Below are 54101 nucleotides of genomic sequence, written 5' to 3' on the forward strand. Positions count from 1 at the left end.
GAAGGGACGTCCCCTCGGCGAGGCGGATGGGCGGGGTGCGGACGTTGCCCGGCCCAGCCAGGCTCGCCCGGTCGTAGGCGGAAAACCACACGGCGTCGCGTGCCGCCCAGGCGACCCCGATCCGGCCGTCGGCGAGCTCGGCAAGCCCAAGGCCGCCGATGCCATACACCACGAGCTGCCCGTCTGCGGGCGTGGTGTCGAACCGGATCGACGCCAGGCGATCGCCTGATGGAGAAAAGTGCGCTCCCCCCTGGAACGGCGGCGTGTAAGGCCCGTCGCTGATGCCGGTGTTCACGAACCGCCAGGACTCGATCAGCGAGCCGTCGCTCAGCTCCAGGACCGTCAGCTCAGGGTCATATGCTCCGCCGCCGCGTCCGCTCGCGATCGAACCGCCACGCTGCCACTCCACGGCTCCATTGGCGTCGACCACGACGAGACGGACCGACAAGGAGCCGCGGCCGCTCGTATCGCCACTCGACGTGTCCCAGGACACGGCGTAGCCGCCGTCCGCCAGCGGAATGATGTCGATGTGCCGGGGAGACAATCCGAAGGTGGGCGTGCCGCGGACATCGAGGGAGTAGAGGGTCTGGCTCGCACCCTCCGGCTGGCCCATGGCGTCGTAGCGCTGGGCGACGACCTCGTACTGCTGCGCTCCGTCCTTGACGATCCGCACCGCAACGAAGCCGGCGCCGACCGCCGCGACCGACACGTCACTGGCGGCCCCCAGGATGAGTTCCCCGCCCTCTGGCGAGCCATCCGCTCCGAATACCCGCAGTTTCGCGATGTCGCCGGCGCCGTCGTCGATCCATGCCGCCACGCTGCGGCCGCCGGCAAGGACGGCGACATCGCCCGGCCGCTGCCCGCCCTCGGTCGCGACGTTGACGAGACGTTCGGCGACGCGGACTTCGGGCACGGCACTCAACCTCAGGGCAATTCAGCGCAACCTGCGCGAATAGCCTCTAGAGCGGTGGTTGAACGCCCCCGACAACCGAATTGCGATGAAGGGCGAGTGGTCGTCGACGACGGTCTGACGCCACTCATATTGTCGGTCAGGCCGGCACGAACACCGGCACGGGCGGGCCGCCCTCGGTCGGCTGCAGCTTAACCTTCACCCGCTGGCCGATCTTCAGGTCGTCGGGCGCCACGTCGACGATGTTGGTCATCACGTTCGGGCCCTCGTCGAGGGTGACGTAGGCCAGGGCGTAGGGGCCGGTCGGGGATTTGCGCAGGATCGAGAAGCTGTAGACCACGCCCTCGCCCTTGCTCTCCTCCCAGACGGTCTTGTCCGAGTGGCAGAACGGGCACATTGCGCGCGGATACCAATGGGCCTCGCCGCAGGCCGTGCAGCGCTTGATCAGGAATTTGCCCTCGGCCGCCGCGTCGAAGAACGGCTTGGACTCAAGGGTGACGGCGGGGGCCGGGACCGGCCGGGTCATCAGTTCGGACATTCTCAGGCCTCCCGTTCGAAGATCGCCGTCGCCGCCCCGTGCCGCACGCCGAGCGAACCACCCGTGCCGTGGGCGATGGCGAGGTCGCAGTTGGGCACCTGCACCTTCGGATGCGCCTCGCCGCGAAGCTGGCGCACCGCCTCGATCACCTTGGTGATGCCGCCCCGGTTGGTGGGGTGGTTGTTGCAGAGGCCGCCGCCGTCCGTGTTGAAGGGCAGCTTGCCGATGCCGGAGATCAGGTTGCCGTCGGCGACGAACTTGCCGCCCTCGCCCTTCTTGCAGAAGCCCAGGTCTTCGAGCTGCATCAGAACGGTGATGGTGAAGCTGTCGTAGATCGAGGCGTACTTGATGTCGGCCGGCGTGACGCCCGCCTCCTCGAACGCGCGCGGACCCGACCAGACCGCGCCGGAATAGGTCAGGTCCAGCTTGCCGCCCTGCTGCACCTTCGGCGCCTCGCCGACCCCCATCAGCTTGACCTTCGGCCGGTTCAGGCTCCTCGCCACCTCGGGCGAGGTGACGACCAGGGCGCCGCCGCCGTCGGTGACCACACAGCAGTCCAGAAGGTGCAGCGGGTCGGAGATCATCCGCGAGTTCACCACCTCCTCGACGGTGACCACGTTCTTGAGGAAGGCGTGCTCGTTCCACTGGGCGTGGTGGCTGGCCGCCACCTTGATCCAGGCGAGTTGCTCCGAGGTGGTGCCGTACTCGTACATGTGACGCATGGCGCACATGCCGTAGGTGTTGTGCGTCGAGCCGCCGTAGATGTTCTCGAAGCCGGCGCCGGGGTCGCCGTCGGTAAGGCCCGTCGGGCCCGGACGGGCGCTCGGACCCGGGCGGTTGCCGCCGTTGCGCGGCCGGCCGGCCAGGGTGATCAGCGCCACCTGGCACTTGCCCGCCGCGATCGCCTGGGCCGCGTGGCCCACGTGCAGGATGTAGGAGGAGCCGCCGGTCTCGGTAGAGTCCATGTGGCGGACGTTCTTCAGCCCCATGTAGTCGATCATCGACATGCCGCCGAAGCCCGGCGCATCGCCGGCGCAGAAGTAGGCGTCCACGTCGTCGAACGAGAGTCCCGCGTCCTCCAGGGCGCCCTTGGCGGACTCCGCATGAAGCTGGGCCGTCGTCTTGTCGGGCGCATCCCGCGTCGGATGCTCATACGCGCCCATCACATAGGCCTTGCCCTTGACGCTCATGCGACCTCCCCGAACAACCGGTATGGGCTTAGCCGCTGGCGCGCCCCGCGGCAATTGCACGTAGGGTCACCCGAGAGTTGCGCCGTCGAGCCGGCGGCGGATGAAGTCCGCGGCCAGTCCGATCGACTGCCGCGCCTTCGGGGTCTGCATCCGCTCCCACACATGGGTTTCCTCGGACCACAGCCGGACGGTCAGGTCACAGCCGCGCTCGCGCATGGCCTCGGCCAGCCGCACCGCGTCGTCATAGAGGATGTCGCCACGGCTGGCGTGGATGAGGGTGGGAGGGAACCCATCGAAGGCTCCGAAGATGGGTGAGGCGACCGGATCGGTCGCGGACCGGCCGCCCAGGTAGAAGCGCGCCATGAGCGCCAAGCTCTCCATGGTGTAGGGCGTGGTCCCCAGGAGGGACGCGGCCGTCACCGACCAGCTCTGCAGGGAAAGGTCGACCCAGGGCGACAGCAGCACGAGGCCCGAGGGCGGCGGCAGGCCCCGGGCGATCGCCGCCTGGAGCGCCGCCAGAAGGATCGCAGCCCCCGCCGACTCCGCCAGCGCCACCACCGGTTCGTCAGGGGCCGTCTGCGCCTGCCAGGCCCAGGCCGCGATGATGTCCTCCACCGCCGCCGGACAGGGGTGTTCAGGGGCCAGGCGGTAGCTGGGCGCGAACACGCGCGCCTCTGCGGCGGCTGCGAAGCGCGCCACCAGGTGGGTGATGCGTGGCGATCGGTCGGCCGCGAACGAGCCGCCATGGACGTAGAAGACGACGCCGCGAGGCTCCGCAGCCCGCGGCGCAAACCATTCCGCAGGGGCCGGCGGGGGCGGCAGATCGCGGCCAGGGCCCGGGAGGCGTATGGCCTCCGCATCCAGGCGCGCCAGCACCGGCGCATCAAAGCGAGCGTGGATCCGCCGCTGGCGCTCGGCGTGCTGCCTCAGCGCCTCGGGGCCCCGGGCCTCGGCCGCAAGGGTCGCGCGCATGGTCGAGGTCACGATCCGCTGCATCGTCCGGTTGGCCGTCCGACGCGCCAGGGTCTTCAGGGGGTTGGTTTCGGGCCGGTCCATCTGCCGCACATCGAGCCGACCGACCGCCGCCACTCCAGTGGGACGCATTACGCTCATGACCGCGGCCGACTCTCTCCTAGACTGGAGACATGAGTGACGACCCGCACATCCACCGGCGCCTGCTCGAACAGGCCCAGGCCTACGCTCGCCTCTATCCGAGCATAGCCGCCCGGCTGAAGGCTGCGCTCGCGGCGGGAGACCCCAATCTCAAGAACCTCGTCGACGCCCTGACCGAGGCCATGGCCCGCGCCGACGCCGGACGCGAACGCCAGCTCCGCGACGGATGGAGCCTGAGCCGGCAGGAGGCCCGGGTCGCCCTGCACCTCATCGACGGCGGCACCGTGGCGACCTGCGCGGCAGAATTCTCTGTCGCGGAAAGCACTATAAGAACGCATCTGAAGGCCATTTTTGCCAAGACCGGACGCAACCGCCAAGCTCAACTGGGATCGTTGCTGAAAAATAACAGCGAAATGTCGAGTTTCGACTGATCGCCCGGATTAACTAAGCTTCGAAAATACACGCCCCTCCTCCCCCAAATTGGGGATGCGAGAGGGCATCAGCTCTCCCACCCTCACGCACCTAAACTTGTGGGGGTATGAACTCATGGCGCTTCTCGTCGCCGGCGCCGCCGGCATCAGCGTGGACACGCTCAGCATCACCGACCTGCTCGAGGGTACGGTCGTCACCGCCACCTCGAGCCGCCTGGTCCTGAACGACCTGCCCTGGGTCGAGGAATTCACGGGTCAGTTCATCTATGGCGCCTCGGGCGATATCGAGGGCGGCACGCTCAATGCGTGGCGCGAGACGCTGGATGGGAACCTGGTTTTCGAGGTCTCCGACTTCTCGACCCCGGTCGCCACCTTCCTGCAGTGGGTGAACACCAACGACAACGAAGCGGCCCGCAGCACGATCCTCGGCGGCTCGGACAGCATCGTCGGTTCGGCCAGCGCCGACACCCTGCGCGGCTACGCGGGCAACGACGTCATCCACGGGGGCAACGGGACCAACTACCTGCGCGGGGATGAAGGCAACGATTCCATCCTCGGTGGCGCGGGCTTCGACGACATCAACGGCAACATGGGCGCCGACACGGCCTCTGGCGGACTCGGTGAAGACTGGGTCGTCGGTGGCAAGGACAACGACGTCCTGTCGGGGGGCGACGCCTATGACCTCGTCTACGGCAACCTCGGCGCAGACACGTGCGATGGCGACGAGGGCGACGATATCGTGCGGGGCGGCCAGGACAACGACATCGTTCGCGGCGGCGGCGGCGACGACTACGTCTCGGGCGACAAGGGCGACGATACGGTCTGGGGCGGCGCAGGAGCCGACGAGTTCCACAGCTTCGGCGACGCCGGCCTCGATCGCGTCATGGACTTCAGCTTGGCCGAGGGCGACCGCGTGCGCCTCGATCCCGGCACGACCTACACCGTGGCCCAGTCGGGCGCGGACACGATCATCAGCATGGGCGGGGGCGGCCAGGTGGTGCTCGTCGGCGTTTCCATGAGCAGCCTCACGGGGAACTGGATCTTCACCGGCTGACACCTCCTCCCGCGGCCTTGGCTATCGCGGCGTCAGCTTCCCACTTGAAGCGGAACGGTAGTCCAAGGACCTAGGGGGATGAGGCATGATGGACGGCAACCAGGCCGCGGCGTTCCAGGAGCGTCAGCGGGGCACCTTGCCCGGCGAACTCGATATCGAATGGGAAGAGGTGGCCAACGGCCGCGCCCGCGGACGGTTCGTGGCGGCCCGCAAGCACATGGCCGCCAACGGTTTCCTCCACGCCGCCTCGGTGGTGGCGCTGGTCGACAGCGCCTGCGGCTATGGCTGCGTCGCCTCTCTGCCTGAGGGCGCCAGCGGCTTCACGACCATCGAGATCAAGGCCAACTACCTGGGCACCGCCAAGGAGGGCGAGACGGTCGCGTGCGAGGCCCGCCTGCTGCACGGCGGCCGCATGACCCAGGTCTGGGACGCCGAGGCGGTGAACGAAACGACGGGCAAGACCATGGCCGTCTTCCGGTGCACACAGATGGTGCTCTACCCGCGCTGAGCTGAGCTGCGCGCCGCGGCGCGAGATCGCAGTTGCGTGATCGCGGCCGGATGAGTAGTAGTCGCCGCTCGCTCAGCCGGCGGTCCTTCGCGACCCGCCGTGCAGCCCGTCGGAGAGGTGGCTGAGTGGTTGAAAGCACCGCACTCGAAATGCGGCATACTCGCAAGGGTATCGAGGGTTCGAATCCCTCCCTCTCCGCCATCGAAACTTTATTCCATTAAATCAATAACTTATAACCTATTGGCGGAGAGGGGAACGGTCGGTCACCCGGCGAGCCAAATCGGCGGCGCTCTGGGACACTTGTCTATTTCCGGATCGATAGAGAGCTCCCATCCCGGCGGCCTTCCCTCGTCGAGGGCCTGATCGTGCTCTGCGAGTAAGAGCAGAAATCTAGCGAGCGACGATCCCGCCGCCCAACGCGGCTGCTCGAACAGGTCCTCGGAATCGAAAAAGTAGACCGCGGGCGTGTGACGTCCGGAAGCTAAATCCAGGCCATAGAAATTCCCACACCCGTCGGAAAAGATCGGCACGGCATGTACATGCAGCAGGTCTCCAATCGACCCGTCGCGGCGCCATTCCGGACGCTCGTTCCATTTCGGCAGTATCGCTGCGAAGTCGCCGATGCTCGCGACGCGCTCGCGGTATAGAGCTTCCAGGTGGGGCGGCATCTTGCCGCCGAGCACCTCGCGGACCTGCTGAATGATCCCTTCCGCATCGTCCTTGCGTGACCGTCGAAGCGCGCCTCGCGCTTCAAGCGTCCGGCAAGCTTCTGAAACAGTGATGTCCATGGCCGGTGCTACCGTTTGGGGATTGGCGGCGGTCGCGGAACGCCGGCCCTCAGGATGTACGGCTCGATTAGCTTGTCCATCCTCATGGTGTGAGCCATCACCTCAGCCTGCGTCGGCGCTCGACCTAGGCTCCTCACCCACGCCTCAGTCGCCTGCGTCACGGCGATATGCGCTTCTTCCTCCAGCGCCTGGAGATTCGCCAGCCGATTAGGATCGGCGTTCGGAAACTGCTTTCGAAACCGCAGCGCTACGCGATGGTGTACCTGCCCAGCCCAATCGCTGGCTCGGCCGCCGTAGGCACGAGCGTAGCGTTCCCGGGCCGCCCGGCGTATCGCCCTCTCTTCGGCATCCGCGCGAGGCTTGGGAGAGGGTCGCGCCGACGGGCTAGGCCGAGCGGGCGCGGGCTTGGGGGCTAAGCCGGGTTCTCGCCCCAAGAGGTTCAGGGGTGCTCTGCCGAGTTGAGAGGTGGCAGCACGGGCAGCGAGGAGCCCAGCGCCTTCGGCCAGCAGTGGGACGGCCATCGGAGCGAGCGCAGGGATCGCCATCCACCAGTTGCGACCGGACTCTTCCCGCACGACGTCCTTGAAGGCCGCTTGCTCGCGCCGGAGCTTCGTCATCTCGTCTTCTTGGGTGGGTACCCGCGCAGCCGTCGCAGCCGACGTCGCAGACTGCGCGTTCGAGGTCGGCCGATACGCCACTGGTCGGACCTGGGCCTGCGCAGACGTCCAACTCGTCGGCGTCCGACCCGGCGCAACGCTGAAAGTCGAGCTGCCGGTAGCAGGATAGCTGTGTTCCCGACCACGGCCCCGTTGCATCGTGCGCGCTCCGAGGGTCACGACGTCGGCAGGCCTTGGTGCGTAGGGGAGTTCGTCTGTGATGCCGCCGGCAGCCCATGCGGCCCGGCCAGCGAGCTCCGCATCCGGTCCTCGCCCCGCGACCTCGCGGCGCCTCCGTTCCATCCATTCCGCAATGCCTTCGGCGCGCACGTCATCGCGAGCCGGCTGGAACCCAGCCATGCCTGATCTCTCCTCAAGTTGTTCAAGACCCGTCCGTGGCCCGGCCGTCGCCGCGCACACGTGCCCACCTCAAGCTTCACTTTGCCTCAAGCGGAACTGTATGTCAAGAACAAAACATGAACATGTGCCCCGCGCGAAGTCGCTGAACTGCTACAAGGCTTGCTACAGGAGTAGATCGAACAGACTACCAGTCTGTTGATTTCGCGAACAAAATTTCGCCTTGGCGTTAGCCCCTCCCTCTCCGCCACGTGCCTAGCTCCACAGGCCCCATCCCGCCTGACCAATCCCCAGCCTAGAGCCCGAACACCCGCCGCGCATTGCCGCTGAGGTACGCATCCCTCTGCTCGGGCGTCAGGCCCAGGTCGTCGAGCCGGGCGAGGCACTGGGCGGGCGAGAGCATCGGCCAGTTGGTGCCAAACATGACCCGGTCCCGCCCAAGCCCCTTCATCCACTCCACGAAGGCGGGGGGCAGGCGGTGCGCGGCGTAAGCCGAGGTGTCCACGTGGAAGTTCGGGAACTTCACGGTCATGGTCACCAGCTCGTCGAGGAAGGGGAAGCCCACGTGGCCGCCCACGACCACGAGCTCGGGAAAGTCGAGCATGACCTCCTCCAGATAGGGGATCATCCGCCCCGTCTCTGACCGGCGCAGAGGGCCGGTATGGCCGATCTGGGTGCAGAAGGGCACGCCGGCGTCGATGCAGGCGGCGTAGATCGGATAGTAGCGCCGGTCGTTGGGCGGCAGGCCCCAGAGCCAAGGCACGACCCGCACGCCGACGAAGGTCTTCCGGTCGGCCAGGCGGCGGATCTCGCGCACGGTCTGCATGGGCGCCTCCAGATCGACCGTCATGAGGCCGCGGAACCGGTCGGGAGCCCGGGCGACGCAGTCCGCCACCTCGTCGTTCGAGATCAGGCTGCCCTCTGGCCCGTGCCATCCGGACAGCAGAGTGATGTCGACGCCGGCGCGGTCCATGGCCGCGAGGGTGGATTCCACCGTCTGCAGGTCGAGCTCGGTCCGGCCCGTCCAGCGCAGCAGGGTCTCCATCCACGGCCGCCGGGCCATCCGCTCGGTGGTGATCTGAGCCCAGACGTCGATCGCGCCCATGCCGCCCTCCATTTACTTCACTAGTGAAGTTATGGCTGACTGCGCGTCGGCGGGCAAGCGCGGTATGGAGCGGGGATGACCCCGTCAGACCTCCGCATCTATCACCGCCTGCAGATGGCGGCCCATCGCCTGCAGAAGGCGGCCGATCGCCGCGTCATGGCCGCCGCCGGCGTGACGACCGCCCAGGCCGCCGTCCTGGCGATCGTGAAGGGGCAGGAGGGCGCGACCCAGCGTTCGATCGCGCGCCAGCTCGGGCTCAACGAATCCGCCATGACCGCCATGGTCGGCCGACTGAGCACGCTCGGTCTGCTGGTGCGCACGCGCGATCCCGTCGACGGGCGGACATGGAACCTCGAGCTGACGGCCCAGGGCGAGGCCGCGCTGGCGGCGCTGGGGCCGGCCTTTGGCCAGATCAACTCCCGGATTTCCGACGCGCTCGACCCCGCCGCGCTCCTGGCGCTGTCAGACGCGCTTGCCCGCCTGACGGAAGCCTTCGACGACGCGTAGGGGGCCGCGCGCCGGGGGCCCGGCTAGAAGTCGCAGCCCGCCGTCGATCCGCGTGGCGCAGCGCGACCGTCGAGGCTGACGCTGGCGCTGTAGTAGCTGTTCGCGTTCCCCGTCGGCGCGGTCCTCTGGTCGACGGTCAGGACGAAGGGCGCCTTGTTGGGCGCCAGGCCCGCGAAGGTGCGGGCGCCCTCGCCCGTGCCCAGTTTCTCGCAGGCGACTTCCGTGACGGTCGCGCCCCGCGCGCGCAGGGCGCCGGGGACGTCATAGGGGATCTCCGCGCCGACCTTCATCCAGGAAACGCCAAGGCTCGTGGGCGAGGCGCCGCGGCCCTCGACGCTGACCGTCAGACCGCCGATCTGGCCGCTGGCCAGCTCGCGCGCGGACGCCGGGCGGGCCGCCCAGCGGATGCCGGTCGCCCGGCTCCGGATGTCCGCCAGAGTGGGGCGCTGCCCCGGCGCCGGCAGGGCGGCCAGCAGCGCCTCGGCGGCCGGCCCAGTGTCCACGATCCGCTTCCAGTCGTCCCGGCATTGCTGATCGGCCCATCGCGTGGCCGACGCCTCGCGGGCGATGTAGTCGCGCCGGCACTTGGCCAGGAAAGCCGGCATCGCCGCATCCGGATCGGTCGCTGGTCCCGCCGAGGCGGCGGCCGGCGCGGCTGAGGGCGTCTCGGCAGCCGCGCCGGCGCCCACCGAGATCGCGGCGCCGAAGGTGCTTCCATTCCACGCGAGCTGGGCTGCGCACTGGGCGCTGGGCGCGACCGCCGCGCCGCAGGCGAGGCCCCGCTTGGCGATCTGCACCCGGGTCGGCCGACCGGCGACGAGACGATAGGCGATCAGGGTGTCTGACCAGGCCCGGAGCACCTGGCCGCGCGCATTGGCGACATAGATATCGACTTTCGCCTCCCCACCGGGGCGGAAGAGGCCCGGGCGCCCGGTGCAGGCGTAGTCACCCTCGGAGACGAGATAATCGAGCCGCCCGTCACCCGTGAAATCCTGGGCGATGACGAAGCGGCCCTGGCCGGGTCGCCCGCCCGCGGCGCGGCAGCGCGCGTCGAGGTCGTTCATGTGCGAAAGGACCAGCGGGGGGACGGGCGGCGGCTGGGGCTGGGCCCAGGCCAGACCGCCCGGAACCTGAAGTCCCGCCAACGCCGCGAGGACGAGCCGCCTGACCGGATACGTGCGCCGCATGGAATCCTCCCTGGCCTCAGCCTAGGTGGACCCCGTCCAAGGGCGCAAATCACCCCTTCGCCAACTCGCTGGATTCAGGAAAGCCTGCGGGTGGTGCGGCCGAGCGCCACGAGGATCGCCGCCGCCGCCAGGGCCACCGGCGCGACCGAGAAGAAGACCTCACCCGGCGAGGCGCCCGCGCTGCGCAGTTCTCCCGCGATCAACGGCCCGAAGATGGATCCCAGACGGCCAACGCCCACGGCCGCGCCGGCGCCGGCCGCTCGGAAATCCGGCGGATAGAGCATCGGCGCCACGGCATAGAGCGAGAACTGGGCGCCCATCACCAGGAAGCCCGCGGCGGCGGACAGGGCCAGGATGGCGACCGGCGCGTCGGCGGCGGCCAGTCCCGCCATGGCGGCGGCCAGCGCCAGATAGGCGAGCGCCAGGGGACCACGCCAGCCCATCCTGTCGCTGATGGCGCCCATGGTGAGCGAGCCCACCACCCCGGCGGCGTTGAAGGCCATGGCCGCCGCGAAGCCCTCGGAGGGGGGATGGCCCTTGTCCACCACGAGGGTCGGCAGCCAGTTGAGCGCCAGGTACAGCACCACGAGCGTCAGCATGAACGCCGCCCAGACGAGGACTGTGGAGGCGGCGCGACCTTCGCCGAACAGGGCGCGGACGGTATTTCTGTCGGCCTCCGGATGGGGCTCCGGACGGGTCTCGGGCAGGAGCAGCAGGATCACGGGGAGCAGCAGCAGCGGCACGACGCCGCCGGCGACAAAGATCGTCCGCCACTCCAGGCCCTCGCCCGCCAGGCGCGCGATCAGCGCCGCCGAGGCGCCCCCCACCGGCATGCCGCAGAACATGGCGGTGACCGTTGCAGTCCGCCGCTCGGGCCGGCTGATCTCCATGGCCACCGCGATCAGGTTGGGCATGGCGCCGCCGAACCCGAGGCCGGTAGCGAACCTGGCCCAGAGGAGGATTTCGTAGGATGGCGCCGCGGCGGTCGCGAGGGAGAACAGCCCGAACAGCGCCACCGAGCCCAGCAGCACCGGCTTGCGCCCCACCCGGTCGGCCAGCCACCCGCCCCCAAAGGCGCCGATGACGAGACCAACCATGGCGATGCTGGCCGCCCAGCCGATCTGCGACGGGCCGAGGCCCAATTCAGGCGCCATCCCCGGCGCGGCGACGCCGAATGCCTGGATGTCGTAGCCTTCGACCGCCGCGATCAGGAAGCAGACGAAGACGACGAGCCCCGCGCCGCCTTTGATCCTGGCCAATCCTCACGCCCCCAAGATTTCCCCGGCGCGCACCATGCCGCCAGCCGGCGCCTCGCGACAAGCGCCCGGGAAACCCGTCGGCCCGCCGCGAGTTAAGCAGCCCGTCCACGACAGCCACCAACGAGGAAGACATGCGCAACCGACTCATCGCCGCCCTGGTGTTCGGCTGTTCGAGCCTCGCGCTCGTGGCCGCGCCCGCTCCTGCCGAGGCCAAGCGCGTGCTGGTCTGCAAGACCGTGAACGTGAAGAAGAAGGCCAATACCGGCACGGTCATCGGCGCCGTGGCCGGCGGCGTCCTCGGCAACCAGATCGCCGGGAACGGCGCCCGCACCGAGGGTACGCTGCTGGGCGCTGGCGTCGGCGCGGTCGCCGGCCACGAGATCGCCAAGAGCAACGCGAAGAAGAAGCGGCGCTGCCACTACGAGTACCGCTGAGGCCTCCCCGCCTCAGTGGATGCGGAACTCCGCGCCGATCGCCTTCAGATCCGCGGGCTTGATCAGGCGGTTGTGGCCCACCGTGACCTTGAAGAGCGGTCCGTCGAGGGTCCGCGCCCAGAAGTCGAGGAACTTCCGCAGGGTCGGGAACTCGGGAAAGAGGTCGTAGTCCTGCCAGATATAGCTCTGCAGCAGGGCCGGATGATCAGGCATGCGATAGAGGATTTCGGCCGTGGTCAGGCCGTAGCCCTGGAGCTGTTTGCGGAATTCGGGCGACACTTTCATCAACGACCTCGCGAACGTAGAACCGCCGCGCGGTCGCAACCGAGCGGCCGCGCTGGACTCCAGTTCGGCCGAGTCGGAATGAAAGTTCTATGAATTCCTTATGTTAGCACTCGCCAGTCGGCGCTGCTGCCACGAGGAGGCCTAGCCGAACAGGTCCGGCCGCCGCACTCGCAACGCCAGGATCAGCGCCAGGGACTTCAGGTCTTCGATCCGCCGCTGCTCGACCCAGGTCCAGAGAAGGGCGAGCGGAACCTCCTCGACGGTGATGAGCTCGCGCTCCGTGTCGACCCCGCCGCCGGCCCCGATGCGATCCTCCGCGGAGTAGGTCGCCAGGAAGAGGTCCACGCGCTCGCTGGACACGCCCGGGCAGGAGAAGGGCGAGCCGATCGGATCCAGGCGCGACAATGGGACGCCGCATTCCTCCATCGCTTCCCGGATCGCCGTCTCCTCGGCGTCTTCGTTGTCGACCATGCCCGCCGGCGCCTCGAGCAGCTCGGGCGGACCGCCCGCCCAGATCACGGGAGCGCGGGGCAGGTTGACCATCAGCGCCGTCCGGCGTTCGGGATCGTAGGGCAGCACGCAGGCCGCCCGGCCGTGATGCTCGATCTCGCGGGTGAAGGTCTGGCCATCCCCCGCACTCAGCGTGGCGACCATCAGGGTCGTGTAGCCCTGGTAGACCGTCTCGACCTTGCGGAGCTCCGCCGGCATGGCCGCCTCAGCCTTCGGCCTTGCGCCGCAGGGCCCAGCGCAGGAGCCCGGCCAGCGCGACGAGCGCCCAGGCTCCCTCCATCACGGTGGCGGAAAGGTTGAAGTCCCCGGCCAGGAGCGACCACAGGATCAGGCACGCGCCGATCAGGTTGCAGCACAGCGAAAGCGGTCGCTCGGGATCGACCTTCCCGAGCGCTGCACCGGCGTAGGCGACGAGGATGAGCGCGACGCCGACCAAACCGGCGACGTCGACCGGGCTCATCAGAACGTGCGTTCCTGGTACTGCAGGGTGCCCAGGTCGTACTTGGCGTTGACCTGGGTGTCGTCCGGCTTGCGGACCGTGGAGAAGTTCAGGCCCACCGACTGGTTGGACGTGAGGTACTCCCACGAACGGCGGACGCGCTTCAGGCCGTCAGGATCCTGCGGCTGGGTGTAGTTGGCGGTCGGATCCAGCGGCGGCTGATGCACGAACGCCCAGATGTTGAGCGCCTTGGCGATCTCCTCGGCGGCCGTGGCCGGGTAGCGCAGCTCGACGTTGCAGACCGTCTTGTTCGAACCCGCCGGGAAGACAATGACCTGGTACGCCTTGTTCTCGGTTCCGAGCGGCTTGTTCCAGCTCTGCTCACGCTTGTTCAGCTTGAAACCGTTCGGCTTGGCGATGTCATCCAGCTTCTGGCCACGAACCATCGGCATGCAGATCTTCTCGACCACCTGGATCGTCTCGAATCCGTAGCCGCTGGTGGGGAGCGGGGGCGGCGCGGGCGCGGCCTCGGGGGCCGGCGCAGCGGGCGCGGCCGCAGGCGGCGCGGCCTCGGTGGCGGCCGGCGGCGCCGGCTGGGCGGCGGGAGCGGGGTCCTGCGCTTGGGCGGCGGTGGCGACGCCCGCGGCGAGGATCAGGCTGGAGAGGACGAGACGCATGAAATTTTCCCCTGACTTCGGCCGCGCATCAAACTTAAACACGGCGCCCTAGGCAAGGCCTCAGGGCGGCCGTTTTACGGCGGTGAATTCACGTGCTCGTTAGGCGGCTTCGACCGCGTGTTCCGCCAGGATCGTCAGCCCTTCCGGGGTCACATCGGCAAAACCGCCACGGACCTCGTAGGTCGTCACTTGACCGTTGTTGTAGACGCGCACCGGACCCTCTTTGAGGGTGGTCATGAACGGCGCGTGGTTCGCCAGGACCCCGAAGTCACCTTCGGAGCCCGGGGCGTCCACCTGGTCCACCAGGCCCGCGAAGAGTTCGCGTTCTGGCGAGACCAGGGAGAAGTGGAGCTTGTCGGCCATGGCGCCTTAGGCTTCCGCGGCCAGTTGCTCGGCCTTGGCGACCGCTTCCTCGATCGCGCCGACCATGTAGAACGCCTGCTCGGGCAGGTGGTCGTACTCGCCGTCGACGATCGCCTTGAACGAGCGGATGGTGTCCTTCAGCTCGACGAAGGCGCCGGGCGTGTTGGTGAACTGCTCGGCCACGTGGAAGGGCTGCGACAGGAAGCGCTGGATCTTCCGGGCGCGGGCCACGATCAGCTTGTCCTCTTCGGACAGCTCATCCATGCCCAGGATCGCGATGATGTCCTTCAGCTGCTTGTACTGCTGCAGGACTTCCTGGGTGCGGCGGGCGACGGTGTAGTGCTCCTCGCCGATCACCAGCGGGTCCATGATCCGGCTGGTGGAGTCCAGCGGGTCCACGGCCGGGAAGATGGCCTGGGCGGCGATGTCGCGGCTCAGCACGGTCGTCGCGTCCAGGTGGGCGAACGAGGTGGCCGGCGCCGGGTCGGTCAGGTCGTCGGCGGGCACGTAGATCGCCTGCACCGAGGTGATCGAACCCTTCGAGGTCGAGGTGATCCGCTCCTGCAGGTTGCCCATCTCGGTGGCGAGCGTCGGCTGATAGCCCACGGCCGACGGGATGCGGCCCAGAAGCGCCGACACCTCGGCGCCCGCCTGGGTGAAGCGGAAGATGTTGTCGACGAACAGGAGCACGTCCTTGCCTTCCACGTCGCGGAAGTACTCGGCCTGAGTCAGGCCGGTCAGGGCGACGCGGGCGCGGGCGCCCGGGGGCTCGTTCATCTGGCCGTACACGAGGGCGCACTTGGAGCCTTCGGTCGAGCCGTTGTTCGCCTTCGGGTCCACGTTCACGTTGGACTCGATCATCTCGTGGTAGAGGTCGTTCCCCTCGCGGGTCCGCTCACCCACGCCGGCCAGCACGGAGTAACCGCCGTAGGCCTTGGCGATGTTGTTGATGAGCTCCTGCATGGTCACGGTCTTGCCCACGCCGGCGCCGCCGAACAGGCCGATCTTGCCGCCCTTGGTGTAGGGGCACATCAGGTCGATGACCTTGATGCCGGTGACCAGCACTTCGGCCGAGGTCGATTGCTCGGCGAAGGAGGGCGCCTCGCGGTGGATTTCCGAGAAGGTCGTGGTCTTGATCGGACCGGCCTCGTCGATCGGCTCGCCGACCACGTTCATGATGCGGCCGAGCGTGCCCGGGCCAACCGGCACGGTGATCGCCGCGCCCGTATCGGTCACCGGCTGGCCGCGGGTCAGGCCCTCGGTGGTGTCCATGGCAATCGTGCGGACGGTGTTCTCGCCCAGGTGCTGGGCGACTTCCAGCACCAGACGGAAGGGCTCGCCCGTCCGCTGGTCGGTGTTGCTCGTCTCCAGCGAGTTCATGATGGCCGGGAGGTGGCCGTCGAACTCAACGTCGACGACGGCGCCGATGACCTGGACGATCTTGCCGGTGGCGACGCCCTTGGCGGCGACCGCTTTGGTGGCGGCGGCCTTGGGAGCGGCGGGCTTCTTGGCGGGAGCCTTGCGGGCGGGCTTGGCGGCGGCTTCGGACATGTCGTTCTCTTCCTAGAGCGCTTCGGCGCCGGAGATGATCTCGATCAGCTCCTTGGTGATCTGCGCCTGGCGTTGACGGTTATATTTCAGGGTGAGGCCGGCGATCATGTCGCCGGCGTTGCGGGTAGCGTTGTCCATCGCGGTCATCTGCGCGGCGAAGAAGCCGGCCTGGTTCTCGAGCATCGCCGAGAAGACCTGGGTCGTGATGTTGCGCGGCAGCAGCTCTTCGAGGATGGCGGCCTCGTCGGGCTCGTACTCGTAGGCTGCGCCCTTGAGGTCGAGCGGAGCGCCGCCGTCGGCCACCTGGGCCGGGATGAGCTGCAGCACGGTCGGCTGCTGGCTGACCACCGACTTGAAGCGGCTGAAGATCAGGCTGACCACATCGACCTCGCCCGCCTCGAACAGCTCGCGGATCTTGGTCGACACCTCTTCGGCGACGCTGAGCGACGGGTTCCCGCCCGCCTCGTAGACGCCGACATAGCGGTCGCCGAAATGCCGGCGGAGCTGGTCGCGCGCCTTTCGCCCGACGACCAGGACGCGCACGTCCTTGCCCTCGGCGACCAGGGCGTTGAGCCGCTCGCGCGCCGCACGGACGATCGAGCTGTTGAAACCCCCGGCCAGGCCGCGGTCGCTGGTGGCGACCACGACGAGGTGGCGACGGTCCGATCCCGTGCCCACCAGCAGCTTCGGCGCGCCGTCACCAGACACGCCGGCCGCCAGGTTAGAGATGACCGAGGCCATCCGCTGGGCGTACGGGCGCGCGTTCTGGGCGGCGTCCTGCGCCTTCCGCAGCTTGGCCGCAGCGACCATCTGCATCGCCTTCGTGATCTTCTGCGTGGCTTTCACGCTTCCGATCCGATTGCGCATCTCCTTGAGGCTGGCCATGCCCTAGCGGTCTCCGCTCAGCGCTCGAGGTCTCAGGCGAAGGTGTCGTTGAAGGCGGCCAGGGCCGACTTCAGACGATCTTCCACCGGTCCCAGGTCCTTGCCGACCCGGATCTGGTCCAGCAGGTCCTGATGCTTGGCATGCAGGAACGAGAGCAGCTCGCGCTCCCAGCGGCCCACATGGGCGGTCGCCACCTTGTCGAGGTAGCCGCGGGTGCCGGCATAGACGACGGCGACCTGCTCCTCGACGGCGAGCGGCGCGTATTGCGGCTGCTTCAGGAGCTCGGTCAGGCGCTCGCCGCGGGCCAGCATGCGCTGGGTGGCCGCGTCGAGGTCCGAGCCGAACTTCGCGAAGGCGGCCATTTCCCGGTACTGGGCCAGCTCGCCCTTGATCGGGCCCGAGGCGGCCTTCATCGCCTTGATCTGGGCCGATGAGCCCACGCGGCTCACCGAGATACCCACGTTCACGGCGGGGCGGATACCCTGGAAGAACAGGTCGGTCTCGAGGAAGATCTGGCCGTCGGTGATCGAGATCACGTTGGTCGGGATGTAGGCCGACACGTCGTTGGCCTGGGTTTCGATGACCGGCAGCGCGGTCAGGGAGCCCGAGCCGTTGTCGGCGTTCAGCTTCGCCGCGCGCTCCAGCAGGCGGGAGTGCAGATAGAACACGTCGCCCGGATAGGCTTCGCGGCCCGGCGGGCGGCGCAGCAGCAGCGACATCTGGCGATAGGCGACGGCCTGCTTGGACAGGTCGTCATAGATGATCACGGCGTGCATGCCGTTGTCGCGGAACCACTCGCCCATGGCGCAGCCGGCGAAGGGCGCCAGGAACTGCAGCGGGGCCGGGTCGGAGGCGGTCGCCGACACGATGATCGTGTACTCGAGAGCGCCGCGCTCCTCGAGCGTCTTCACGATCTGGGCGACGGTCGAACGCTTCTGACCGATCGCGACGTAGATGCAGTAGAGCTTCTGGCTCTCGTCGCCGCCGGCGTTGACCGACTTCTGGTTCAGGATGGTGTCGATCGCCACGGCGGTCTTGCCGGTCTGGCGGTCGCCGATGATCAGTTCGCGCTGGCCGCGGCCGATCGGGATCAGGGTGTCGATGGCCTTCAGGCCGGTCTGCACAGGCTCGTGCACCGACTTCCGCGGAATGATGCCCGGAGCCTTCACGTCCACGCGGCGGCGCTCGGCCACGTTCTGGATCGGGCCCTTGCCGTCGATCGGCTCACCCAGCGGGTTCACCACGCGGCCCAGCAGGCCCTTGCCCACCGGCACGTCCACGATCTCGCCGAGGCGGCGGACTTCATCACCTTCGCGGATCGAACGGTCTTCGCCGAAGATCACGACGCCGACGTTGTCGCGCTCGAGGTTCAGGGCCATGCCCTTCACGCCAGCGGAGGGGAACTCCACCATTTCGCCGGCCTGGACGTTGTCGAGGCCGTAGACCCGGGCGATGCCGTCACCGACGCTCAGCACCGAACCGACGTCGGAAACGTCGGCCTCAGCGCCGAAGTTGGCGATCTGCGACTTGAGGATGGCCGAAATCTCGGCGGCGCGGATATCCATGGGCCTTACGCTCTCTTCAGGGCGAATTTCAGGGAGTCGAGCTTCGACTTCAGCGAAGCGTCGAACAGACGGGAACCGACCTTCACCTTGATCCCGCCCAGGAGGGCCGGATCGACGCGGGTCGAAATCTCAGGATCCTTGCCGAGCGCCTGGCGCAGGGCCTGGGCGACGCCCTTGGCCTGGGCCGCGCTCAGCGGAACGGCGGTGGTGACCTCGGCCGAGACCGCGCCACGGGCGGCGGCCGAAAGCTGGGCGTAGCCGGCGATCACCTCGGACAGCGACGAGGCGCGGCCGTTGGCGGCCAGAAGGCCCAGGAACTTCACGGTCGTCGGGTTGAACTTCGCCTTCGCCGCGATGGCGGCCAGGCCCTTGCCCTTGTCCTCGGCGCTGAACGCCGGCGAGGCCAGCAGGGCCCGCAGGTCGGCGGACTCCGCGATCGCCGACTTCAGCGACAGGAGGTCCTTTTCGACCGCGGCAACCTGCTTCTGGTCGCTCGCCAGGTCAAACAGAGCTTGGGCGTATCGGGAGCCCACATTCGACAGATTGGTATCGTCCGCCACTATTGTCCGCCCGGGTCGTATGTCACGCGCCGCAAACGGACCGGTCCGCTGCGGCTAAAGGCTTGAAAGCGCTTGAAGAAAGCACATCGGTCCTGGAGCTTTCGAAAGACCCCGGCCCAAAGCCGCGCGCCTACTAGCATGCGATGTTGTGCGTCGCAACCGAGCCTGCCCGGGGTTCCCCAGCGGCAAATGGTCGATTTTCCAGTCGGTTTGCGATTGCGACGGTCGAGCGGGGTTGCGCCGAGGGCAGCGACCGACGAGGCCCGACCAAAAAAGTGGCCGCGGGTTGCCCCGCGGCCCAGGCGACAGAAGCTCGACAAGAGAGCTGCTGGGAGACGTGTGAGCCTTACTGCTTGGCCAGTTGAGTGCCGCCCGCCTTCGCGAGGGCCTTGGCGTTGCAGTCGGCGAGCTTGTCCTCGGCCAGCGACTTGCGGCCTTCGAAGGAGGCCACCGGGCCCACCTTGTCGGCGATGGTCTTGCAGGTCGAGGTGGCGAAGGTCTGCGAGGTCGGAGCCGCGGCCACGCAGGTGTCGCCTTCGCAGTTGAACATGGCGCCGCCGGCGATGAACTTGGTCTTCTCGGCGACGGGCGCCGCCAGCTTGGCGGTGATCGCGTCGGCGGCGAGGGCCTGGCCGGCGGTCAGGGTGGCGAGGGCGGCGCAGGCCGCAAGGATTTGGAGCTTCATTGAGCCCTCCAGCGTTTCGGGGAGTTGTCGGCGCACAAGGATTTGAGTACCGGCCCGGTTCGCCGCGTTTGGCCGCCCCGGGTATCCCCTCCCTTGGCGCACGTCGAACTGAGCATTGCTAAGATAACGGTGTTAAGATCGACCCGCAATATCGAAAAGCGCAATTCCACTATGCAGAAATGCAGATGCACGCAGCGGTCGCGCCGAACGCGTTCATCTCTCGTCAATCATGTTTGGCGTTCCGTTCGCATGGGCTAAGGCAGGGCCGGGCGGGGCGGCTCATCGATCGGTTAGGACGACGCTGACATGGCCAATGCGCAGCCGCCGGGCCAAAAGGGCTCGCCGCGACCCAAGCGCTCCCTGCTCCAGAACCTGATCTACTGGACGCTGGTGCTGGGCGTCTGGGGCCTGATCTTCCTCGTCGCCTTCTTTGCGGTGTTCGCGGTCGACCTGCCCGACACCTCGAAGCTCTATGACGTGAAGCGCCAGCCGTCGGTCTCCTATCTCGACCGGTCGGGGGCCCTGCTCGCCGTCCGCGGCAGCCAGTACGCGCCGCCCATCGACCTGGACAAGCTGCCGCCGCATGTGCCGCGGGCGTTCATCGCCATCGAGGACCGCTGGTACTACTGGCACTTCGGCTTCAACCCCTGGGGCATCATCCGCAGCGGCATCTATAATCTGCAGCATCGTGACCAGGGCGGCCCGCTCCGCGGCGGTTCGACCATCACCCAGCAGCTCGCCCGCAACCTCTTCCTGACGCCCAGCCAGAACTACCGCCGCAAGGCGCAGGAGCTGATCCTCGCCGTCTGGCTGGAGGCCCGGTTCTCCAAGAAGCAGATCCTGGAGCTCTATCTGAACCGGGTCTATTTCGGCGCGGGGGCCTACGGCATCGAGGCCGCCTCGCAGCGCTATTTCGGCAAGCCGGCGACCCAGCTCACCCTTGGGGAGAGCGCGCTGCTCGCGGGGCTCATGAAGGGCCCCTCGCGGTATTCGCCCGTCGCCTCCACCGATCGCGCGGCCCGACGGGCCACAGTGGTGCTGGATGAGATGCTGGAGGCCGGGTTCATCACTTCCGCCGAGCGCGCGCAGGCGATCCGCACCAAGGTGCGGGTGAACCCCGTCCTTGCGAACCAGCGCGCCCAGTATTTCGTCGACTGGGCGGACGACCAGGTGCGGGCCCTCGTGGGCGAGCCGACCGAGGACCTGGTGGTGGAAACCACCCTCGACCTGCCGCTGCAGGCCAGCGCCGAACAGGCGGTGAAAGCCGGCGTCGCCGCCGCAAAGGGCCAGGGCGTGGAGCAGGGCGCGCTCGTGTCCATCGACGGCGAGGGCCGGATTCGCGCCTACGTCGGCGGGACCGACTATCTGGAGACGCAGTTCGACCGGGCGACCATGGCCAAGCGCCAGGCGGGCTCGGCGTTCAAGCCGTTCGTCTATCTCGCCGCCGTTGAGGCAGGACGCACCCCGGCCACGCCCGTCGTCGACGAGCCCCTCAAGATCGGCGAGTGGGAGCCGCGCAACTACACGGGCCAGTTCCTCGGACCGATCACGCTCTCCACGGCCCTGGCCCAGTCGGTGAACACCGTGGCCGCCCGCCTGGCCAACGAGGTCGGCACCTCCAACGTGGCCGCCACCGCCCGCCGCCTAGGCATCAGCTCGCCGATCCAGCTCGATCCGTCGATGGCCCTGGGCGCGGTGGAGGTGAGCCCGCTGGAAATGGCCCAGGCCTATGCTCCCTTCGCCAACGGCGGCTACCTGGCGCGAGGCTATGGAATCGAACGCATCCGCACCGCCACCGGCCGGGTGCTCTACGACCGCAGCCTCGACCCGCCGCCGCGGGCTCCGGTGATCGGACAGCCGGCGCTCGGCTACATGGTCACCATGATGCGTGGCGTGGTGACCAACGGCACCGGAACGCGCGCCAACGTCCCCGGCTACGACCTCGCCGGCAAGACCGGCACCACCAGCGATTATCGCGACGCCTGGTTCGTCGGCTACACCGGCGGCTTCGTGACCGCCGTCTGGGTGGGGAAGGACGACAACAAGTCCATGAAGCGCGTCACCGGCGGCAATGCGCCCGCCGGCATCTGGCGCGACTATATGACGGCCGCCCTGCCCCGGTTGAAGGTCGCGCCGATTCCCGGCGGCGACGTGGAGATTCCCGAGGCCCAGGGACCGATCGACCAGATCCTGGACGGCGTCACCGACTTCTTCCGAGGCGAGGACGACGAGCCGCCGCCGTCCGAGTTCGACCAGGCGCCGCGGGCCCGCGATCGCCGGCCGGAAGAGCCCGTCTACTGACGGCCGAAGGCGTGCAGCCGCGCGCCCTCGGCCCGAAGCCAGTCGCGGTGGCGACGCTCGTCGCCGACCAGGGCGCGGACGTGGGCCCAGAAGCGCGGGCCATGGTTCAGCTCAAGCAGGTGGGCGCACTCGTGGGCGGCCACGTAGTCGGCCACCTCGAACGGTGCGAGGGCCAGGCGCCAGGAATAGCGGATCGACCCGGCGGTCCCGCGCGGGCCCGGCCGGCATGACCCCCAGCGGGACTTGGCGTCCGCCAGGCTGACCTTCGGCATCGGCGCGCCGAGGCGGGCGGCATAGTGCGCGGTTCGGACGGTGAGCACCTCGAGCGCCCGCCGTTTCAGCACCAGGACGACCGCCCGCGTGAACCCTTCACCCTCGCCCATGGCGACGATGCGTGGCGTGGATCCGTCGGCGGGCTCAACCCAGCGCGCCCGGCCCGTGCCGGAGTCCAGGCGGACCGGTTCGCCGAAGACCTCGATGAGCATGCCCGCGGCGAGCGCATGGGCCTGGGGCAATTCGGCCAGCCGCTGGGCGATCCAGTCCGCGCGCTCGCGGGCGAAGGCGGCCGCCTCGGGCAGACGGCGGGGCGACGGGGCGGTGGCGACGATCTCGCGCCGCGTCCGATCGAGGCGCAGCGAGACACGCCGAGCCCGGCGATTGACCTTCAGCCGCACCGGCGCGCCGGCCACCTCCAGCCGGTCGCCGTCGGCGAGCGAGGGGCGGCCGAAGAGACTCATGCGGAGAATCTACGCCGCCCCGCTGGGCGGCGCGAGCGCGATCAGCCCTTGGCGCCCCGCTGCGGCATCGCGACGACCTCGCCACCCCGCGTGGCCAGCTTGGGCCGCGGCAGGCCATGCTCCGTCCGCCGGATGAAGTCGCGCACGCGAGGATAGATCTCCTCCCGGAACCGCTTGCCGTTGAAGACGCCGTAGTGGCCGACGTGCGGCTGGATGTAGTCCTCCTTCAGCTCGACCGGCAGGCCGAGACACAGGCGGTGGGCGGCCTGGGTCTGGCCGATCCCCGAGATGTCGTCGTTCTCGCCCTCGACCGTCAGCAGGCCGACGTCGGTGATCCGCTCCGGCTTCACCTTGCGGCCGCGATGGACCAGCTCGCCCTTCGGCAGCAGGTAGCGCTGGAAGACCACATCCACCGTCTGCAGATAGAACTCCTCGGTCAGGTCCAGCACCGAGAGGTACTCGTCGTAGAACTCGAGGTGTTTGTCAGCCGAGTCCCCGTCGCCCTCCATGAGGTGGGCCAGGTACTTGCGATGGGCCTCCTGGTGCTTCTCCAGGTTCATGGACATGAAGCTGGCGAGCTGGACAAAGCCCGGATAGACGCGCCGGCCCGCGCCCAGATAGGGCGGCGGCACGTTGTAGATCATGTTCGACTCGAACCAGGCGAACGGCCGCTCCTCGGCCAGCTTGTTCGTCACCGTCGGCGACAGGCGCGCATCGATCGGCGAGCCCATGTAGGTCATGGAGGCCGGCCGGCTCTCCTCGCGGTCCTCGGCCATCAGCGACACCGCGGCCAGCACCGGCGGTCCCGGCTGGCACACGGCGACCACGTGCGGCCGCGGCCCCAGCACCCGCAGCATCTCGCGGATGTGGTCGATGTAGTCGTGGAAGTCGAAGCGCCCGTCCACCATCGGCACGTCGCGGGCGTTGGTCCATTCGGTGATGAACACCTCATGGTCCTGCAGGAAGGCTTCCACCGTGCCGCGCAGCAGGGTGGCGTAGTGGCCGCTCAACGGGGCGGCGATCAGCACCGCGGGCTCCAGCTCGGTCTTGCCGGCGCGGCGCAGGTCGGCCGTGTCGCGCGCGAAGTGGGTCAGCTTGCACCAGGGGCTGGACCAGACCTCCTGCGTGCGCACCCGCACGGGCTGTCCGTTGATCGGCACGCTGTCGATGCGCCAGTCGGGCTTGCCGTACCGGCGGGTCAGGTTCGCGAACAGGTCCGAGGTGGCGTAGAGGCGACGCCCGAGATCGGTCTCCGCCGCCGGATTGAGCGGCGAACTCCAGAAGCTGCGCGCCGCCAGGGCGGCGAAGCGGAGCGGGGAGGCCGTGTAGTAACCGGCTTCATAGAGGCTGTAGAGCATGAGGACCTGCCTTTGTGCGCTGCAGCATAACATGCGGGACCTTAATAGGCTCCACAAGCTCCCGCTTGCACACGATGTCGCAGGGCGGCTCAGCAGCTCGTGGCGTTGGCGCCCTGGGCCATGGCGGCCTTGATCTTCGCCGCCGTCTGCTCCGGGGTCAGCTCGTAGGGCAGGATGCAGGCGAATTTGCCCTTGGGGTTCATCAGGTAGCTGTAGGCGGCGTGGTTGACCGTGTAGTCGTCGCCCTGGACCTGCTTCTGGTAGAAGACCCGGTAGGCCTTGGCCGCGACGTCCACCTGGGCCGGGGTCCCCGTGAGGCCGACGAGGCGCTTCGGGAAGGCCGGATTGTTCACATAGGCGGCCATCTGCTGGGGCGTGTCCCGCTCGGGATCCACCGAGATCAGCACCATCTGGACCTTGTCCGCATCCTTACCGAGCATCGGCTCAACCTGCCCGAGCTCGAACAGCGTGGTGGGACAGATGTCGGGGCAGTGGGTGAAGCCGAAGAACACCACGCTCCACTTGCCGCGAAGCAAATCCTGGTCGACCGTACGCCCCTGGGTGTCCACCAATTGGAACGGACCCCCCAATGTGACGGTTTGCGCAGGCGGTCCAAGCACGCCTTTGCGGACCGCGAGACCGGTGAGGATGGCCAGCGCAAGCGCCAAGATCGCGATGAGGACCAGGATGCGCCTGGACATGGGTGCTTCCCTTGCTGGCGGCCATGCGCCCTGCGGAGGCAGGGCGTGACGAACGTCTCCGCCCAGACCGCCGGCCTCGATACGGCCCCGCCCGGCGCGACGCAAGACGTCTGGGACACGGCCGCGATCCGCCGAGGGCACCTGCGGGTCCGCACGCTCGTCAATGTCCGCTGGATGGTCATCGGCGGTGAGGTGGCGCTGCTGATCGCCATGGCGTTCGGGCTCCGTTACGTCGCGCCGTACGAACTCTGCGCCGCCGTCGTCGCGGCGGGCGCCGCGGTCAATCTCATCACCGCCCGGATTTCGCCCCAGCAGCGGGTGATGGGCGACCGGGAGGCCGTGGTTCAGCTCTGCATCGACCTGGTGCAGATGTCGCTGCTCCTGGCGCTCATCGGCGGCACCGCCAATCCGTTCATCCTGGTGCTCCTCGCGCCCGTCACCCTCGCGGCGGCCACCCTGCCGCTGCGGCCGCTGGTGGTCGTCGGCGCCGTGGCCTCGGCGCTGTCTATGGCCCTTGCTGTGGTCTCGCTCCCGTACCCGGACATCCTGCTGCCGGTGGAATTCCGGCTGACGGCCGGCGTGGCGAATGTCGCCGGGATCGCCCTCGTCGCCAGCTTCATCCGCCAGTCGGTGGTCGAGGCGGCGCGGATGGCCCTTGCCCTCGACGTCACCCAGACCGTCCTGGCGCGCGAGCAGCGGCTGTCAGCCCTGGGCGGGCTCGCGGCGGCCGCGGCGCATGAGCTGGGCACGCCGCTGGCCACCATCTCGATCGTCGCCAAGGAGATGGCCCGCGAGGCCCAGACGCCGAACGTCAAGGAGGACGCCGAACTGCTGATCGCCCAGGCCGAGCGGTGCCGCGAGATCCTGCGTCGCCTCTCGGCCACGCCCGAGAAGGCGACCGACGAGGTGCACGAGCGCCTGTCGCTGCGCCAGCTCGTCCAGGAGGTGATCGAGCCGCACGCCAACGCCAGCAAGGAGGTGCGCGTCGAGGCGATCGTGACGGGCGCCAAGGACGTGAAGACCCCCGACATCCATCGGCGCCCCGAGATCGTCCACGCCTTCACGACCTTCGTGGAGAACGCCGTCGACTTCGCCCGCTCGGAAATCCTCGTGTCGGCCCGCTTCGACGCCGACACCATCACGGTGGAGGTCCGGGATGACGGTCCGGGCTTCGCGCCGGAGGTCCTGGCCAAGCTGGGCGAGCCCTACGTCACGACGCGACCGGGCGCCGAAGGGTCGCGGACCGGCCACATCGGCATGGGACTCGGCTTCTTCATCGCCAAGACGCTGCTGGAGCGGACCGGGGCCGTTGTGACATTTCACAATGCCAAGCCCAGGGGCGCCGTCGTATCGGCGCGCTGGAAGCGGTCTGAACTGGAAGTTGTGTGACCGCTATGCAGCCGTGCTTGCAGTCAGGCGTTGATATGCGACATTCTGCCGCAGCCAGTAGCGAGGGGACCCTCTGCCGAGGGTAGACGGACAATGACCGATCTCTCCGCCGAAGTCTCGGCTCTCCCCGACCGGAGCCTCCTCGTCCTCGATGACGACGCCCCGCTCCGCACCCGCCTGGGCCGCGCCCTCGAGCAGCGGGGCTTCGAGCCTACGCTGGTCGGCAGCGTCCAGGAAGCCATCGCCGCCGTGAAGGTGAAGGCGCCTGCTTACGCGGTGCTCGACATGCGGCTGGAGGATGGGTCGGGCCTGAAGGTCGTGGAGGCGGTCCGCGACGCGCGGCCCGACGCCAAGATCATCATGCTCACCGGCTACGGCAACATCGCCACCGCCGTTCAGGCGGTGAAGGCGGGCGCCGTGGACTATCTGTCGAAGCCGGCGGACGCCGACGACGTGGTGCGCGCGCTGCTGGCCCGGGGCGACGCGCCCGCGCCGCCGGACAATCCCATGAGCGCCGATCGCGTCCGCTGGGAGCACATCCAGCGCGTCTACGAGCTGTGCAACCACAACGTCTCGGAAACCGCCCGGCGTCTCAACATGCACCGGCGAACCCTGCAGCGGATCCTGGCCAAGCGCGCCCCGCGCTGACCCTATAGTTCCGTCGCCGCGCCCCCGGCCGCGCGCAGGGCCGCCAGCCGGGCGAATGCGAGGGTCAGCGCCTTGCGGCGCGCGCCCGCCAGCGGCTCGACCGGCGCCTCGCGCAGGATGGCGCCGCCGAAGCCGTCGGCGACGATCAGACCCGGCTCGTCCGGCAGGATCTCGCGCGGGAACTCCGGCGCCACGGCGAAGGCGAAGGCGTCGCAGTAGGGGCGATACTCGGGCCACTTCAGGTCGACCCGGAAGTCCTCGATCCCCGATTTCACCTCGACGATGAAGATGTCCCCCTTGGGACCCAGGGCCATCAGGTCGGCGCGCCGACCGTTGGGCAGGGTCACCTCGGCGAGCGGTGCGTACCCGAGGGCGGTCAGGAGACGCGCTGCGCCGCGCGTGACGGTGGCGGTGGTCTCCGGGCGCGAGACGGTGACGATGGTGACGTCCATGTCCGCCACCTTGTTCCGCCTTCGTTCCGAGCGCAAGGCCCCGGGTCAGCTCCGCGGGGGCAGCGGGAACTCGAGCCGTCCGACATCGAACCCGAGCTGGCGGATGCGCGCCAGGGCCTGGGTCTTCACCGCCGCCGGCAAGGTCGGCTTCTGCGACATGAGCCAGAGATACTTGCCGTTGGCGGTGGCCAGCACCAGCCAGCCCTGCTCCGCGCGATGCTCCACGACCACATAGTCCTGGCTCACCACCCCGCCGAAGAACGTCATCTTGAACTTGGCGTTGGTGCGCGGGTCGGCCACCGTGGCCTTGGCCTTCCAGACCTTCAGCGGTCCGTCGGGCGTATCCTTGCGGCACGACTGCACGACGGCGAAACCGGCGGCGGAGGGGGTCCACTCGGACGCGCCGGCCTGGCACCCCTTCTGGAGCACGTTGGGGACGCGGGCGACCTCATACCAGCGGCCCATCATCCTGGAGAGCTCGATGCGACCCACCGGCTCGACGGCCGCGGACGCCGTCGCGGGCGCGAACAGCAGGCAGGCGGCGATCGCCGCGAGGACGGAGCGCTGGATCATGTTGCAGTGCAATAGACGAGCCGGGAGCAGAACGGAACGCGGGAATGCGCGCGGTATAGGGACGCAGGAGGGCCTGACTATCGCATGAACACCGTGGTCAGAAGTGTTACGGCGCAGCTCCGCCAGGGTCCTAACGAAGAACGCCCGCCGGGTCTCCCCGGCGGGCGTCGGTCTCGTCGCTGGCGGGGGTGCTACTCCGCCGCGATCAGGACCTGTTTGGCCCCGCCCTTGAAGTTGATCTCCTGGAGGTACTTGATCCCCTCCTCGGCGATGTCGTCGCCGACCATGCGGTCGCCTTCAGACTTCAGCTCGTCCATGTCGACGTACATGGCGTAGAAGCCGCGGGTGCGGTCGGTGATGATGCCGGCGTTCAGCAGCGTCTTCACGAGCACGCGGAAGATGTTCGCCTGCTCCTTCATGCCCTCGCGGCGGGTCTCGTCGGTGACGATCTCGGCCAGTTCGGCGATCACGCGGTCGGGATCGAGGCCGAATTCCTCATAGAGGCTGCGCTGCTGGGTCGGCCCCACCAGGTTGAACAGCAGCGTCTGGAAGCACTGGGCGGCCCAGAGCTCGATGATCTCGTGCTCGGACTCGGTCAGGTGCGGGATCGTGCGGTCGGCCCAGATCTTCCCGAACTTGTGGTGGAAGGCCTCGTCCGTCATGACCAGCTGCATCAGCTTGCGGGCCAGCGGGTCGTTGGAGACCTTGAAGAAGGTGGCGAAGGCGCCCATCGCCAGGCCCTCCACCAGCATCTGCATGCCGACGATCTTCTTGTAGACCTCCGGGCTGCCAATGATGTCGACCAGCAGCGCCTTCAGCGTCGGCCCGCATTCCACGGGCCGGCCCCAGCGGGCCTTGATGTACTTGGCGAAGGCCGTGACGTGGCGGGCTTCTTCGCGGGTCTGGTTGGCGGCGTATTCCTGCGCGCCCTGATCCTTCAGCACATGGCAAAGGCTGGCCGACAGGTTCAGCGCGCCCTGCTCGCCATGCAGGATCGAGGAGAAGCTGCGCAGCGCGAAGCCGTTCACGAAGCGGATCCGGTCCTTCGGGTCCTTCAGCGCGTCCGAGACGTACTTGGTCTGCAGGGAGACGACCATGTCCTCCGGCAGGATCATCTCGTTCTCCATGTCGAAGGGCTCGGAGAAGTCGATGTACTTGGTGTCCAGCGGATCCCAGAAGTGGTCGTGGGTGGCGCTGATGATCTTGTCGAACGCCGTGGACCGGGCATTGTAGCGGTCCAGCTCCAGCATCGCCTCGAAGTCATCGGGCGCGACGGCGTCGTAGATGATGTCCTTGGTGATGTTGCCGTCGGCGGCCATGGGCGTGCTCCTGCCTGTCTTTGGCGAGACAATGGGGGCCAATTTGACATTCGTCAAGGAAAGTGACGCCGGCGTCACTTTTGCGGCGCCGCAGCATTTCCCTCGCGCTATTCGGCGGCCGCCTCGATCGCGTCGATCTGCGGGTCGGAAAGGCCGAAATGGTGGCCGATCTCGTGGACGAGGACGTGGGTCACCAGCTCTTCAAGCGTCACGTCTCCCCGCTCGGCCCATTCGTCCAGGATCGGCCGCCGGTAGAGGAAGACGCGGCTCGGTTCCGACGCCGCCAGGACAGACCTGTCGGCCAGGCTGACGCCCGAGTAGAGGCCCGTAAGACCGAACGGATCCTCGATCCCCAGTTCGTCCAGCACCTCGTCGGGCGGGAAGTCGTCGACGCGGAACACCACCTCGCCCGCCAGCTTGCGGAAGCCCTCGGGCAGGCTCGCGAAGGCGTGTTCGGCCATCTCGGCCAGGTCATCCAGGGAGGGCGCTGCGCCCCAGCGGTCGTCACTCATCCGGCATCACGATGTGCGGCGCCTCCGGCGGGCGGATTTCGAACAGGCCGATGTCCAGCGGCTGCTGCGGCTTGGTGGGGCGCAAGGGCGTGCGGGCGATGGCCCGCAGCGCGTCCGGGTCCAGATCCTGGCCGGTACGTCGCGCCTGGCGCGCCTGCGGCGGATCGATCGGGCGCTCGGCCGTCCCCAGCCGCCAGTACGAGACCGACAGGCGCCAGACGGTGCGCGGCGGCTTCGGCGGCTCGGGCCAGCGGCGGCCGTCGGCATAGGCGGGCTCGGCCAGCTTGGGCCGCGGAGCGCCGTCGGCGACCTGCTCGACGAGACGGCAGTAACGGTCCTCGGGATCGGGCGCCGCGCCGGTCCGCTCGTCCTCGACCCGTCCCCGATAGGCGTCCAGCGCCGCCTCGCGCGTGGCGAAGGCGGGCCCAAGCGTGTCGGTGGCGAACACAACGGCCTCGCCGGCCCGACGCCGCGCCTCGCTCTCGCGCGCGGCGCGCCCCAGGGGGCGGCTGAGCGCCAGCTCGGCGTTGGTCGCAACGGGATAGAGAATGGCCGTCATCATCGTCATTCTCGCCAAAGGACGCTGCGGAAACAACGCGCGATGGCGACCCGGGGCGTCTTTCGACCGCAGACGGCGGGCGTGCGGCCGGGCCCTCCAGGGCCTAAGCTGGCCGCCATCGATTCGCCGGGGCGGGATGGACGCGCACGAACTGATGCTGGCGGCGGCGGCCGGGGCGGTGAGCCTCGCCATCTCGGCCGTCCTCTGGGCCTTCGCGCAGCGCAAGGCCGCGGACCGGCGCGTGGCCGACCTGCAGGCGCGCATCCGACAGCTCGAGACGGGCGCCGAGACCGCCCAGGCCTCGGCCGAGGCGTTCGACTCCGCCCTGCTCGCCGTCGAGGACGGTCAGGCGCTGCTGGCGTCCGGCGAGGAGAGCCTCGGTATCTGCTGCCAGGCGCTGGGGCTGTCCGAGACCGACCCGCAGTATCTCCTCAACGCCCTGATGCGGGCCGACCCCGATCACGCCCGCCGGCTGCGCGGCCTGTTCGAACGGGGCGAGGCCTGCGCCTTCGAGGTGAAGGGCCCGGCCGGGGTGGTCACGGTGGAAGGCCGCGCGGCGGGCGCCCTCGCCTGGCTGCGCGTCTCGGCCGTGCTCGGCGAGGACCAGGGCCTGCCGACGGCGCCCAGGTTCGCGGCGTTCCTGAACACCCGCGCCTATCCTGCCTGGATCGCGGCGGCCGACGGCTCGCCCGTCTGGGTCAACGCCGCCTGGCTCAAGGCGGTGGACGCGGGCAGCCTCGATGAGGCCGCGCAGCGCGGCGTCGCCTTCGACCGCGGCGCGGACGCCATCGCGAGCGAGGCGGCCAACATGGGTCAGCGCCGGGAGGCCCTGCGGTGGCTGTCCTTCGGCGGCCGCCGGCGCGCCTTCCTGATCGCGGCCCAGCCGCTCGAGGGCGGCGGCGTCGGCGTCTGGACCGACGATCTCACCGAGCTGGAAGAGGCGCGAGAGGACACCAAGCGCAACGTCGAGGCGCACGACGAAACGCTGAACCGCCTGGATGACGCCGTGGTGATCTTCGACGGCGCCAAGCGGCTGAAGTACAACAACACCGCCTTCGCCGAGCTGTGGGGCCTGGAGCCGGCGTGGCTGACCGAGCGGCCCACCCACGGCGAGATCCTCGACCGCCTGCGCCAGCGCCGCCGCCTGCCCGAGACGGCCGACTACGCCAAGTGGAAGGCCGCCGAGCTCGGCCGCTACGAGCGGCTGGAAAGCGAGCCGGACGACCTGTGGAGCCTGCCCGACGGCCGGACCCTGCGCGTGGTCCGCCAGCCGCATCCCCTGGGCGGGCTGCTCCTGCTGTTCGCGGACATCACCGGCGAGCTGAAGCTGAAGGCCCAGTACAACGCTCTGATCCAGGTGCAGCAGGCGACCCTCGACAAGCTGTCGGACGCCGTGGCGGTGTTCGGCTCGGATGGCCGCCTGCGCCTTCACAACGAGAGCTTCGAACGCTTCTGGAACCTGACCCCGCTGCAGATCGAGGCGGCCGGCGACTTCGAGGGCATGGTCGAGCTCTGCGTGCCGAAGCTGCACGACCTGGCGTTCTGGAAGGAGCTCAAGGGCCGGGTCGCCGATCCCGATCCCGCGGCGCGGATGCCCATCACCGGCGAGGCCCAGACCTCCGACGACCGCGTCATCGAATACCGCACGCGCCCCCTCCCGGACGGCGCCACCCTGATCGCCTTCACCGACGTCACCGATGCGCGTCGGCTGGAGAGCGCCCTGGCCGACCGGGAACAGGCGCTCACCGAGGCCGAGCGGCTGAAGCGCGACTTCGTGGGCAACGTCAGCTACGAGCTGCGCACCCCGCTCACCACCATCATCGGTTACTCCGAGCTTCTGGAGCACTCCGGCGACGCCCTGCCGGAGCGGGCCCGGGGCTACGCGGCCTCTGTGAAGACCGCGGCCACCCAGCTCGCGCGCTCCATCGACGACGTGCTGGACATGGCGCAGATCGACGCCGACGAGATGGCCCTGGACCTGGGCCCCGTGAACGTCGCCGAGCTGATGCTCGAGACCGCCAGCCGCTGGAAGCCCCAGGCGGAGGCGGCCAAGGTCTCCATCATGCTGACGCCGCCGGACGGCGTCGGCGAGATCCGCGGCGACCGGCGACGCCTGGCCCAGATCCTCGACCACCTGATGGAGAACGCCATCGGCCAGACGCCGGCTGGCGGCACGGTCACCCTGGCCGCGCGCAAGGCGCTCGGCGAGGTCCAGCTCCAGGTCTCCGACACCGGTCGCGGCATCCCGTTCCACGTCCAGGCCCACATCTTCGACCGCTTCATCGGGCGCGAGCGCGGCGGCCCGGGCCTCGGCCTCGCCCTGGTGAAGGCCCTGACCGAGCTGCATGGCGGCTGGGTCGCGCTCGAGAGCGAGCCCGGCGCCGGCGCCGCCTTCACCTGTCACCTGCCTGAAGAAGCCCAGGCGGTGAGCCAGCCCGAGCTCGGATTCGCCCGCTGATGCCGAACATCCTGATCACCTGGGCGGCGCGCCTGGCCCTGCTAGGCGTCTTCGCCGTGGCCTTCGCCGGCGCGATCGACCCGCATCACAACGCCGCCGCCAGCGCGCCGCCGCCCGACGTGGTCGAGCACATCGGCTATGGCTATCTGCTCACTCTGCTCACCATCATCTCGCTGCCGCGGGTGAACCCATGGCTGATCGGCGGCGGCTTCCTCGCGGTGGGCGCGGGGTTCGAGGTGATGCAGATCCTGGGCCTCGTCTCGGGGACCTTCCAGTGGAAGGACCTGATCGCCAACACGGCCGGCGTCGTGGCCGCCCTGGCGCCCCTGGCCGTGGGCCGCTGGCGACGCTGAGCGGTCACCGCCGCGAGGCGCGCTCCCCCCGCGCGAACAGAAGGTCGGACCAGCGCCACTGCCCCCCGCCGACCACGATCCTCGCGGCGCCTGGCGTGTCGGCCAGGCTCAGGACCACAGGGCCACTCATCCGCTGATGCCGGCAGGCTTCCGGCGCCCAGGCCACCTCCCAGGTGATCGCCTCGCGCACGGCCGCGAGACCGGCGCCCTCCTGACCTCGGTGGCGCACCCAGTCGCCATTCCACACCCGCAGCGCCTTCCCACGGTCGACCTCGGCCACCGCCGTCCGCACCTGGCGATCGCGGCGCAGCGCCCGCTGGACGAGCGCCGGCATGTCGCACCCGCCGCCGGATCCGCCCGACCCAGCGGTCGCTGCCCCGGCGATCTCGGCGTCGCTGACTTCGCCAGCGCCGTCGTACTCGCCGACCCCAGCCTCCCGGGCGGCGGGTACGGGTGGCACGCTGGCCGGCGGCGCCGGCGTGGGGCGCGCCACGATCCGCCGTGGCGGCGGCTTGGGCTCTGGCTTGGGGATCGGAGCGGCGGCGGCCGGCTCCGGTGTGGGGTCCGCCTCGACGGGCGGTGGCGGCTCCGGCGGTGGTGGCGTGACCAGCTGCACCACCATCGGCGCCGGATCGATCGCGACGGGCGGGTCGGGCGCAGCCCGGACGGCGACGAACAAGGCCGCCGCGTGGGCCGCGACGCTCAGCGTCACGGCCGCGGCGCGGCGGCTCCGTTCAGACAGGCCTCGCGTCGAAGCCACGGTCAGGACCTGGAGGCGACGCGGCCGGCCGTCCTCAGCTCAGGACGATCAGCACCACGCGCCGGTTCTGTTGCCGGCCCTCGCGGTTGTCGTTCGGCGCCGCCGGTGAATCCGGCCCGTAGGAGATCGCGCTGATGCGGTTCAGCGCCACCCCCTTCTGGTTCAGGTAGCGGCGGACGGCCTCGGCCCGCTCCTCGCCCAGGCGGTAGTTGTAGTCCTTCGGCCCGGTGGCGTCGGTGTGACCCTGCACCTCGACATAGACGTTCCGGTTCTCGGACCTCAGCCGCTCGACGAAGGCGTCGAGACGGGCCTGGGCCTCAGGCGACAGTTCGGCCTTGTCGATGCCGAATTTCATGCTGTCGTCCGAGAGGACTTCCGAGAACACGAACTTGCCCTCGGCCAGCTTGCCCGCCGCGGTGGCGCGGTCGAGCGCATCCTTGGCCGTGCCCTCGACGGCGACCACCCGCGTTTCGACGGTGTCGACCCGGGCGCCCACGAGGGCGGTCTTTTCCTTGACGTATCCCTTGGTGGCGCACCCCCCCAGGCTCACCACACCGATCACGGCCGCGGCCGCGAGCATCGTCTTCGATCCAAGCTGGATCATTCCCAAGTACCTCCAACCCGTTGGTCCCACCCAGCGCTTACGCAAACACACGTAAGCTTGATCGGGTTCGAGGATGGCGGTTTCGGGGCGCAGCTTGGCTGTGCGCGACCGTCGTCGCGGGCGCGCAGCGGCGCCCGCCGTCGCGGGGATCGCCTAGTGCTGGCTTTCCGGCATGGTGACGCGCAGGCCGTCCAGATCGTCGCTCACCTTGATCTGGCAGGACAGGCGGCTGTTCTCGGTGACGCCCTCGGCGAAGTCGAGCATCGACTCTTCCATGGCCGACTTGGTCCCGGTCTTGGGCAGCCAGGCGTCGTCCACATAGACGTGGCAGGTGGCGCAGGCGCAGGCGCCGCCGCAATCGGCGTCGATGCCCGGAATGTTGTTCTTCACGGCGCCTTCCATGACCGAGAGGCCCGACTTGACGTCCACCACATGCTCGGTGCCGTCGTGTTCAACGTAGGTGACTTTGGCCATAGGCGCCCCTCACTGATCGCCGTTCAGGCGGCGACGTCTTTCATGGAAACGGTGGGATCGGCAAGCTTCGCCTTGTTCACGGGCTTGCGGTTCAGGATGAGGGTCTTCCCCATCATGAATTCGGGTGGCGAATTGATCGCCTCGACGGACTGGACCTGGTCGCCCTTCAGGTGGAAGACGGCGAACTTGGCCGCGGACGGGTCGCCCCGGACGATGATCTCGTCCACGTCGAAGGCGTAGCCGGCGATCTGCAGCTTCAGGTCATACTGGTCGGACCATTGCCAGGGGCACTCGCCCGGCGGGCGCGGCCGGCCGGTGATGGCGCTGGCGGCCTGCTTGGCCTGTTCCAGGGCGTTGGGCACGCTCTCCATCCGGAACATGCGGTCGTAGATCGGCATGGGCCGGTGGGCCACGTCGCCGATGGCGAAGATGCTGGGGTCGGTGACGCTGCGGGCGTCGAGGTCCACCACCACGCCCCGGGCGCATTCCAGGCCGGCGTCCTTGGCGATCTCGTCGTTCGGGGCGGCGCCGACCCCGACCACCACGGCGTCGCAGGCGATGGTGCGGCCGTCCGCCAGCTTCACGCCAGCGACGTGGCCGTCCTTGCCCTCGAAGGCCGTCACAGAGCAGCCCAGTTCGAAAGCGACGCCGTTCTTCTGGTGGTATCCGGTGAAGAAGTCCGACAGCGCCTTGCAGGCGACACGGGCCAGGATGCGCTCCTCGCGCTCCAGAACCACGACGTCGGCGCCCAGGGCGCGACCCGAGGCGGCCACTTCGAGCCCGATATAGCCGCCGCCGACCACGGCCAGCTTCTTGCCCGGGCCCACCGCAGCCTTCAGCGCCTCGGCATGGGCCGCCGTGCGTAGGAAGAGGATGCCATCAAGATCCTTGCCCTCGATGGGCAGGGCGATGGCCCGCGCACCGGTGGCGAGGATCAGGAAGTCGTAGGAGAGCGTGGCGCCGTCGGACAGGGCTACCGTCTTGTCGCCGCGGTTCAGGCTGACCGCGGAAACGCCCGGCCGGAAGTCGATGTCGTTCTCGGCGTAGAATTCCAGCGGCTTCAGCGCCAGGGAGTCGGCGTCCGCCTCGCCCTTCAGCCAGGCCTTGGACAGCGGCGGGCGCTGGTAGGGCGGGATCGGCTCGTCGCCGACCATGGCGATGGGGCCGGTGTGGCCATACTGGCGCAGAAGCGCCGCCGCCGTGCCCCCGGCGTGGCCCGCCCCCACGATCACGATCTTCGCCGCGCCGTCGCTCATGCCGGTCCGATGCCCAAAAATGACGCCCCCGTCAACTTCCCACTACAACAACATGCGACACATGCCTCGCGCAATACGGGTTGCGAAACAGTGTTTGGATAGGCCCCATCCCCTTGCCGCGACGTGCCCAGGCGCGCCGTGACAAAGATCATTGGCGGGAGGCAGCCATGGACGATGGATCGTTGGAATTCAAGGAAGCGACGGCGGCGGAGGTGTGGAACGCACCCCTGGAGTCCCTGGACCCGGCCCAGCCCGCGCTGTTCCAGGCCGACGCCATGTGGCCGATCTTCGAGCGCCTCCGGAAGGAGGACCCGGTCCACTACACGGCCGAGCATGAGTTCGGGCCGTACTGGTCGATCACCAAGTACAACGACATCATGGCGGTGGACACGAACCACCAGGTGTTCTCGTCCGACTTCATGAAGGGCGGCATCACGATCGCCGGCGGCCAGGCCAACATGGACCCGCTGCCGATGTTCATCGCCATGGACCCGCCCAAGCACGACGTCCAGCGCAAGGCGGTGAGTCCGGCCGTGGCGCCCCCGGCCCTGGCGGCCATGGCGCCTCAGATCCGCGAACGCGCCGCCGGCATCCTCGACAACCTGCCGATCGGCGAGGAGTTCGACTGGGTCGACCTGGTGTCGAAGGAACTGACGGCCATGACCCTGGCCACCCTGTTCGACGCCCCGCAGGCCGACCGGCGCAAGATCACCTACTGGTCCGACGTGGTCACCTGCGCGCCGGCGCCGGGCGCCCTGGTCGAGACCCTCGAACAGAAGATGCAGATCTTCTCCGAGTACCACGCCTATTTCACCGGGCTGTGGAACGAGAAGGTCAACGCCGCTCCGCACCATGACCTGATCTCGATGCTCGCCCACCATCCGGCCACCCGGAACATGGAGCCGCGCGAGTACTTCGGGAACATCGTGCTGCTCACCGTGGGCGGCAACGACACCACCCGCAACACCATCTCAGGCTCGATCCTGGCGCTGAACCAGAACCCCGACCAGTATCAGAAGCTGCGCGAGAACCCCGACCTGATCCCGTCGATGGTCTCCGAGACCATCCGCTGGCAGACGCCGCTGGCGCACATGCGCCGGACCGCAGTCGAGGACATCGAGTTCCAGGGCAAGAAGATCAAGGCCGGCGACAAGGTGGTCATGTGGTACGTCTCGGGCAACCGGGACGATGAGGTGATCGAGAACCCGAACGCCTACATCATCGACCGCGAACGCCCGCGCCAGCACATCTCCTTCGGCTTCGGCATCCACCGCTGCGTCGGCAACCGCCTGGCCGAACTCCAGCTCACCATCATCTGGGAAGAGATCCTGAAGCGCTTCCCCACGGTCGAGGTGGTCGGCCAGCCGCGCCGCTCGTTCTCGACCTTCGTGAAGGGCTACGAGACGCTGCCGGTGGTCATCCCGCGCCGCAACTAGGAGCGGACCCGAAGTTCCTGGCGCTCCGGACGTCAAAACCGCAGGCGCTTTTGACGGTCACGCTCTAAGGTCGGCGTCCTGATGTCTGAGGGACGCCGATACCACGTGGGCGACTTGCCCGGCCGGCTGCTGCGCGAGGCGCGGACCATGCTGGACGAGGGCGGGCTGAAAGCGCTCAACCTGCGCGCACTGGCCGCGCGGGCCGGCATCACCGCCGGCTCGATGTACCACCATTACGAGAGCAAGACCGCGCTGCTGGGGGAGTTGGCGGCCGGCGGCTTCAAGGAGCTCCGGCGCGAGCTGGACCGCGCTGGCCGGGAAGCGCCCGACGGCCGCCGCGTCCGCGCCTGGGCCATCGCCTACGTCGCCTTCGCCCACCGCGAGCCGGCGCTGTTCGAGCTGATGTTCGACGCCGAGATCGCGCAGGCCCCCGTGGTGACGGAGGCGAAGGGGGCAGCCCTCGACACCCTCCGCCAGCTCATCTCAGGCTTCGTCGGCCCTCGCGCGCCGGACCCGGCGGCCATCGAGAACATCACCACCGCCATCTGGGCGGCGACGCACGGGACGGCGTCGCTGGCGTCAAACGCGCCCGACCCGACCCATCTGGTCGACGAGGTGATCACAGGCCTGGAAGCGCTTTTCCGCGGCGCGCCGAGGGGCTGAGCGCCCAAAGAAAAAGGGGCCGCCGCGGCAGCCCCTTCGTCCTTCGCCAAGCGCCGGAGGCTCACACCACCCGGTCGGCCAGCATCTTCTTGACCTCGGCGATCGCCTTGGCCGGATTCAGGCCCTTCGGGCAGACCTGGGCGCAGTTCATGATCGTGTGGCAGCGGTAGAGCTTGAAGGGGTCTTCCAGGTCGTCCAGGCGCTCGCCGGTGGCCTCGTCGCGGGAGTCGATGATCCAGCGATAGGCGTGCAGCAGGGCGGCCGGGCCCAGGTACTTCTCCTGGTTCCACCAGTAGCTCGGGCACGAGGTCGAGCAACAGGCGCACAGGATGCACTCGTAGAGGCCGTCCAGCTTCTCCCGGTCCTCGGGGCTCTGGCGCCATTCCTTCTGCGGCTCGGGCGTCTCGGTGTGCAGCCAGGGCTCCACCGAGGCGTACTGGGCGTAGAAGAGGGTCAGGTCGGGGACCAGGTCCTTCACCACCGGCATGTGCGGCAGCGGGCTGATCGCCACCTTGTCGCCCGGGCACTCGTCGTGGCCGTGGATGCAGGCCAGGGTGTTGCGGCCGGCGATGTTCATGGCGCACGAGCCACAGATCCCTTCGCGGCACGAGCGCCGGAATGTCAGGGTCGGGTCCATGGTGTTCTTGATGTGGATCAGCACGTCCAGGACCATCGGCCCGCACTGGCTGGTGTCCACGTCATAGGTGTCCCAGCGCGGGTTCTGGCCGCTGTCGGGATCGTACCGGTAGACCTTGAAGGTCTTGACCTTGCCCGCGCCGGCCGGGGCCGGGAAGTGCTTGCCCCCGGTGATGCGGGAGTTCCGGGGAAGACGGAATTCGACCATCGCTTTCGTCCCTTTCCGCCTAGTAGACCCGCGCCTTGGGCGGGAACGGCGCGATCTCGTTGGTCATGGTGAAGTCGTGCACCGGGCGGAAGTCGATCTTCACCTTGCCGGTGGCGTCGTCGAACCAGGCGAGCGTGTGCTTCATCCAGGTCTTGTCGTCGCGGTCGGGGAAGTCCTCGTGCGCGTGGGCGCCGCGGCTTTCCTTGCGGTTCTCGGCGCCCGTCACCGTGACCAGCGCCTGGCCGATCAGGTTGTCGAGCTCCAGCGTCTCCATCAGGTCGCTGTTCCAGACCAGGCTGCGGTCGCTGACCTTCAGGTCGGGGCGCTTGGCGTTGACGGCGTTCATCCGCGCCACGCCCGACTTGAGCGCGTCCGAGGTCCGGTAGACCGCCGCGTCCTCCTGCATCGCCATCTGCATCTCGAGGCGCAGGGCGGCCGTGGTCGTTCCGCCGTCGGCGTTGCGGAAGCGGTCGAAGCGGGCGAGGTGACCGTCGGTCATCGCGGGCTTCAGCTCGGGCTGGGTGGCGCCGGCCTTGATGGTGTCCGCAGCCCGCAGCGCGGCGGAGCGTCCGAACACCACGAGGTCGATCAGGCTGTTGGAGCCCAGGCGGTTGGCCCCGTGCACGCTGACGCACGCGGCCTCGCCCACGGCCATCAGGCCCGGGACGACCTGGTCGGGGTTCTTCCCGGCCTTGGTCACGACCTCGGAATAGAAGTTCGTGGGAATGCCGCCCATGTTGTAGTGCACGGTCGGCAGCACCGGGATCGGCTCCTTGGTCACGTCGACGCCGGCGAAGATCTTGGCGCTCTCCGAGATGCCCGGCAGGCGCTCGGCGAGGATCTTCGGATCCAGGTGGTCGAGGTGCAGGAAGATGTGATCCTTCTTCGGACCCACGCCGCGGCCTTCACGGATCTCCATGGTCATCGCGCGGCTGACCATGTCGCGCGGCGCCAGGTCCTTCACGGTGGGCGCATAGCGCTCCATGAAGCGCTCGCCTTCCGAGTTGGTCAGGTAACCGCCCTCGCCGCGGGCGCCCTCGGTGATCAGGCAGCCCGAGCCGTAGATGCCGGTCGGGTGGAACTGCACGAACTCCATGTCCTGCAGCGGCAGGCCGGCGCGCAGGGCCATCCCGCCGCCGTCACCGGTGCAGGTGTGGGCGCTGGTGGCCGAGAAGTAAGCCCGGCCGTAGCCGCCGGTGGCCAGGATCACGAGCTGGGCCTGGAACCGGTGCAGGGTGCCGTCGTCCAGCTTCCACGCCGTGACGCCCCGGCACACGCCCTCGTCCATGATCAGATCGAGGGCGAAGTACTCGATGAAGAACTCGGTGTCGTGCGCGAGGCTCTGCCCGTACATGGTGTGCAGCATGGCGTGGCCGGTGCGGTCGGCCGCCGCGCAGGTGCGCTGGATCGGCGCCTCGCCGTAGTTCTTGGTCATGCCGCCGAAGGCGCGCTGGTAGATCTTGCCCTCGGCCGTGCGGCTGAACGGCACGCCCCAGTGCTCCAGCTCATAGACCGCCGCGGGGGCGTTCCGGCACAGGTATTCGATGGCGTCCTGGTCGCCCAGCCAGTCCGACCCCTTGACGGTGTCGTACATGTGCCAGCGCCAGTCGTCCTCGCCCATGTTGCCGAGGCTGGCCGAGATGCCGCCTTGCGCCGCCACGGTGTGGCTGCGGGTCGGGAACACCTTGGTGACGCACGCCGTCTTCAGGCCGGCCTGGGCGCAGCCCAGCGCCGCCCGGAGGCCCGAGCCCCCGGCGCCGACGACGACGACGTCGAACTTGTGATCGATGAATTCGTAAGCCGCCATGGGTCTATCAAGCGCCCCCGAGCGCGACCTTGAGGATGGAGAAGACCGTCAGCGCGCCGGCGAGGCCGCTGACGAAGAGGCTGAGGGCCACGGCGCCCAGCTTGCCGAGGCGCTGGTGGACGTAGTCCTCGATCACGACCCGCATGCCGTGGTGCATGTGGGCGAAGGCGATCACCACGGTGAGCACCATCAGCGAGACGTTCACCGGGCTGCGGATCCACTGGACCGCGCCGTAGTAGTCGAGCTGCGCCAGCCGCAGGACGGCGAACACCATCCAGAGGGTCAGCGGCACGAGGGCGGCGGCCATGAGGCCGTTCGACAGCCACTCGGCGGCGCCGTGGTGGGCGGCGCCCAGGCCGCGGGCGCGGGACATCGGCGTGCGGAAATCGGGCTTGCCCATCAGAGCGCTCCCACCATGCCGGCGATGACCCAGACCGCGAGGGTCGCGGCGATCGCGAAGGCGAAGCTGGCCACCGAGAGCACGTTCGCCTGCTGGACCTTCATGCCGTAGCCCAGGTCCCAGACCATGTGCCGGACGCCGGCGGCCAGGTGATAGAAGAACGACAGGCTCATGCCGAACAGCACGAACTTGCCCAGCGGCGAGCCCAGGCAGGCCTTGAAGGCGCCATAGGCTTCGGGACCGCTGGCCAGGCTGAGCGCCCAGGCCGCCAGGATCAGGGCGCCCAGGTACAGCCCGACGCCGGTGACGCGGGTGGCGATCGAAGCCGCCATGGTCACATGCCAGCGCCACACGGACAGGTGCGGCGACATGGGACGGTCTGCAGGACCGCGTGGAACGATGGTCATGGCGTAGCCGCCGCCTCCCCAAAAGCCTTCGGCCCCACGGGTTTTAGGCTCCACGCGGGGGGTGTCAACGAAGCCTGCGTATCACACGTCACGTAGGGTCGCGGAACTTCGCCAATGATGAAGTATCCGCAGACGCCCTATACGGACAATGCGCAAACGCGCTAGCCTTCCTTCGCGAAAGGCGAAGGATGCGGTTCGACCTCACTGACCTCCGGCTGTTCTGCGACGTGGTGGAAGCGGGCTCGATCACCGCCGGCGCGGAGCGCAGCGCGTTGGCGCTGGCCGCCGCCTCCACCCGCATCCGCCACATGGAGGCCGCCCTCGGCGCCGAGCTCCTGACCCGCTCGCGCCAGGGAGTCACGCCCACCCCTGCCGGCCGGATGCTGTTGAAGCACGCCCGCGGCCTGCTCGCCCAGGCGGCGCGGATGCGCGAGGACCTCTCGGCCTTCGCCGGCGGTCGCTCGGGCGAGGTCCGGCTGCTGGCCAACACCAACGCCCTCACCGAGTTCGTGCCCGAGGTCCTGTCGTCGTTCCTCGCCGCCCACCCGCAGGTGAGCGTCGATCTGGAAGAGCGCCTGTCCGACGAGATCGTGGGGCTGATCGCAGAGGGCGTCGGTGATGTGGGCATCGTCGCCGGCACCGTCGACACAGGCGCGCTGCAGGCCTTCCCCTTCCGGTCGGACCGCTTCGTGGTCGTAACCGCCCGAGACCATCCCCTCGCGATGCGGGACTCCGTGCCGTTCGCCGAGGTGCTAGCCTTCGACCTCGTCGGCCTGGAACGCTCGAGCTCGCTGCAGCGCTTCCTGACCGACAAGGCCGCGCGCGCTGGCCGCCCCCTGCGCGCCCGCGTCCAGCTCCGCAGCTTCGACGCCGTCTGCCGGCTGGTGGAGTCCGGCGTCGGCGTCGGCGTCGTGCCCCAGAGCATCGCCCGCCGGGCCGCCCGCACCATGAACCTCGCCGTGATCGACCTCGCCGACGACTGGGCGGTCCGCGAGCTGATGATCGTGGTCCGCGACCTCGACGACCTGCGACCGTCGGCGCGGGAGCTGGTGAAGGCGCTGAGGAGCTAGCGGTCCTGAAGCCAGTCGGCCGAGCGCATCTCCTGGAGGCGCGAGGCGGTGCGCTCGAACTCGAAGGCGCCGTCCCCCTCCGGATAGATCTTCGTGGGCTCGGTCTCCGCCAGGACGACGAGCTGGGTCTTGGCCTCGTATAGCGCGTCGATGAGGGTCACCAGCCGGCGCGCTTCCTGGCGGCGGCTGGGGTCGAGGCGCGGCAGGCCTTCCAGGAACACAGTGTGGAACCGCTCGGCGACGGCGATGTAGTCGTTGGGGCCCAGCGCCACAGAGCACAGGCTGGCGAAGCTGGCCCGCAGCAGGTTGCCCGCCGCATGCGGGAAGTGGACCTTGCGGCCCAGAACCTCCAGCGTCTCGCCGTCCTCCTCCTCGGGGCCCAGGACCTCTTTCCACAGGGCCTCGAACGCGCGCTCGTTGTCCGGATCGATCGGCGAGAACCAGGTCCCCGCCGCGCGCAGGCGGTCCAGCCGGTAGTCGTGCGGCCCGGCGATCGTCACCACGTCCACGCGGCTCTTCAGCAGATCGATGAACGGCAGGAAGAGCTGGCGGTTGATACCGTTCTTGTACAGCTCGTCCGGCATGCGGTTGGAGGTGGCGACCAGCGTCACGCCGCGCGCGAACAGGGCCTCGAACAGCCGGCCCAGGATCATGGCGTCGGCGATGTCGGTGACCTGGAACTCGTCGAAGCACAGCAGCCGGGCCTCGGCGGCGACCACGTCGGCCACCGGCGGGATCGGATCATCGCCCTTGTGCTGGCCGAACCGGGCCTTGCGGGCCCCCGCGTCGCCCTTGCGCCAGGCGTCGATCAGTCGGTGGATCTCGCCCATGAAAACGTGGAAGTGCGTGCGCCGCTTCTTCTCGACCGGGGCGGTCTCGAAGAAGAGATCCATCAGCATGGTCTTGCCGCGACCGACCGGGCCGATCAGGTAGACGCCCCGCTGGCTCTCGGGCCGCTTGCCGAACAGCCGGCCGAGCCCGCCCTTCGGTTCGGCGGCGGCCAGGTCGGCCTCAAGCCGGGCCAGCGGCGCCAGGGCCGCGAGCTGGGCTGGGTCGGAGCGGATCGCGCCGGAAACGACCCGGGCGTCGTAGGCGTCTTGCAGGGCGGAAGCCATCGGCTCCCCGCCTAGCGGGCGAGACCCGGGAGCGCAAGGAACGGCCCGTCGCCCCGCGCGTTCTGCCCTTCAGGCAGACAGGGAGCGCCCCATGGCCAACAACGACCGCACCGAAGCCGGCGACCTGGGGACCGGCACGCCGGCCAACGTCGACGTCCACAAGCTGGGCCAGGACGACCGACCCCAGTCCGACTGGGGCGAGGCGGCCGAGGGCGCCGTCTTCTCGTCCAACCATTCCCGGCGCGCCGAGCGGACGGAGATCGAGCGCGGCCAGGGCTCCAAGACCCGCATGGCCAACAAGGCCCAGGTCAGCCGCCGCACCTGACGGCGGCGGGGTGGGCGCGGCACGCGGAGGCGGCTAGCTTCGCGGCATGACCCGCGTCGCCCTCCTGGGCCTTCCCACCGACCAGCATTCCTCGTTCCTTCGCGGTTCGGCTCGGGCCCCCGGGGCGATCCGTGAAGCGCTGCATTCGAGCCACAGCCACCTCATCGCCAGCAACGGCGTCGACGTGGCCGCCGTGCTGCATGATGTCGGCGATGTCCAATTGCGGGAAGACGCTGGCGATTTCGACAGGATGGTCGACGCCGTCCGCGCTACCTTCGCCCACGGCCCGACGATCGTGCTGGGCGGCGACCACGCGATCACCTACCCCGTCCTGGCCGGGATGGCCGCCGCCGGTGTCGCCCCGCCGCGGATCGTCCACATCGACGCCCACCCAGACCTCTATGACGACTTCGAGGGCGACCCGCTGTCGCACGCCTCGCCGTTCGCGCGGATCCTGGAGCGGGGCCTGGCGAGCGGCCTGACCCAGCTCGGCATCCGGACCGTCAACGCCCACCTGCGCGATCAGATCGCCCGGTTCGGCGTCCGCGCCTTCGCGCCGGACGAGCACGGTCAAGGCCTCGCCGCCTTGCCTGCGGGCCCGACCTACATCTCCATCGACCTCGACGGCCTCGACCCTGCCTTCGCGCCAGGCGTGTCGCACCACGAACCCGGCGGCCTCACCACTCGCGAGGTGCTCGACGTGATCTGGAAGACGCCCGGGCCGGTGATCGGCGGCGACATCGTCGAGCTGAACCCCGACCGGGACATCCACGGCATGACCGCGACCCTGGCGGCCAAGCTAGTCAAGGAGCTCGCCGCCCGGATCAGCGCGGACGCTACTTCATCGTCGGGATGACGAACGCCGAGTCCTCGACCGCGCCTTCCGGCCAGCGGGCGGTGATGGTCTTCACCTTGGTGTAGAACTTCACGCCTTCCATGCCGTGCTGGTTGGTGTCGCCGAAGGCGCTCCGCTTCCAGCCGCCGAAGGTGTGATAGGCCACCGGCACCGGGATCGGCACATTGATGCCCACCATGCCGACATTCACCCGGGCGGCGAACTCGCGCGCGGCGCGGCCGTTGCGGGTGAAGATGGCGACCCCGTTCCCGTACTGGTGGGACGAGGGCAGGTCGAGCGCCTCCTCGAAGGTCTCGGCGCGGACGATCTGCAGGACGGGCCCGAAGATCTCCTCATTGTAGGTCTTCATCCCCTTCTTCACGCCGTCGAACAGCGATGGGCCGATGAAGAAGCCCTTCTCGTAGCCCTGGAGCGCGAAGCCGCGGCCATCGACCACCAACTCGGCGCCTTCCTTCACGCCGAGGTCGATGTAGCTCTCGATCTTCTCCTTGTGGGCCTGGCTCACGACCGGGCCGTACTGGGCTGCCGGATCGGTCGAGAGGCCGACCTTCAGGCCGTCCAGCTCGGCCAGCACGCGCTCGCGCAGCTCATCGGCGGTCTTCTTGCCCACCGGCACGACCACCGGCAGGGCCATGCAGCGCTCGCCGGCAGAGCCGTAGGCGGCGCCGATGAGGTCCTTGGTCGCCTGTTCCAGGTCGGCGTCCGGCAGGATGATCCCGTGGTTCTTGGCGCCGCCCATGGCCTGGACGCGCTTACCGTTCGCCGTTCCCCGGCTGTAGACGTAGTGGGCGATGTCGGACGAGCCGACGAAGCTCACCGCCTTGATGTCGGCATGGTCGAGGATCGCGTCGACGGCGCTCTTGTCGCCGTGCACGACGTTCAGCACGCCGGCCGGCGCGCCGGCCTCCATCATCAGCTCGGCCAGGCGGACCGGAACGCTGGGGTCCTTCTCCGACGGCTTCAGGATGAATGTGTTCCCCACCGCGATGGAGATGCCGAACATCCACATCGGGATCATGGCCGGGAAGTTGAATGGAGTGATGCCGGCGCACACGCCCAGCGGCTGGCGCATGGAATAGACGTCGATGCCCGGGCCGGCGCCCTCGGTGTATTCGCCCTTCAGCACATGCGGGATGCCGCAGGCGAACTCGATGACCTCCAGGCCCCGCTGGATGTCGCCCTTGGAGTCGGCGATCACCTTGCCGTGCTCAGACGACAGGAGTTCGGCGAGTTCGTCCATGCGGGCTTCCACCAGCCGCTTGAACTCGAACATCACCCGCGCCCGCCGCTGCGGGTTCACCTGCGACCACGTCGCCTGAGCCCTCAGCGCCGACTGGACGGCCCTGTCCAGCTCCGCGTCCGTGGCGAGCTGGACGCGGGCCTGCACCTCGCCGGTGTTGGGATTGAAGACGTCGCCGAAGCGGCCGGAGGCGCCGGTGAAACTGGCGCCGTCGATGAAATGGGTGATTTCGCGCATGGCCGGCTTTTAGGCCCGCCGCGTCCGCCCGCCTAGTGGGGCCTCCGCGGACGCCTTACGTTGCGGCGCCGTCCTCGCGGTCGAACGCGATGGTGACCCGAAGGCCCGACGGCCGGAACTCGCGTTCGAGCCCGCCATTCGGCAGGCGTTCGGCCGCATCGGCGATCAGGCGGGAGCCGAAGCCTTCGCGAGTTGGCGCCGCCACCGGGGGACCACCGCTCTCGGACCAGACCAGCGCGACCCGTCCGCCTTCGACGCGCCAGCTCAGGTCGGCCTCGCCTTCAGGAGCGGACAGCGCCCCGTGCTTGACGGCATTGGTGGCCAGTTCGTGCAGCGCCATGGCGAGAAGCGTCACGCGTCCCGAGGAGATTGCGACCTCCGGGCCAGGCCTCACGTCCAGCCGATGGCCTTCAAACGGCGACAGGGCCGCCCTGGCGATGTCGGCAAGCGCCACGTCGCTGTCGGCGTCGACCGTGAGCAGATCCTGCGCCGCCGCCAGCGAGGCCAGCCGGTTCCGCAGGGCGTCGGCGAACTCGGGGACGCTGCGGGCGAACTTGGCCTCCCGCGAGACCAGGCCGGCGACCACGGCGATGGAGTTCTTTACCCGGTGGCGGAACTCACCGGTGACCAGTTCCAGGCGTTCGGTCAGCCGCTTCTGGGCCGTGATGTCCCGGAAGCCCACCGCCACCCGATCGCGATCGACCCTCACGGCGGCGTCCCGGTACCAATAGGTCACGCCTCGGAACTCGTGGGCGTACTCAACCTCGCTCGCCTTGCCGGTCGCGAGCGTGCGCAGGTAGCGAGGAACCATCTGCGGGTGGTCATGGCTCCCTGGGAAGACGTCCAGCATGCGCCGTCCCGCCAGGGGTCCGGCGCGGACGATCGCTTCGGCGGCCGGGTTCGCGTACTCCCAGATGAAGTCCACGACCTTGCCCTTCTCGTCCCGCACGGCCAGCAGGATGGCGAAGCATTCCGGGCTGAGCTGTTGCGACGCCCGCAGCGCGCGTTCGCTCTCCCGGAGGGCCGCCTCGGTCTCCTCCAGCGCCGTGATCTCCTGGATGCCGATCAACAGTCCGCCGACCTTCCCGCTGGAATCCCGCAGGGGCGCGACGTTCTCGATGAAGGTCCGGCGCAGCCCCGGCGCCCTCGGCGTGATCGCCGTGACCTGCAGACCCTGCTGCGGCTTGCCCGTCTCCAGCACCGCCCGGAACCGCGGCTCCACCTCGGACGCAAGTTCGGGCAGCAGCTCGCGCAGGGTCCGGCCCAGGTGCTCGGACGCCGGAATGCCATTGATCTCCGCCAGGAACTCGTTGCAGCGGATATAGCGGAGGTCGGCGTCCAGCACCGCGAGACCCACGGGCGCCACCTGGAACAGCATGCCGAAGTCCACCTCAAGCCCGGGCTGTTCGCCCAGACCTGCTGGCGGCATTGCGCGCGCACCCGTCATGACGCCTCCACGCCGGAAACGTTAGGAAGCTCACATAACAGAGTCCATCGACCTTGGGTCGCCATCGCCGACAAATGCGGCCATCGGCTGTGTTGAGGCCCCCCATCCGGTCAGATTGCGGAAAACTGCGACATCCCGACCCGGCGCAGCACCCCAATGTGGGTAGGCAGGAGCGTGACGAACGTCACGCGCTCCAAAGGCCCCACCGCGCAATCCTCTCCTCCGTTCGGCGCGCTGACGCAGGGGTGTCCAGATCGCGCCGCGCGACGGAGGTCCAAATGCAGCTCGATTCAGTCCGGGCCCTGAAGGCCCAGCTCACCAGTCAGATCGTCGAACCCACCGTGACTGCGGCGCTCACGGAAGGACGCTTTGGCGTCCGGTCCCACTCCGCCCGAAAGGCCCTCGGGCCAGTGCGCGCCATGGCCCTCGGCATCGCTCGCCGCGGCAAGGACTACCAGCTCGCCGTGCGCCTCCAGCGCCGGTCCCTTGAGGAGGACGAGCGTATGATCCGGGCGATCTCGGAAGAGGCGCGGGGAGAGGTGGATGTACGCTACGTTGGACGCCTCTTCGCCCTGGATCGCGCGCCTCGCCGCGGCCGGGCTGGCGTCCCGGTGGCGGCGGCCGCGCCATGGCATCGACAGGAGCAGCGTCCCCTGCTGATCGGCTCGTCGATCGCTCACTACCGGGTCACGGCCGGCACGCTCGGCGCCTTTGTGCGGCGGCGTGCTGACGGACAGCTCGCGATCCTCAGCAACAACCACGTACTGGCCAACGAGAACGCGGCCAGGATCGGCGATCCCATCCTCCAACCAGGCCCCTACGACGGCGGAACCTCAGCCGATCAGGCGGGCGCGCTGCTCGATTTCGTGCGCCTCCGCCGGGGCGTCGCCAATTTTGTGGACGCGGCGATCTCCAGCATGGACGGGAGCATTGGATGGAATGCTTCCCAGCTCACGGGCCTGGGCACGCTTGGCGGACTGCGCCAGGATCCGCTCGACGCGGGCGACCGGGTCGCGAAGGTCGGGCGAACCACCGGCGTCACCTGGGGAACCGTCACCGCAGTCGAGCTGGACGGCGTGGTCGTCGGCTATGACTCCGGCAACCTATCCTTCGACAACCAGATCGAGATCGAGGGCGCCGGCCCCCGCGCGTTCAGCGCTGGCGGCGACAGCGGTTCGGTCATCGTCGATGCGGATATGAGAGCCTGCGCGCTGCTTTTCGCTGGCGGCGATGTCGGCGGCAGCAACGGCAAGGGTCTGACCTACGCCAATCCGATCGGCCGGGTGATGGACGACCTTGCCGTGTCGCTGGCGGTCTAGCGCGCCCTGGCCTAGGCTCTCGGCATGGCTTCGATCGAAGACGCCCGCCGCGTCAAGGCCCGGGTGAAGACGACTTTCGGAAGCGAAGTGCCGATCGTCGGCGTCGGCCTCACCAAGGTCGGCGCCGAGCCCGCGGTGAAGGTGAACCTGGGCGCTCCCTTCGAGGGTCTGCCCGAACGGCTCGAAGGCGTGTCCATCGTCTATGAGGTTGTCGGCCCCATCAGCAAGCGGTCGTCCTGACGGGCCGGGCCCGCCAGCCCCGTGACTCGCCCCCGAAGTTCCGCTATCAGCCGGACCGTCATGACGCGGCGTTCGCACCATCACGGCCATCACCATCCGACCCTCGCGGGATCGGGCGGGATGCGCGTGGTCTGACGCGAGCCCACCGAGCCCCGCACAAGCGGACGGGGCTCGAACCTTCAGCTTCGTCCGTCGCCTCAAGCTTTCGAGAGACGACCGATGAGCCTTCCTTCCTCCAATTCCTTGAGTGACGCCGCGCCAGCCGGTAAGCGCCCCGCCATGAGCGAGCGCCCAGAAGCCCGAAGCCCCCGTGGATTCATCGACCGCCGCGGCCGCGACGTCGTCGCCGAGCGATCCATCCTGGCCGCCGTGTCCAAGGTCTATGAGGCCTGGGGCTTTGAGCCTCTGGAGACGGGAGCGTTCGAATACGCCGACGCCCTGGGCAAGTTCCTGCCCGACGCCGACCGGCCGAACGAGGGCGTCTTCGCCCTGCAGGACGACGACGATCAGTGGATGGCGCTGCGCTACGACCTGACTGCGCCGCTGGCCCGGTTCGCCGCCCAGAACTGGGAGACCCTGCCCAAGCCCTTCCGCCGCTACGCCTTCGGGCCGGTCTGGCGGAACGAGAAGCCGGGCCCCGGCCGCTTCCGCGAGTTCGTCCAGTGCGACGCCGACACCGTGGGCTCCGCGCGCCCCGAGGCCGACGCCGAGATCATCGCCATGTCGGTCGAGGGCCTGGAGGCCGCCGGTCTTCCCGCCGGCTCGGCGGTCATCAAGATCAACAACCGCAAGCTCCTGAACGGCCTGATGAGCGCCATCGGCGTCACCAGCGAGGCCCAGAAACTCACCATCCTGCGGGCGGTCGACAAGCTGGACCGCCTGGGTCCCGACGGCGTGCGCCTGCTGCTGGGCGAGGGCCGCAAGGACGAGAGCGGCGACTTCACCAAGGGCGCTGGCCTGAACCCCGCCGCCGCCGAGCGGGTCCTGGCGTTCACCGCCGCGGGCGTGGGCGGACGGTCCGAAACGCTGGCGAAGCTGGCGGACGTGGTCGGCGGCTCCGCGGAGGGCGACGAAGGGCTCAACGAACTCGCCGCCATCGACGTGGCGCTGCGCGGCCTGGGCGTCGGGACGGACCGGGCGGCCTTCGATCCCTCGGTGGTCCGGGGCCTGGAATACTACACCGGCGCCGTCTTCGAGGCCGAGCTGCTGCTCTCGACGCTGGACGAGAAGGGCCAGCCCATGCGCTTCGGCTCGATCGGCGGGGGCGGCCGGTACGACGACCTCGTGGCCCGCTTCACCGGCGAGCGCACGCCGGCCACCGGCTTCTCCTTCGGCGTCTCGCGCCTGGCCGCCGCCCTGCGCGCGGCGGGCAGGGGCCGGGCCACGACGGCCCGCGGCCCCGTGGTGGTCATCGCCTTCTCCCAGGAGCGGATGGCCGACTACTTCGCCATCGCCCGCGAGATCCGCGAGGCCGGCATCCCGGCGGAGGTCTATCTCGGCTCGTCCGGCATGAAGGCGCAGATGAAGTACGCCGACCGGCGTCTCTCGCCCGCCGCCGTCATCGTCGGCGACGATGAGCTGGCGGCAGGAACCGTCACCGTGAAGGACCTCGATCTCGGCCGCGAGCTGGCCTCCAAGGTCACCGACAACGCCCAGTGGCGCGGCGAACGGCCCGGCCAACAGACGATCCCGCGCGGCGAGCTCGCCTCTGCCCTCCGCCGCATCCTGGACGCCGGCTGATGCGCGTCGAGCCCACCGTCCCCGCCGAGGTGCTCGCCGCCGTCCGGGCGCCCCTCGAGAGCGCCGGCGCCGAGCGCGCCGACGCGCCGCTGCTGCAACCGCTGAACCTGCTGCTGGACCTCGCCGGCGAGGCCATGCGCGCCCGCTTGTTCGTGGTCCAGGCCGAGGGCGGCGCCGAGAGCTGCCTGCGCCCGGACTTCACCGTGGCCATAGCCCGCCAGCACATCGAAGGCGGCCGCGCGGCCGGGCTCTACTGGTACGAGGGCGCGGCGTTCCGCTCGGCAGCCGGTTCGGACCGGCCCGAGGAGTTCGTCCAGATCGGCCTGGAGATGTTCTCGCCCGGCGGCGGAGCCGTGGAGCAGGCCGACGCCGAGATCGCGGGCCTGGCATGGCGGTCGGCCGTCGCCGGCGGGCGGGACGACCTGTCCCTGGCCCTGGGCGACGTGGCGCTGTTCGGCGCCTTCGTGGACTCCCTGGGCCTCGCCGAAGGCCTCGCGGCGCGCCTGCGCCGGGTGGCCGGTCGCCCGCGCCTCCTGTGGGCCGAACTGGCCCGGACGAGCTCGCCCACCGACGCCACGGGCGGCACGCTGGCCGGCCTGCTCTCCGGACTGGACCAGGCCCAGGCCGCGGCCCTGCTGGAGGAGGTCTGGGCCCTGGCCGGCGTCGAGCCGGTGGGCGGACGCGGCCCGGCCGAGATCGCGGCCCGGCTGGTGCGCAAGGCTGAGGCGACGAATGCGCCGGCGCTCACCGAGGCGCAGGCGGAGGCGATCCGCGGCTTCATGGCCATCGACGACACGCCGGCCTACGCCTTCGCCCGCATGCGCGAGCTTGCGGGCCCGAACGATGCGGCGCTGAAGGCCGCCCTGGCTGGCTGGGAGACGCGTCTCCTCGAACTGTCCCGGGCCGCGCCCGCCGACCGAACGCGCTTCACGCCGGCCCTTGGGCACGCCTTCGACTACTACGATGGGATTACCTTCGAGGTCCGCTCGGCGGCGCTGGGGACAGAGCGCCCCGTGGCCGTCGGCGGACGCTACGACGGGCTGCTGGCGAGGCTCGGCGGACCGGCCGACGCGCGGGCGGTCGGCTGCATGGTGCGTCCGTGGCGCGCCTGGACGGGAGGCGAAGCATGAGCGGACTCGTCATCGCCATCCCCTCCAAGGGACGGCTGAAGGAACAGGTGGAGGGCTGGCTCGCGGACAGCGGGCTCAAGCTCGAGATCAGCGGTGGGGCGCGGGGCTACATGGCGGCGCTGAAGGGCCTGCCCGGCGCCCAGGTGCGCCTGCTGTCCGCCTCGGACATCGCCGACGCGCTCGACGCGGGCGAGGTCCACCTGGGCGTGACCGGCGAGGATCTGCTGCGCGAGCGGGGCGAGGACATGGAGTCGCGCGTCCTGCTCCTGCGGGCGCTCGGCTTCGGCCGCGCCGATCTCGTCACCGCGGTGCCGAAGAGCTGGCTCGACGTGGAGTCCATGGCCGACCTGGAAGAGGTGGCGCACGACTACCTCGCCCGCACCGGGCGGCGGATGCGCGTGGCGACCAAGTACCTGACCCAGACCCGGTCGTTCTTCGCGCGCCACGGCCTTGCGGACTACCGCATCACCGAATCCGGCGGCGCCACCGAAGGCGCCCCGGCCGCCGGAACGGCCGAGATCGTCGTCGACATCACCACCACCGGCGCGACCCTGGTGGCCAACGGGCTGAAGGTGCTGGCCGACGGCGTGATGCTGAAGAGCCAGGCGCAGCTTGCCGCCAGCCTTCGCGCGGACTGGGACGCCGAAGCCCTTGCCTCGGCCGAACGGCTGCTGCGCATCGTCGAGGCGCGGGCCGCGGCCCTGCGCAGCGCCACCCTGGCCTGGCCGGCGCGTGGCGACGCGGACGAGGACGCCGTGGTCTCCCGCCTGACCGCGGCGGGGGCGACCCGCCGGCCTAACGGGCTGCTGGTCGATTCGGCCCAGATCGCCGACGCGTCGCTGGCGCTCACCGCCGCCGGCCTGGGCCCCGTTACGGTTTCCCGGCCGGACTTCGTCTTTGACGTGAGCTGCACACCCTTCAACACGCTGAAGTCGAGAGCATTTGACGCTTCTGTCAAAACTTAACGAGAAATTTCCTTTGCTCTCGAAAATCTGAACGTCACATGCCTGAAACACTCTGAACGCCCGTTGACTCGGGCAGGAAATTGCCGTTCTGTCATCTGGCGAGAGACATGAAGGCGCTAGTCCTGAAGTCTCCGGCGTTTCGGGGAGGAAACGCCCGCTCAATCAGAGCGACTGCTCAAGACGGCCCGCAGCGAATATCCCCCGCTGCGGGCCGAATCTTTTTCCGGACAGCCCTTCTTTTGACGAATGAGTCAAAAATGGCGCCTCGCCAATCGGCTGTTCACCGCTCACTTGCAACCGCCAGCTCCACCGCCGATATCGCCATGACGAGTCGGGGAGCGGCGCGATGATGACGGTTCGGTTGCCGCAACTGGGCGGGTGCGTGTGCGGCCGGGTCCGCTACCGGCTGACCGCCGCGCCCTTGCTCGCCTACGCCTGCCACTGCCACGACTGCCAGAAGCGCTCCGGCTCGGCTTTCGGCCTCACCGTCGTGGTGCGGTCCGCCGACGTCCTGTTCAAGGGCGAGATGGATCTCGTCCGGCTGCCGACGCCGTCGGGGCGCAACGTCGAGCAGAACCTCTGCCCGACCTGCCGCTGCCGGATCTACGCCCAGGCAGCCGAAGCGCGCGACTTCCTGAGCCTCCGGGCCGGCAGCCTCGATCAGACCGATTGGGTCATCCCGGTCGTCCAGACCTGGACCCAGAGCGCCCTGCCCTGGGCGCTCATTCCAGGTGTCCGCCACCTGCCCCAGGAAGAGTTCGACTTCGTCGCCCTGGGTCGCGAGTGGCAGGCCTGGGCGCCGAAGTTCGTGACCGACTGAGCCTCAGCTCGCGCCGGTCGAGCCGAAGC

Annotated in this window: 59 protein-coding genes and 1 tRNA gene (2 of these 60 cut by a window edge); 22 read left to right on the top strand and 38 right to left on the bottom strand. The window is 69.2% G+C overall.

Annotated elements, in window-relative coordinates:
• The 4 genes from DJ019_RS16680 to DJ019_RS16695 form a co-directional block, all read right to left on the bottom strand.
• Nucleotides 1–913, bottom strand: the 5' portion of a protein-coding gene (locus tag DJ019_RS16680; RefSeq protein ID WP_111277200.1) for a calcium-binding protein. It extends 1865 nt beyond the left edge of the window; the window shows 913 of its 2778 coding nt (coding positions 1–913); the start codon lies at nt 911–913; its stop codon lies beyond the left edge, outside the window.
• Nucleotides 914–1049: 136 nt separating this feature from the next.
• Nucleotides 1050–1448, bottom strand: coding sequence for a Zn-ribbon domain-containing OB-fold protein (locus tag DJ019_RS16685; protein WP_165844049.1), 399 nt, complete (start codon nt 1446–1448; stop codon nt 1050–1052).
• 2 nt (nt 1449–1450) lie between these two features.
• Nucleotides 1451–2638, bottom strand: a complete 1188-nt coding sequence (locus DJ019_RS16690; RefSeq protein ID WP_111277201.1) for a thiolase domain-containing protein — start codon at nt 2636–2638, stop codon at nt 1451–1453.
• A gap of 66 nt (nt 2639–2704) precedes the next feature.
• Entirely contained in the window at nt 2705–3742 is a 1038-nt protein-coding gene (locus tag DJ019_RS16695; protein ID WP_165844050.1) for an alpha/beta hydrolase fold domain-containing protein, read from the bottom strand.
• A 41-nt stretch (nt 3743–3783) separates the two neighbouring features.
• Here DJ019_RS16695 and DJ019_RS16700 point away from each other — a divergent pair, with 41 nt between their 5' ends.
• From DJ019_RS16700 to DJ019_RS16715, 4 genes are all read left to right on the top strand, one after another.
• Nucleotides 3784–4182: a helix-turn-helix transcriptional regulator gene (locus DJ019_RS16700; RefSeq protein ID WP_111277203.1), complete on the top strand. Its 399-nt coding sequence runs from the start codon at nt 3784–3786 to the stop codon at nt 4180–4182.
• A gap of 115 nt (nt 4183–4297) precedes the next feature.
• On the top strand, nt 4298–5236 hold the full coding sequence (locus tag DJ019_RS16705) for a calcium-binding protein (protein ID WP_111277204.1): 939 nt from the start codon (nt 4298–4300) through the stop codon (nt 5234–5236).
• A gap of 85 nt (nt 5237–5321) precedes the next feature.
• On the top strand, nt 5322–5744 hold the full coding sequence (locus DJ019_RS16710) for a PaaI family thioesterase (protein ID WP_111277205.1): 423 nt from the start codon (nt 5322–5324) through the stop codon (nt 5742–5744).
• A gap of 111 nt (nt 5745–5855) precedes the next feature.
• Nucleotides 5856–5945, top strand: a tRNA-Ser gene (locus tag DJ019_RS16715).
• Between the two features lie 62 nt (nt 5946–6007).
• Here the strand turns inward: DJ019_RS16715 and DJ019_RS16720 are convergent.
• Both DJ019_RS16720 and DJ019_RS16725 read right to left on the bottom strand, forming a co-directional pair.
• A complete protein-coding gene (locus DJ019_RS16720) occupies nt 6008–6532 on the bottom strand; it encodes an SMI1/KNR4 family protein (protein ID WP_111277206.1) in 525 nt (174 codons plus the stop codon).
• Between the two features lie 1308 nt (nt 6533–7840).
• Nucleotides 7841–8650: an amidohydrolase family protein gene (locus DJ019_RS16725; protein ID WP_111277207.1), complete on the bottom strand. Its 810-nt coding sequence runs from the start codon at nt 8648–8650 to the stop codon at nt 7841–7843.
• A gap of 75 nt (nt 8651–8725) precedes the next feature.
• Between DJ019_RS16725 and DJ019_RS16730 the strand changes: the two genes are divergently transcribed.
• A complete protein-coding gene (locus tag DJ019_RS16730) occupies nt 8726–9157 on the top strand; it encodes a MarR family winged helix-turn-helix transcriptional regulator (RefSeq protein ID WP_111277208.1) in 432 nt (143 codons plus the stop codon).
• A gap of 23 nt (nt 9158–9180) precedes the next feature.
• Here the strand turns inward: DJ019_RS16730 and DJ019_RS16735 are convergent, their stop codons facing one another.
• Nucleotides 9181–10344 carry a hypothetical protein gene (locus DJ019_RS16735; protein ID WP_111277209.1) on the bottom strand — a complete coding sequence of 388 codons (1164 nt, stop codon included), beginning with the start codon at nt 10342–10344 and terminating at the stop codon, nt 9181–9183.
• 74 nt (nt 10345–10418) lie between these two features.
• Nucleotides 10419–11603, bottom strand: a complete 1185-nt coding sequence (locus tag DJ019_RS16740) for an MFS transporter (RefSeq protein ID WP_111277210.1) — start codon at nt 11601–11603, stop codon at nt 10419–10421.
• Between the two features lie 131 nt (nt 11604–11734).
• Here DJ019_RS16740 and DJ019_RS16745 point away from each other — a divergent pair, with 131 nt between their 5' ends.
• A complete protein-coding gene (locus tag DJ019_RS16745) occupies nt 11735–12037 on the top strand; it encodes a glycine zipper 2TM domain-containing protein (protein WP_111277211.1) in 303 nt (100 codons plus the stop codon).
• A 12-nt stretch (nt 12038–12049) separates the two neighbouring features.
• On the opposite strand, the gene DJ019_RS16750 is transcribed toward DJ019_RS16745, so the two are convergent.
• The 10 genes from DJ019_RS16750 to DJ019_RS16800 all read right to left on the bottom strand — a co-directional run bounded on the left by DJ019_RS16750 (nt 12050) and on the right by DJ019_RS16800 (nt 19557).
• Nucleotides 12050–12322 carry an usg protein gene (locus tag DJ019_RS16750; protein WP_111277212.1) on the bottom strand — a complete coding sequence of 91 codons (273 nt, stop codon included), beginning with the start codon at nt 12320–12322 and terminating at the stop codon, nt 12050–12052.
• A gap of 141 nt (nt 12323–12463) precedes the next feature.
• Nucleotides 12464–13030: an NUDIX domain-containing protein gene (locus DJ019_RS16755; RefSeq protein ID WP_111277213.1), complete on the bottom strand. Its 567-nt coding sequence runs from the start codon at nt 13028–13030 to the stop codon at nt 12464–12466.
• A gap of 7 nt (nt 13031–13037) precedes the next feature.
• On the bottom strand, nt 13038–13292 hold the full coding sequence (locus DJ019_RS16760; protein WP_111277214.1) for a CBU_0592 family membrane protein: 255 nt from the start codon (nt 13290–13292) through the stop codon (nt 13038–13040).
• Complete coding sequence (locus tag DJ019_RS16765; protein WP_165844043.1) at nt 13292–13948, bottom strand: hypothetical protein; 657 nt, start codon at nt 13946–13948, stop codon at nt 13292–13294. The genes DJ019_RS16760 and DJ019_RS16765 overlap by 1 nt, the downstream gene beginning before the upstream one ends.
• A gap of 99 nt (nt 13949–14047) precedes the next feature.
• On the bottom strand, nt 14048–14311 hold the full coding sequence (locus DJ019_RS16775; protein WP_111277217.1) for an ATP synthase F1 subunit epsilon: 264 nt from the start codon (nt 14309–14311) through the stop codon (nt 14048–14050).
• A gap of 6 nt (nt 14312–14317) precedes the next feature.
• The gene (gene atpD, locus DJ019_RS16780) at nt 14318–15862 is read right to left on the bottom strand and encodes a F0F1 ATP synthase subunit beta (protein ID WP_111277218.1); all 1545 of its coding nucleotides are present in this window, start codon (nt 15860–15862) and stop codon (nt 14318–14320) included.
• Between the two features lie 12 nt (nt 15863–15874).
• A complete protein-coding gene (locus DJ019_RS16785; RefSeq protein WP_111277219.1) occupies nt 15875–16747 on the bottom strand; it encodes a F0F1 ATP synthase subunit gamma in 873 nt (290 codons plus the stop codon).
• Between the two features lie 32 nt (nt 16748–16779).
• Nucleotides 16780–18312 (bottom strand): F0F1 ATP synthase subunit alpha, encoded by a 1533-nt coding sequence (gene atpA / locus DJ019_RS16790; RefSeq protein WP_111277220.1) that lies wholly within the window; start codon nt 18310–18312, stop codon nt 16780–16782.
• Between the two features lie 5 nt (nt 18313–18317).
• Nucleotides 18318–18872, bottom strand: a complete 555-nt coding sequence (locus DJ019_RS16795; protein ID WP_111277221.1) for a F0F1 ATP synthase subunit delta — start codon at nt 18870–18872, stop codon at nt 18318–18320.
• A 346-nt stretch (nt 18873–19218) separates the two neighbouring features.
• On the bottom strand, nt 19219–19557 hold the full coding sequence (locus DJ019_RS16800; protein WP_111277222.1) for a DUF8200 family protein: 339 nt from the start codon (nt 19555–19557) through the stop codon (nt 19219–19221).
• 306 nt (nt 19558–19863) lie between these two features.
• Here DJ019_RS16800 and DJ019_RS16805 point away from each other — a divergent pair, with 306 nt between their 5' ends.
• On the top strand, nt 19864–21858 hold the full coding sequence (locus DJ019_RS16805) for a transglycosylase domain-containing protein (RefSeq protein ID WP_111277223.1): 1995 nt from the start codon (nt 19864–19866) through the stop codon (nt 21856–21858).
• Here the strand turns inward: DJ019_RS16805 and DJ019_RS16810 are convergent.
• From DJ019_RS16810 to DJ019_RS16820, 3 genes are all read right to left on the bottom strand, one after another.
• A complete protein-coding gene (locus DJ019_RS16810; protein ID WP_111277224.1) occupies nt 21852–22595 on the bottom strand; it encodes a M48 family metallopeptidase in 744 nt (247 codons plus the stop codon). The genes DJ019_RS16805 and DJ019_RS16810 overlap by 7 nt on opposite strands.
• Before the next feature lie 41 nt (nt 22596–22636).
• Nucleotides 22637–23953 (bottom strand): polyhydroxyalkanoate depolymerase, encoded by a 1317-nt coding sequence (locus tag DJ019_RS16815; RefSeq protein ID WP_111277225.1) that lies wholly within the window; start codon nt 23951–23953, stop codon nt 22637–22639.
• 89 nt (nt 23954–24042) lie between these two features.
• Nucleotides 24043–24654 (bottom strand): SCO family protein, encoded by a 612-nt coding sequence (locus tag DJ019_RS16820; RefSeq protein WP_111277226.1) that lies wholly within the window; start codon nt 24652–24654, stop codon nt 24043–24045.
• Between the two features lie 45 nt (nt 24655–24699).
• Here DJ019_RS16820 and DJ019_RS16825 point away from each other — a divergent pair, with 45 nt between their 5' ends.
• Both DJ019_RS16825 and DJ019_RS16830 read left to right on the top strand, forming a co-directional pair.
• Nucleotides 24700–26043 carry an ActS/PrrB/RegB family redox-sensitive histidine kinase gene (locus tag DJ019_RS16825; protein WP_240606521.1) on the top strand — a complete coding sequence of 448 codons (1344 nt, stop codon included), beginning with the start codon at nt 24700–24702 and terminating at the stop codon, nt 26041–26043.
• A 93-nt stretch (nt 26044–26136) separates the two neighbouring features.
• Nucleotides 26137–26691: an ActR/PrrA/RegA family redox response regulator transcription factor gene (locus DJ019_RS16830; RefSeq protein ID WP_111277227.1), complete on the top strand. Its 555-nt coding sequence runs from the start codon at nt 26137–26139 to the stop codon at nt 26689–26691.
• A 2-nt stretch (nt 26692–26693) separates the two neighbouring features.
• Here DJ019_RS16830 and mmcB read toward each other — a convergent pair whose 3' ends face one another.
• The 5 genes from mmcB to DJ019_RS16855 all read right to left on the bottom strand — a co-directional run bounded on the left by mmcB (nt 26694) and on the right by DJ019_RS16855 (nt 30109).
• On the bottom strand, nt 26694–27143 hold the full coding sequence (gene mmcB / locus DJ019_RS16835; protein WP_111277228.1) for a DNA repair putative endonuclease MmcB: 450 nt from the start codon (nt 27141–27143) through the stop codon (nt 26694–26696).
• Nucleotides 27144–27188: 45 nt separating this feature from the next.
• A complete protein-coding gene (locus DJ019_RS16840; RefSeq protein WP_111277229.1) occupies nt 27189–27716 on the bottom strand; it encodes a lipocalin family protein in 528 nt (175 codons plus the stop codon).
• Nucleotides 27717–27907: 191 nt separating this feature from the next.
• Entirely contained in the window at nt 27908–29035 is a 1128-nt protein-coding gene (locus DJ019_RS16845) for a ferritin-like domain-containing protein (protein ID WP_111277230.1), read from the bottom strand.
• 107 nt (nt 29036–29142) lie between these two features.
• Complete coding sequence (locus DJ019_RS16850; RefSeq protein WP_111277231.1) at nt 29143–29547, bottom strand: metallopeptidase family protein; 405 nt, start codon at nt 29545–29547, stop codon at nt 29143–29145.
• Nucleotides 29540–30109 (bottom strand): hypothetical protein, encoded by a 570-nt coding sequence (locus DJ019_RS16855; RefSeq protein ID WP_133255324.1) that lies wholly within the window; start codon nt 30107–30109, stop codon nt 29540–29542. The genes DJ019_RS16850 and DJ019_RS16855 overlap by 8 nt, the downstream gene beginning before the upstream one ends.
• Before the next feature lie 133 nt (nt 30110–30242).
• Between DJ019_RS16855 and DJ019_RS16860 the strand changes: the two genes are divergently transcribed.
• Both DJ019_RS16860 and DJ019_RS16865 read left to right on the top strand, forming a co-directional pair.
• Entirely contained in the window at nt 30243–32564 is a 2322-nt protein-coding gene (locus tag DJ019_RS16860) for a PAS domain-containing sensor histidine kinase (RefSeq protein ID WP_111277233.1), read from the top strand.
• Nucleotides 32564–32917, top strand: a complete 354-nt coding sequence (locus tag DJ019_RS16865; protein ID WP_111277234.1) for a hypothetical protein — start codon at nt 32564–32566, stop codon at nt 32915–32917. The genes DJ019_RS16860 and DJ019_RS16865 overlap by 1 nt, the downstream gene beginning before the upstream one ends.
• 4 nt (nt 32918–32921) lie before the next feature.
• On the opposite strand, the gene DJ019_RS16870 is transcribed toward DJ019_RS16865, so the two are convergent.
• The 4 genes from DJ019_RS16870 to DJ019_RS16885 form a co-directional block, all read right to left on the bottom strand.
• On the bottom strand, nt 32922–33677 hold the full coding sequence (locus DJ019_RS16870; protein ID WP_240606522.1) for a hypothetical protein: 756 nt from the start codon (nt 33675–33677) through the stop codon (nt 32922–32924).
• A gap of 34 nt (nt 33678–33711) precedes the next feature.
• The gene (locus DJ019_RS16875) at nt 33712–34281 is read right to left on the bottom strand and encodes an OmpA family protein (RefSeq protein ID WP_111277235.1); all 570 of its coding nucleotides are present in this window, start codon (nt 34279–34281) and stop codon (nt 33712–33714) included.
• A gap of 153 nt (nt 34282–34434) precedes the next feature.
• Nucleotides 34435–34755 (bottom strand): 2Fe-2S iron-sulfur cluster-binding protein, encoded by a 321-nt coding sequence (locus tag DJ019_RS16880; RefSeq protein ID WP_111277236.1) that lies wholly within the window; start codon nt 34753–34755, stop codon nt 34435–34437.
• 23 nt (nt 34756–34778) lie between these two features.
• Nucleotides 34779–36011 (bottom strand): NAD(P)/FAD-dependent oxidoreductase, encoded by a 1233-nt coding sequence (locus DJ019_RS16885; RefSeq protein ID WP_111277237.1) that lies wholly within the window; start codon nt 36009–36011, stop codon nt 34779–34781.
• Between the two features lie 167 nt (nt 36012–36178).
• Here DJ019_RS16885 and DJ019_RS16890 point away from each other — a divergent pair, with 167 nt between their 5' ends.
• Nucleotides 36179–37447, top strand: a complete 1269-nt coding sequence (locus tag DJ019_RS16890; protein WP_111277238.1) for a cytochrome P450 — start codon at nt 36179–36181, stop codon at nt 37445–37447.
• 81 nt (nt 37448–37528) lie between these two features.
• Nucleotides 37529–38110 carry a TetR/AcrR family transcriptional regulator gene (locus tag DJ019_RS16895; protein ID WP_111277239.1) on the top strand — a complete coding sequence of 194 codons (582 nt, stop codon included), beginning with the start codon at nt 37529–37531 and terminating at the stop codon, nt 38108–38110.
• Between the two features lie 61 nt (nt 38111–38171).
• Here the strand turns inward: DJ019_RS16895 and DJ019_RS16900 are convergent, their stop codons facing one another.
• From DJ019_RS16900 to sdhC, 4 genes are read right to left on the bottom strand one after another with little or no spacing between them, the layout of a single operon-like run.
• Entirely contained in the window at nt 38172–38954 is a 783-nt protein-coding gene (locus DJ019_RS16900; RefSeq protein WP_111277240.1) for a succinate dehydrogenase iron-sulfur subunit, read from the bottom strand.
• Nucleotides 38955–38973: 19 nt separating this feature from the next.
• Nucleotides 38974–40761, bottom strand: a complete 1788-nt coding sequence (gene sdhA / locus DJ019_RS16905) for a succinate dehydrogenase flavoprotein subunit (RefSeq protein WP_111277241.1) — start codon at nt 40759–40761, stop codon at nt 38974–38976.
• A 7-nt stretch (nt 40762–40768) separates the two neighbouring features.
• Complete coding sequence (gene sdhD / locus DJ019_RS16910; RefSeq protein WP_240606523.1) at nt 40769–41161, bottom strand: succinate dehydrogenase, hydrophobic membrane anchor protein; 393 nt, start codon at nt 41159–41161, stop codon at nt 40769–40771.
• A complete protein-coding gene (sdhC, locus tag DJ019_RS16915; protein ID WP_111277242.1) occupies nt 41161–41568 on the bottom strand; it encodes a succinate dehydrogenase, cytochrome b556 subunit in 408 nt (135 codons plus the stop codon). Before sdhC ends, sdhD begins: the two co-directional genes overlap by 1 nt.
• 188 nt (nt 41569–41756) lie before the next feature.
• On the opposite strand from sdhC, the gene DJ019_RS16920 reads away from it, so the two are divergent.
• On the top strand, nt 41757–42638 hold the full coding sequence (locus tag DJ019_RS16920) for a LysR family transcriptional regulator (RefSeq protein WP_111277243.1): 882 nt from the start codon (nt 41757–41759) through the stop codon (nt 42636–42638).
• Here the strand turns inward: DJ019_RS16920 and zapE are convergent.
• Nucleotides 42635–43753: a cell division protein ZapE gene (zapE, locus tag DJ019_RS16925; protein WP_111277244.1), complete on the bottom strand. Its 1119-nt coding sequence runs from the start codon at nt 43751–43753 to the stop codon at nt 42635–42637. The two genes, DJ019_RS16920 and zapE, sit on opposite strands and share 4 nt — an antisense overlap.
• Nucleotides 43754–43844: 91 nt before the next feature.
• Between zapE and DJ019_RS16930 the strand changes: the two genes are divergently transcribed.
• Both DJ019_RS16930 and DJ019_RS16935 read left to right on the top strand, forming a co-directional pair.
• The gene (locus tag DJ019_RS16930; protein WP_111277245.1) at nt 43845–44078 is read left to right on the top strand and encodes a hypothetical protein; all 234 of its coding nucleotides are present in this window, start codon (nt 43845–43847) and stop codon (nt 44076–44078) included.
• A 46-nt stretch (nt 44079–44124) separates the two neighbouring features.
• Nucleotides 44125–44934, top strand: coding sequence for an arginase family protein (locus DJ019_RS16935; RefSeq protein WP_111277246.1), 810 nt, complete (start codon nt 44125–44127; stop codon nt 44932–44934).
• Here DJ019_RS16935 and DJ019_RS16940 read toward each other — a convergent pair.
• Nucleotides 44915–46411, bottom strand: a complete 1497-nt coding sequence (locus DJ019_RS16940) for a CoA-acylating methylmalonate-semialdehyde dehydrogenase (RefSeq protein ID WP_111277247.1) — start codon at nt 46409–46411, stop codon at nt 44915–44917. The two genes, DJ019_RS16935 and DJ019_RS16940, sit on opposite strands and share 20 nt — an antisense overlap.
• Nucleotides 46412–46466: 55 nt before the next feature.
• Entirely contained in the window at nt 46467–47840 is a 1374-nt protein-coding gene (locus DJ019_RS16945; protein WP_205854192.1) for a sensor histidine kinase, read from the bottom strand.
• Between the two features lie 296 nt (nt 47841–48136).
• On the opposite strand from DJ019_RS16945, the gene DJ019_RS16950 reads away from it, so the two are divergent.
• The 6 genes from DJ019_RS16950 (at nt 48137) to DJ019_RS16975 (ending at nt 54072) form a co-directional block, all read left to right on the top strand.
• Nucleotides 48137–49177, top strand: a complete 1041-nt coding sequence (locus DJ019_RS16950) for a hypothetical protein (protein WP_111277249.1) — start codon at nt 48137–48139, stop codon at nt 49175–49177.
• A gap of 24 nt (nt 49178–49201) precedes the next feature.
• Complete coding sequence (locus tag DJ019_RS16955) at nt 49202–49417, top strand: hypothetical protein (protein WP_111277250.1); 216 nt, start codon at nt 49202–49204, stop codon at nt 49415–49417.
• A 219-nt stretch (nt 49418–49636) separates the two neighbouring features.
• Entirely contained in the window at nt 49637–51157 is a 1521-nt protein-coding gene (gene hisS, locus DJ019_RS16960) for a histidine--tRNA ligase (RefSeq protein WP_420849886.1), read from the top strand.
• On the top strand, nt 51157–52287 hold the full coding sequence (locus tag DJ019_RS16965; protein ID WP_111277252.1) for an ATP phosphoribosyltransferase regulatory subunit: 1131 nt from the start codon (nt 51157–51159) through the stop codon (nt 52285–52287). The genes hisS and DJ019_RS16965 overlap by 1 nt, the downstream gene beginning before the upstream one ends.
• Nucleotides 52284–53252 (top strand): ATP phosphoribosyltransferase, encoded by a 969-nt coding sequence (gene hisG, locus DJ019_RS16970; RefSeq protein WP_111277253.1) that lies wholly within the window; start codon nt 52284–52286, stop codon nt 53250–53252. The genes DJ019_RS16965 and hisG overlap by 4 nt, the downstream gene beginning before the upstream one ends.
• Before the next feature lie 346 nt (nt 53253–53598).
• Complete coding sequence (locus DJ019_RS16975) at nt 53599–54072, top strand: GFA family protein (RefSeq protein ID WP_111277254.1); 474 nt, start codon at nt 53599–53601, stop codon at nt 54070–54072.
• 3 nt (nt 54073–54075) lie between these two features.
• Here the strand turns inward: DJ019_RS16975 and dut are convergent, their stop codons facing one another.
• Nucleotides 54076–54101, bottom strand: partial view of a dUTP diphosphatase gene (gene dut, locus DJ019_RS16980; RefSeq protein ID WP_111277255.1) — the 3' portion only. 433 nt of this gene lie beyond the right edge of the window; the window shows 26 of its 459 coding nt (coding positions 434–459); its start codon lies beyond the right edge, outside the window; the stop codon is at nt 54076–54078.

It is taken from the genome of Phenylobacterium kunshanense (genome assembly GCF_003254525.1).
GTDB classification, from domain to species: Bacteria; Pseudomonadota; Alphaproteobacteria; order Caulobacterales; family Caulobacteraceae; genus Phenylobacterium; species Phenylobacterium kunshanense.

Excerpts from the sequence above, each read along its gene's own strand:
- DJ019_RS16685 (WP_165844049.1), bottom strand. The coding sequence starts at position 1,448 with ATGTCCGAACTGATGACCCGGCCGGTCCCGGCCCCCGCCGTCACCCTT.
- DJ019_RS16690 (WP_111277201.1), bottom strand. The coding sequence starts at position 2,638 with ATGAGCGTCAAGGGCAAGGCCTATGTGATGGGCGCGTATGAGCATCCG.
- DJ019_RS16695 (WP_165844050.1), bottom strand. The coding sequence starts at position 3,742 with ATGCGTCCCACTGGAGTGGCGGCGGTCGGTCGGCTCGATGTGCGGCAG.
- DJ019_RS16700 (WP_111277203.1), top strand. The coding sequence starts at position 3,784 with ATGAGTGACGACCCGCACATCCACCGGCGCCTGCTCGAACAGGCCCAG.
- DJ019_RS16705 (WP_111277204.1), top strand. The coding sequence starts at position 4,298 with ATGGCGCTTCTCGTCGCCGGCGCCGCCGGCATCAGCGTGGACACGCTC.
- DJ019_RS16710 (WP_111277205.1), top strand. The coding sequence starts at position 5,322 with ATGATGGACGGCAACCAGGCCGCGGCGTTCCAGGAGCGTCAGCGGGGC.
- DJ019_RS16720 (WP_111277206.1), bottom strand. The coding sequence starts at position 6,532 with ATGGACATCACTGTTTCAGAAGCTTGCCGGACGCTTGAAGCGCGAGGC.
- DJ019_RS16725 (WP_111277207.1), bottom strand. The coding sequence starts at position 8,650 with ATGGGCGCGATCGACGTCTGGGCTCAGATCACCACCGAGCGGATGGCC.
- DJ019_RS16730 (WP_111277208.1), top strand. The coding sequence starts at position 8,726 with ATGACCCCGTCAGACCTCCGCATCTATCACCGCCTGCAGATGGCGGCC.
- DJ019_RS16735 (WP_111277209.1), bottom strand. The coding sequence starts at position 10,344 with ATGCGGCGCACGTATCCGGTCAGGCGGCTCGTCCTCGCGGCGTTGGCG.
- DJ019_RS16745 (WP_111277211.1), top strand. The coding sequence starts at position 11,735 with ATGCGCAACCGACTCATCGCCGCCCTGGTGTTCGGCTGTTCGAGCCTC.
- DJ019_RS16750 (WP_111277212.1), bottom strand. The coding sequence starts at position 12,322 with ATGAAAGTGTCGCCCGAATTCCGCAAACAGCTCCAGGGCTACGGCCTG.
- DJ019_RS16755 (WP_111277213.1), bottom strand. The coding sequence starts at position 13,030 with ATGCCGGCGGAGCTCCGCAAGGTCGAGACGGTCTACCAGGGCTACACG.
- DJ019_RS16760 (WP_111277214.1), bottom strand. The coding sequence starts at position 13,292 with ATGAGCCCGGTCGACGTCGCCGGTTTGGTCGGCGTCGCGCTCATCCTC.
- DJ019_RS16765 (WP_165844043.1), bottom strand. The coding sequence starts at position 13,948 with ATGCGTCTCGTCCTCTCCAGCCTGATCCTCGCCGCGGGCGTCGCCACC.
- DJ019_RS16775 (WP_111277217.1), bottom strand. The coding sequence starts at position 14,311 with ATGGCCGACAAGCTCCACTTCTCCCTGGTCTCGCCAGAACGCGAACTC.
- atpD (WP_111277218.1), bottom strand. The coding sequence starts at position 15,862 with ATGTCCGAAGCCGCCGCCAAGCCCGCCCGCAAGGCTCCCGCCAAGAAG.
- DJ019_RS16785 (WP_111277219.1), bottom strand. The coding sequence starts at position 16,747 with ATGGCCAGCCTCAAGGAGATGCGCAATCGGATCGGAAGCGTGAAAGCC.
- atpA (WP_111277220.1), bottom strand. The coding sequence starts at position 18,312 with ATGGATATCCGCGCCGCCGAGATTTCGGCCATCCTCAAGTCGCAGATC.
- DJ019_RS16800 (WP_111277222.1), bottom strand. The coding sequence starts at position 19,557 with ATGAAGCTCCAAATCCTTGCGGCCTGCGCCGCCCTCGCCACCCTGACC.
- DJ019_RS16805 (WP_111277223.1), top strand. The coding sequence starts at position 19,864 with ATGGCCAATGCGCAGCCGCCGGGCCAAAAGGGCTCGCCGCGACCCAAG.
- DJ019_RS16810 (WP_111277224.1), bottom strand. The coding sequence starts at position 22,595 with ATGAGTCTCTTCGGCCGCCCCTCGCTCGCCGACGGCGACCGGCTGGAG.
- DJ019_RS16815 (WP_111277225.1), bottom strand. The coding sequence starts at position 23,953 with ATGCTCTACAGCCTCTATGAAGCCGGTTACTACACGGCCTCCCCGCTC.
- DJ019_RS16820 (WP_111277226.1), bottom strand. The coding sequence starts at position 24,654 with ATGTCCAGGCGCATCCTGGTCCTCATCGCGATCTTGGCGCTTGCGCTG.
- DJ019_RS16830 (WP_111277227.1), top strand. The coding sequence starts at position 26,137 with ATGACCGATCTCTCCGCCGAAGTCTCGGCTCTCCCCGACCGGAGCCTC.
- mmcB (WP_111277228.1), bottom strand. The coding sequence starts at position 27,143 with ATGGACGTCACCATCGTCACCGTCTCGCGCCCGGAGACCACCGCCACC.
- DJ019_RS16840 (WP_111277229.1), bottom strand. The coding sequence starts at position 27,716 with ATGATCCAGCGCTCCGTCCTCGCGGCGATCGCCGCCTGCCTGCTGTTC.
- DJ019_RS16845 (WP_111277230.1), bottom strand. The coding sequence starts at position 29,035 with ATGGCCGCCGACGGCAACATCACCAAGGACATCATCTACGACGCCGTC.
- DJ019_RS16850 (WP_111277231.1), bottom strand. The coding sequence starts at position 29,547 with ATGAGTGACGACCGCTGGGGCGCAGCGCCCTCCCTGGATGACCTGGCC.
- DJ019_RS16855 (WP_133255324.1), bottom strand. The coding sequence starts at position 30,109 with ATGATGACGGCCATTCTCTATCCCGTTGCGACCAACGCCGAGCTGGCG.
- DJ019_RS16860 (WP_111277233.1), top strand. The coding sequence starts at position 30,243 with ATGGACGCGCACGAACTGATGCTGGCGGCGGCGGCCGGGGCGGTGAGC.
- DJ019_RS16865 (WP_111277234.1), top strand. The coding sequence starts at position 32,564 with ATGCCGAACATCCTGATCACCTGGGCGGCGCGCCTGGCCCTGCTAGGC.
- DJ019_RS16875 (WP_111277235.1), bottom strand. The coding sequence starts at position 34,281 with ATGATCCAGCTTGGATCGAAGACGATGCTCGCGGCCGCGGCCGTGATC.
- DJ019_RS16880 (WP_111277236.1), bottom strand. The coding sequence starts at position 34,755 with ATGGCCAAAGTCACCTACGTTGAACACGACGGCACCGAGCATGTGGTG.
- DJ019_RS16885 (WP_111277237.1), bottom strand. The coding sequence starts at position 36,011 with ATGAGCGACGGCGCGGCGAAGATCGTGATCGTGGGGGCGGGCCACGCC.
- DJ019_RS16890 (WP_111277238.1), top strand. The coding sequence starts at position 36,179 with ATGGACGATGGATCGTTGGAATTCAAGGAAGCGACGGCGGCGGAGGTG.
- DJ019_RS16895 (WP_111277239.1), top strand. The coding sequence starts at position 37,529 with ATGTCTGAGGGACGCCGATACCACGTGGGCGACTTGCCCGGCCGGCTG.
- DJ019_RS16900 (WP_111277240.1), bottom strand. The coding sequence starts at position 38,954 with ATGGTCGAATTCCGTCTTCCCCGGAACTCCCGCATCACCGGGGGCAAG.
- sdhA (WP_111277241.1), bottom strand. The coding sequence starts at position 40,761 with ATGGCGGCTTACGAATTCATCGATCACAAGTTCGACGTCGTCGTCGTC.
- sdhD (WP_240606523.1), bottom strand. The coding sequence starts at position 41,161 with ATGGGCAAGCCCGATTTCCGCACGCCGATGTCCCGCGCCCGCGGCCTG.
- sdhC (WP_111277242.1), bottom strand. The coding sequence starts at position 41,568 with ATGACCATCGTTCCACGCGGTCCTGCAGACCGTCCCATGTCGCCGCAC.
- DJ019_RS16920 (WP_111277243.1), top strand. The coding sequence starts at position 41,757 with ATGCGGTTCGACCTCACTGACCTCCGGCTGTTCTGCGACGTGGTGGAA.
- zapE (WP_111277244.1), bottom strand. The coding sequence starts at position 43,753 with ATGGCTTCCGCCCTGCAAGACGCCTACGACGCCCGGGTCGTTTCCGGC.
- DJ019_RS16930 (WP_111277245.1), top strand. The coding sequence starts at position 43,845 with ATGGCCAACAACGACCGCACCGAAGCCGGCGACCTGGGGACCGGCACG.
- DJ019_RS16935 (WP_111277246.1), top strand. The coding sequence starts at position 44,125 with ATGACCCGCGTCGCCCTCCTGGGCCTTCCCACCGACCAGCATTCCTCG.
- DJ019_RS16940 (WP_111277247.1), bottom strand. The coding sequence starts at position 46,411 with ATGCGCGAAATCACCCATTTCATCGACGGCGCCAGTTTCACCGGCGCC.
- DJ019_RS16945 (WP_205854192.1), bottom strand. The coding sequence starts at position 47,840 with ATGCCGCCAGCAGGTCTGGGCGAACAGCCCGGGCTTGAGGTGGACTTC.
- DJ019_RS16950 (WP_111277249.1), top strand. The coding sequence starts at position 48,137 with ATGCAGCTCGATTCAGTCCGGGCCCTGAAGGCCCAGCTCACCAGTCAG.
- DJ019_RS16955 (WP_111277250.1), top strand. The coding sequence starts at position 49,202 with ATGGCTTCGATCGAAGACGCCCGCCGCGTCAAGGCCCGGGTGAAGACG.
- hisS (WP_420849886.1), top strand. The coding sequence starts at position 49,637 with ATGAGCCTTCCTTCCTCCAATTCCTTGAGTGACGCCGCGCCAGCCGGT.
- DJ019_RS16965 (WP_111277252.1), top strand. The coding sequence starts at position 51,157 with ATGCGCGTCGAGCCCACCGTCCCCGCCGAGGTGCTCGCCGCCGTCCGG.
- hisG (WP_111277253.1), top strand. The coding sequence starts at position 52,284 with ATGAGCGGACTCGTCATCGCCATCCCCTCCAAGGGACGGCTGAAGGAA.
- DJ019_RS16975 (WP_111277254.1), top strand. The coding sequence starts at position 53,599 with ATGATGACGGTTCGGTTGCCGCAACTGGGCGGGTGCGTGTGCGGCCGG.